This is a genomic window from Dyadobacter psychrophilus (assembly GCF_900167945.1).
Classification (GTDB): Bacteria; Bacteroidota; Bacteroidia; order Cytophagales; family Spirosomataceae; genus Dyadobacter; species Dyadobacter psychrophilus.
In genome coordinates this window covers 1-57,671 of the sequence record NZ_FUZA01000009.1, presented here as the reverse complement: position 1 = coordinate 57,671, position 57,671 = coordinate 1, and the positions used below count along the sequence as shown (strand labels likewise).

Below are 57,671 nucleotides of genomic sequence, written 5' to 3'. Positions count from 1 at the left end.
TATCATTGTTTTGGGCAACCTGAGCAAACACCTGGAACCAGTTATTTCCCCAGCCGAGCCATTTGGGAAGATCTTTTTTCAAAAGCGTCCACGGTGTGATGAAATTTAGCTGCTGAAAAGTGGAATTATCAGGGAGATCTGCATAGACGCCCGTCACTTTCAGCGCTTCTTTATTATCCAGCTTTACGATTTTATCTAATGCATCGACATTGCCAAACACCGCCTTAGCAGTTGATTCCGAAAGCATGATGGAATTGGGCTCGATAAGTCCAGCCCGTGTGCCTCGGATCATTTTAAGGGTGAGCATTTCAGCAATTTCCGCGCCTATGTAATTGCCGACTTTAATGATTTTCTTTTCCCCAAAAGTCAGGAGGTGTTCGGAAGGAAATCCTGCCGTTACAATGTATTTGAAGTTGCTGCCATGCGTATTTCGCAGCTCGGCTTCCAGTTGCAAAGGCACATTGGAACTGGTCTCGACATTGCCGTTAAATGTTTGGTTTTGAAACACTTTTACAATGCTGGCGTAATTGTCGTGATTTTTATTAAACGACAATTCGTCATAGATCCAGAGTCCGATAAGCATGGCCACAGCCATGCCCACAGCCAGCCCGCCAATGTTAATGGCCGAGTAACCTTTGTTTTTAATCAGGTTACGAAGGGCAATTTTTATATGATTTCTAAACATAAGGAATGTTGTTTATTCACTCTTCAAAGCCTTCACCGGATCCAGCAATGCTGCCCTGCTTGCCTGAAAAATCACTGTTAATGTGGCAATGATGAATGTTGATCCGATGGCGGTCAGGAAAATCCATGCGCCGATTTCGATGTGGAATTGAAAGCCTTGCAGCCAATGGTTCATCGCCCACCAAGCCAGCGGTGAGGCAATGGCAAATGAGATCAGGATCAGCGTGCTGAATTCTTTTCCGAAAATCCATAAGATCTGCGGAATGTTGCTGCCCAGCACTTTCCGGATGCCAATTTCCTTGGTTTTTTGCGCAGCCATAAACGAGACCAGTCCATACAAACCCAGACAGCCGATAAAGATCGCAATCACAGAAAATGCCTGAATCAGACTGAACATTAGAGCCTCGGTTTCATAAAACGCAGCAACCTGTTCGTCCAAAAACTCATATTCATAAAGTTGGTCGGGATGCATTTCGCTCCACGTTTTTTCAATGGATGCTAATGTTGCCGGGACATTGTTTGTATTGATTTTGACTGCATAACTATTGTAATTGTCACTCGCCGAAGGAATGCAGACGGCGCTGATCTCTTCGTGAAAAGACTGGTCATGAAAGTCTTTAACAATGCCCACGATCGGGCCAACCATGTTGCCATTAACCCGCAGATTTTTACCTAACATTTCCGTCGGCGACGCCAGATTTAGCTTTTTCGCAAACGTCTCATTTACAAGGAATTCCTTGGTTGTATCAGAAGGAAACAGGTTTCGGCCGGCGACCAGTTTGAGGTCAAATGTGGAGAGATAATCGTTATCGGCAGCCCGCATGGAAACCCGGAACGCTTCTTCCTCCGAGCGGTTGTCGTAAAATGGCGTTGCGCCCCAGTTATTTTGGGAAGATGGCGCCGAAAAGCAAAGGGAAACGCTTTCAACACCCGCGATCTGCCGGAATTTTTCTTTAACCGTTTTGGCCTGATCCGGCGACGAAACGATCGGCACCATCACAATTGCATCCTTATTAAAACCCAGGTTCGATTGCTGTGCGAAATGCATTTGCCGCGCAATGACGATCATGCCAATGATCAGGATTTGAGAAATGGCAAATTGCGTGACAATGAGCGCCCTGCGTGTATTGAAACCGCCGATATGCTGTTGCGACAATTTCCCTTTTAGCGCGGTAACCGGCTGAAAACGCGCGAGGATCATGCCCGGATATGAGCCGGAAAGGAAAGTTACGATCAGGACGATGCCTGTTAAAAACAGCCACAATTGCCAGTTAGAAAACAGGTTCATGCTGATTTGAGACGAAAACAAATTATTGACATAAGGCAATGCAAGCGCTGTTAACACCATTGCCAATGCGCTGGCAATGAGCGTAATCAAACTCGTTTGCGCGATAAACTGCCAGAATAATTGCCCGCGCAAACTGCCCAGCACTTTTCTGACGCCCACTTCTTTTGAAAGCTTCAATGCCTGTGCCGTAGCAAGATTGATGAAATTAACACAAGCCGTAACAATCAGAAAAAGCCCGATCATGGACAGCACCCAAAGGTTTTTCTTTTCCATTGCGCCGCCATAACGCGCATCAAAGTGCACATCGGCCAGCGGCTGCAACTTGTAATGATGCACATTCTTGCTTGTAGGCCTGTATTTTTTGACGTAGGCAGGGAAAACTTTTTCCACTTCACTGGTGGAAACGCCGGGCCGGAGCAAGGCATAACAATTCATCGAGCTCTGAATGCCGCCCCAGGAATCTTCACTGGCCAGCCATTCATTATATTGTTTCAATGTATTATAGGACACATAAATCTCCGTTCGGCGGTCCGTGTTTACGGGCAAATCTTTCAAAACACCTTTGACCGTAACATCAATTTTGTTTACGAAGCGGAAGGTCTGGTTGATCGGATTTTGATTGCCGAAGTATTTTTTGGCCAGCCGTTCTGTAATAATGCCCGTGTTAGGCTCTTTTAAAGCTGTTCGAATGTCCCCTTCGATGAGCGGATAGTTGAAAATCTGAAAAAATTCTTCCTCAGCAAACGCAACGCCATCCGGCTCGCTGAACTTTTTAACATCTTTTCCCTGCTTCACAGTTACCAGCAATTCTTCAAATGTTGCTATGCGCGCCACTTTTTCTGCGAAAGTGTAATCGTTCCGAAAAGCTTTCCCCAACGGACTGGGCACGCCGGCGGTGTAGGAAATATTGTCGCGGTGCTGCTCGGTTACAATCCGGTAAATGCGGTCCGCATTCGCGTGAAAGTTATCGAAGCCTAGATGATATTTGACCAATAAAAAAATCAACAAACCGCAGGTCATGCCTAATGTTAAGCCCGAAACATTGAGGATTGCATAAGCTTTGTTACGGTTCAAATGTCTGAACGCGATTTTAATGTAGTTACGGATCATAATATAAGCCTGGCTAGTAAAACAGGTGAGTGAAGTTATTTCAAAAAAGCGGCAGATTAAATAACGCGACAAATTGCACGCCAAGCGCCATTTCTAAAATTACTGGCCTGAATATCAATGTCCTACGATTCAATTCTCCCACCGGATTGTCCGTAATCGAACACATTGCGTTCGTTATAGAACGGAAAAAATTCTGGCTGAATGAGCAGAAAAAAGCATTGTGCGGCTTATATCATTAATCAGGGATTAAACAACATTATCCAGGTCCGAGGAAATTTCGTTCAATGAAAATGATTACCAGTAACATTCAGCAGGAGGAAAGGGAAATTGCCCTGTGGCGTGAAATGCTGGCTGGAAATGTTGCGCCTTTTGAATCGCTGATCGATGTCACTTATGATTTGCTGTTTCAATATGGCAACAAATTTTGCCGCGACCGAGAGCTGATCAAAGATTGCATTCAGGATGTGTTTCTGGAGATCTGGGAGAAAAAAGGCAGCCTTAACCATAACATTCCGCCCAAAGCTTACCTGCTCGCCTCGCTTCGCCGCCGTCTGCACCGAATGATGCAAAAAAACCGGATGCTCTTTCTCGATCATCTGCTGCCGGACGAAGGTTTTGACATTGCATTCCATGCCGAACACCAATTTATACAAACTGAAAACGACCAGCAAATCGCTTCGCGCATTACGCACATGCTCAACGGTTTGCCCAAAAGACAAAGAGAGGCCATTTATCTCAAATTTTTCCAGGATATGGACCGGGATGAGATCGCGGCCATTATGGAAATCCACCCGCAGTCGGTTTCAAATTTACTCCAAACCGCATTCAAATTCCTCAAAACCCAATGGCGGTCGATTGTGTCGCTGTTACTTTTCCTCCGGTTTGTCGCCTGACAGCGGAATCTTCACAAACTTTTAAAAAAAGATAAAAAAATACAGTATCCGTTTTTGGTTCGTGTCTAATGGTATTTAAATGATAACATTTTGACATGGATCAATACCATAATTTTACTTTGGAAGACTTTCTTTGGGACCCATTCTTCCGGAACTGGGTGCTGAAACCGACCAGAGAAGATGAGGAATATTGGCAAAACTGGCTGACGGCAAATCCCGAAAAGACAGGAACTGTTCGTAGCGCCCGTGAGCTTGTGCTGTCCATTGCGCCATTACAGGCTCCTTTGCCGCAAACTGAAAAAGAAAATGCTATCCGCCAGATCGTCGGCAACATTAAAAACGAAGAAGAGCTCGATGAAACTGCTTCAAAACTTCGGCTTTTTCAACCCTTAATGAGCATTGCAGCTGTGCTCATCGTGATAGCAGGATTAAGCTGGACGTTTTGGACCGTTAACCACAAACAGGAAATCAACTACGAAGCGCTCGTTTCTGCCACCGCGACTCCACTCATTGAAAAAACAAATCAGGACAAAGAACCTTTATTGATCAAACTCGCCGATGGCAGCATTGTGAAGCTCGATCCGGGTAGCAAAGTAAGTTATCCTGCAAAGTTCGAACCGGGAAAAAGGGAGGTTTATCTTTCAGGAAAGGCGTTTTTCGACATTGCTAAGGATCCTTCACGGCCATTTTTTGTGTATGCCAATGAGGTTATTACCAAAGTGTTAGGGACAAGTTTCACCGTCCGCTCTTTTACGGACGAAAAGGAAGTTTCCGTGGCTGTTAAGACTGGAAGAGTCGCTGTTTTTACAAGAAAAGATCCGGAGATCAATGAGAAAAAGGATTCCAGGGAACTGACTGGGGTGGTGATTGAGCCTAATCAGCAGATTGTCTTCGTCCGTGAGTCCATTAAGATGACCAAAAGCCTCATTCCCAGCCCGGAGCTTATCGATAACAATGTTACGACTTACGATTTTGAATTTGACGAAACACCCGTTTCGCATGTGTTTTCAGAACTCCAGAAAGCTTACGGCATTGAGATCATCTTTGATAAAAACATCATGAATGAATGTCCGATCACTGCCAAACTGTCGGAAATGACACTTTATGAGAAATTAGACCTTGTATGTAAGGCAGTTGGAGCCAGTTATGAGCTGATCGACGGCCGCATTATCGTGGAAGGAAAAGGCTGTAAAAATATTTGAAAAAAATAGCCGGTAATGGTGGAACATTACCGGCCGTGTAAGTAACCCCCGAAGTTTTGCCGACTGTCATCCTTAGAAAGATGCGGGGGAAAGTTTTTGCCAATAATCAATTAACAAAACTGTTCAAAACTATGAAAATACCAGTACAGTTCAATCGTAAACTGTTAGTTCTTATGCGGATAAGTTTGGTTCAGCTCGTCATTGCTTTGTTGTTCATGGGAACGGCCACGGCTGTTGACGTGCGCGCCCAGGAGCTGCTGAGTAAGAAGATCACTTTGCAGGCCCAGGAACAGGAAGTAAAAAAAGTGCTCAGCCTGATCGAGAAGCAGGCTGGCGTACGCTTTATTTTCAGTTCCAAGCTCATTCAGTCGGGCAGGAAAGTGAGCATTCAGCAATCCAACCAGGAATTGTCGAAGGTGCTCAATGATTTTCTGGTGCCGCTGGGCCTTACTTATGAGGTTTCGGGAAAAAATATTGTGATCCGGCCTTCCGAAACAAAATCGGCAACGGATAATGCTGAGGCGTCCATTAAGCCGGATTTGATCCGGTCTACGGAAATAACGATTAAGGGAAAAATCACAGATTCCGAGACAAAAGAGCCGCTTCCTGGCGTAAACATTCTCATTAAGGGAACACAATCGGGAACGTCCACGGACGCAACGGGCAGTTATACATTGTCGGTGCCCGATGCCAACACGGTTTTGGTGCTGAGTTTCGTGGGTTACGAGCCGCAGGAAATCAGAGTAGGCAACCGCACTGAAATTGACATTACACTGAAAACCGATCAGAAATCGCTGGAGGAAGTGCTTGTTGTGGGTTATGGAACGGTGAAAAAGAGTGATGTGACGGGTTCGGTTTCTTCCGTAAAATCGCAGGAATTGACTGCATATCCTGCATTGGGAACGGTGCAAGCATTGCAGGGACGCGCGGCGGGGGTTCAGATCCAGTCTAACAATGGTGAGCCGGGATCCAATTTTAAAGTGCGGATCAGGGGCGGAACTTCTATTAATGCCAGCAGTGATCCGATTTACGTGGTGGACGGTTTTGTCGGCGGCGCTATCCCACCTCCGGAAGACATTGAATCCATCGAAATCCTGAAAGATGCCTCTGCAACAGCCATTTACGGTTCGAGAGGTGCAAATGGTGTGATCATGGTGACGACCAAAAAAGGACAGTCGGGCAAGCCAAGAATTGAATTTAACACCTCCTTTTCTACACAAAGAGAAATCAACCGGCTCGATTTGCTGAATGCAAGTCAGTTTTTGGATTATGTAAAAGAGGCAAGGCCTAATGTTGTTTCGCAAGGCGCGGACACCGATTGGCAAGATCTAATTTTCCGTAAAGGTGCCATTCAAAACCACCAGGTTTCGGTTGCCGGCGGCAGCGATGCGGTCAAATATTACGTATCAGGAGCATATTATGATCAAAAAGGCGTGATTCTGAATTCTGATTATAATCGTTTTTCGATCACCAGTAACATTGACATTCAGGCTGCAAAACGTTTGAAACTGGGTCTTAACCTGTTTGCACAGCGCGTTTCGCGTAACCAGGCCAGAACGCAGGAAGGATCGAGCGGGCTAACGCCGGGTGTGACTTCTTCTGCATTCAAATTTGAACCGGACCAGCCGATTGTAGGCGCTAATGGCCGTTTCACAGTGGCCAGATTAAATGACCCGATCGATAACCCTTATGCCATCGCAACGCAATTGCAAAATGAGTCATTGAACGACCGTGTACAAGGCAACTTTTACGCTGAATACAGCATTTGGGACGATTTGAAATTCCGTATCACATTAGGTGCAACCACCAACAGCGGCAGAACGGGCGAATTCACGCCTACGACCCTGAATGATGGGCGCAATGTAGGCGGTTCGGCGTCTGTGAGAGGCACCAAAAGCACATTGCTGCTGAACGAGAATTATTTAACCTACACCAAAAAAATTGGCACAAACCATGACATTTCTGCCATGCTGGGTTATTCTTACCAAACATCTTCGAGTGAAAACTGGGGCGGAACGGGCCAATCCTTCATCACGGACGCGGTTTCTTACTGGAATTTGGGTGGAGCTTCCGTTTGGCAAAGCCCTAATTCGGGCCTTACGGAATGGCAGCTGGCCTCCTACTATGCCAGGTTGACCTATGGCTTGCTGGACCGTTATCTTTTCACAGCCAACATTCGTCAGGACGGTTCTTCCAATTTTAGTAAAAACCACAAATGGGCAACATTTCCTTCCGGTGCATTTGCCTGGAAACTTTCCAGCGAGCCATTTATGCAGAATGTGACGGCAATCAGCCAATGGAAATGGCGCGTGAGCTACGGATTGACGGGCAACCAGGCCATTGAGCCTTATCAAACCATGTCACGTTTCTCCAATGTTTACACTATTATCAATGGCGTTCCGGTGAATGCAGTGCGTCCTACAACGGTTGCTAATGATGACCTGACATGGGAAACTACGCACCAGCTTAACATTGGAACCGATTTCAGCGTGCTGAACAACCGCCTGAACATTACCGCTGATTATTACCGCCGTGTTACGAAGGATCTGCTTTTCAGCGTTCAATTGCCACAATATTCAGGTTATAGCAACCAGTTAAAGAACATTGGTTCGGTTGAAAACAAAGGTTTTGAATTGACGGTAAACACGCGAAATCTGGTAGGCGAGTTCAAATGGAATACGGACATCAACTTCTCACTGAACCGGAACAAAGTTTTGTCATTGCCGAATGGAACGGACATTCTGTATGCTTCGGGGCCCGGCCATCTAGTGGGATTGGGCCAAACGCAAATCCTGCGTGAAGGCCAGCCTGTAGGATCTTTTTATGGCTGGATTTATGACGGCGTTTATCAGGAAGGCGATAGTTTCATTCCAGGTGGTGGCTTTGAAACGGCTGCTGGCGGTGAGAAATTCAGGGATATTGATGGTAAAAAAGATGCAAACGGCCAGCTTACGGGCGAGCCTGATGGCATGTTGAACAGCGATGACCGTACGATCATCGGTAATCCGCATCCAAAATTTATCTGGGGATTAACCAATGATTTCAGCTGGAAAGGCATTGACCTCAATGTTTTCTTCCAGGCGTCGCAAGGCAATGATATGCTGAATTACACGCTGATGGAGCTGAACCTGCTGTCCGGAATTAACAACGCGACAACAGAAGCCCTGAACCGCTGGACGCCTACAAACACGAATACAAATGTGCCAAAAGCGATGGCAGGACGCACAAGACGCGTTTCGACGCGCTGGGTGGAAGATGGAAGTTTTGTTCGTTTGAAAAACATTTCGTTGGGATACAACATCCCCAAGCCGGTTTTAGACAAGCTGCACATCAGCAAGTTACGCATCTATGCAAGTGCGCAGAACATTCTGACATTTACGAAATACAAAGGTTTTGATCCGGAGGTCAATTATTCTTCTGACGACAACAGTACGAACAGTAACCGTAACCTTGGATTGGATTATGGAAGTTATCCAAATGCCAAATCCTACACCATTGGGCTGAATGTTGGTTTCTAATTCCTGACTCTTAATTCGACTTAAAATGAAGCATTTAACAAATAGATTTTTACTTTTTATACTCACCGCGAGCTTCTCGCTGGGCTGCGCCGACCTCGACGAAAAACCAGTGGGCTTACTTGCGCCAGAATCATTATTCCGGACTTCCAAGGATGTGGAAACTGCGATTTTCGGGGCTTATGGCTGGATTGCGACGGAGCGGCTCTATGGCAGGCAGTTTGTTTCAGCATTAATGTTGCGCAGCGATATGGTGGACATTGGCGACCGCGGAACGCCGGCTGAGCGGCAGCAGGTGAATGACTTCAATATGGATGACAACAATAACATGGTGAACCAGTTTTGGCCAACCTGGTATCAGGTCATCAGCGCTGCCAATGCGGCTATTTCGGGTGGGCAACAATTGGGATTGCCTGAAAACGAGATCAATCCGTTGCTGGCCGAAGCGCGTTTTGTGCGTGCATTCGCTTATTTTAATCTCGTGCAGGTTTTCGGCGACGTTCCTTACATTGATTATTTCATCAGTAATCCGGAGGCTGTGAAGGCTATTTCAAGAACACCAGCGGCAACTGTTTACGGCAGCATTATCTCCGATCTGGAATTCGCTAAACAATGGTTACCCGAAAAACAGCCTTCGGAAGTAAGGAGCCGCGCTTCGAAAGGAACGGCTGCTTCCTATCTGGCGTCGGTGCATCTGACATTGGGAGATTATGCAAAAGCTTATGCGGAAGCAAAGTATGTAATTGATAATAAAGACAAATTCGGTTACGCATTAGAAGCAGATTTTCAGACATTGTTCGTTGCGCCGCAAGCGCCAAACATGAAAGAGCACATTTTTGATGTGGACTTCCTGGGCTTGAAAAACGGTGAAGGTGGTGCAAATGACGACATTATGGCGCCTATGACGGGTGTACGCGGAGGTGATGCGCCACGTAGCGGATGGAGCGTGTTGGTGCCCTCTATGAACGTTTTCAACACTTGGGATGCCCGCGATTATCGTAAGGAAGTTAGTTTCGACGATTCATTGCTTATCGGCGGAAAACTCGTGCCTTACACCGAATTTCCAAACACAAAACGACCTCATATTGCCAAATATGCGCGATTTGCAGGAACAGCCAACTCAGAAGGACGTTACTCAGATCAGAATTATGCAGCGATGCGTTACGCTGAAGTGTTGCTGATCGCAGCAGAAGCGTCGGTAGAAGTGAACGGCCCAAATGCCGAGGCACTGACTTACATCAACGAAATCCGCACAAGGGCCAGAAACTGGGCCGGCAAGCAAACCACTTTCCCAGCCAATGTCACAACAGGACTTAGCAAAGCGGCATTGATCGACCTCATTATGGAAGAGAGACGCATTGAGCTTGCCTTCGAATACAAACGCTGGTTCGACATCAAGCGCCGCAATCTTGGTGAAACCGTTTTCGTGGGAGCAAAATCATTAGAGCCGCATACTAGCTTTAATCCAGCGAGAGATTACCTGATGCCAATTCCACGCGTGGAATTGCAGGTTAACCCGAATTTAGGGCCGCAGAATCCTGGTTACTAAGCCAAATCCCGGAGGGATACAATATGGGTAGCCGCAGCGCGGTAGCCATTCATAAAGATCGTGATTTCAAATCCCGGAGGGATGCAACAATGTGTATGTCGTTGCATCCCTCCGGGATTTGAATTTGAATTAATGCTTCACTTTTCTACCGATATTTTATCCCTCTGGGATTTTTTATTTAATTATTAGATGCCCTATTCCACCTCAATCCAAACGTATACACTATGGGGAAATAGCTGCACGAGACGTTACAAAAATTGGCTGTAAAGGCTTGGAACAGCCTTTTTATATTCATTTTGTAACTAGATCAACACAAAATGGAAGAGAACCCTCGCAAAGGAAATATTTTCAAATACATTGCTTATGTCTTAATAGCAGCTGCTGTCATTGGTTTTGGTATATATTTCCTGACCCCTAAAAAGCTGACAGCCGCAGAAGGTAAAAACATGTTGCTATTTATTGATAATCAGATTGTTGATATTGACCGGAACCTGAAAAGTGACATGTCTAAACAGGACATTGCAACCAGGCTATCCTGGCATAAATCAAACACATCACTTTATAATGAAGTGAAAGGCAGTAAGGATAAGGTGATTAAACCGAAAGCGGAAATTCTGGAAAAAAAGATCGTTCAGGTGCAAACTAAGGAGTTTCCAGAACTCAGGACTGCCTACGTAGAATCTAAAAAAGAAGTGCTTGGAACTCAGCAGATCACCATTGCACTATCAGGCCCGAAGAATGATACATTGGTTTTCACCGGCTCTATATTTGCCTCGGAAAAGAGAAAAGATGCTTTTTTAGATAATATAAAGCCGATCGTTCAGGACCTTCGTTTCAAGAAAGTGGTTTACAAATGGTCGGACAAGGACTCTTCGGAATATAAAGTAAGAGCCAAACCGGACGCAGAAATTTAACCTTACTCGACTGGCGTGCTGTCTTTTTCCGGCGTATTCGGGAAAAGATATTTGGTGACAACCAGGAAAAATGCTGTGATATTTACTGTCGCAGTGGTGATCAGCGTAATGAGAACCGTGTCGGAAAGGTGAAAATTGAAGCTAATGTATTTGACGCCTGTTCGCAGCAACGGATCCAGGAAATTGTAGCAATAAACCTCTCCAAGGCCATTCAGCCAAACCAAAACGACGACCATTACAAGCCAGATCGACACCATCCAGAAGATATATTCGGCGTATTTTTTCCGTTCCCGTATATTCTGGGACAAGCCTTCCAAACTTACTTGTTGAAGCAGTGTAAGGAAGGTTTTTTCGCTAACGTCTTGTTCGGTGGATTCCGGAGATGCGGCAGTGACCCAGTTGCGCAATGTATTTTTATCAATGGGTCGTGGCGGATTAAACTGCGGGGACTGGGGATTTGATCTGCTGCTCAAAATAATTTCTAATCAGGTTATCATCAATTACTCCATTCTCGCCCACCTTCTTATATGTTATTTCCCAGGGCGAATTCGTCGCATGGGACCAGTTTGATAACGTGATGGCATCAACGTCCTTAGTGATCTCCCAGGTGTTGTTAATCGCTTCCAGTGCTGATGGGGAAAGTTCTGAAAAATTGGTAAGAGGCTGAAAGTTGACAGTAATGGACGTTTTCTCTATAATGGGTGAATTGCCCCACTTTTTGTAAAGCTGGTAGATCGTCGGGACAACCGGCCCAAACCGCCACGCCAGAAATTTTTCCCTGATCAGCGGATCGCCATTATTTAACGCCAAATGCAGTCCATGCGCAAAAAAGACCATTTTCTGCAATTTCATCTGGGTTACCGGATTGTTTTCTTTGATGCCGAGATTTACAAACTGCCCGGCGATCAGAACGGATGAGTACATGGTGAATGTTTGAGATTGTTAAAATCCATACTGAATATTATGCAATGTACACAGTATCAGCACAAATAAACATGGCAAAGTCTAAAAAAGTTTATAAAAACAGCGCTATAAGGCTTCATGAAGCCTTATAGTCAGGCTGTTCATAGAAACTGGAGAAACGTTGTGCCGAATTTTAGGGTGATCATTCCGCCATATTCTGCCTTGTTGAAGCTGTCCGCACCTTTTGTTCTTAAACTTAGGAACGGCGAGATTCCAATTTTTACATTCGGACTGTCCTTTACGGCGGGATAAAAGAAGATCCAGCTTTCCAGCCTTAACCGGTTTAAGTTTCCAAACGGACCATTATCACCTTTGTTACCCGTGAAGTCATAATAAATCGTTGGGGCATAACTGAAATTGCCCTTGCCAGGATATATCTGTAACGAGAATGCCGGTGAAAATACAGGGCGAGCGCTTGGGGCCTCCACGACAATATTGGTAATTGTTAAAAAACCGCCTGGATTAGGCGCATTCAAAACACTTGCTTCTGCCGCAGCTTTCCAGTCATAAGCATAACGTAACCTGAACTGCGGCGAAAATTGCTTTGCTCCTGATTCGCCTTTTGAGAAAAAGCCGGCATATTTTATTTCAAATGCATAAGAATTTTCCCCGTTGCTGATCTCAACATTGGAATTGCCGCCTGGATAATACTTGTAATTGGCATAACCGTATTCAACTTGCCCTGTAAGCGAGTGCCTGGAAATCCTGCCCACGGCCTGAGTTTTATCCCTGGTAAATTGAGCCGATAGAACACTTTTCCAAGTAGATGTGAACCGGTCAATTTGCAGCACATTCTCAGATTTATTGGTCAAAGGCAAACGGATCACCGGCCTCAGCATAAAACTCTTTCCTTTTTCCACTTTATCCCAACTCATCTCCGGGCCCGCTTCGATCAACCCTTCTTTAATAGATGTTGTTGCATTTACATAGGGAGCAAGCTTAAATTTGGCTTCCTGCGCCAGCGTCATCAACGGGCATAGGAGCAGCAGGCTACAAAAGTATATCTGTCTCATAATAACCGTCTTGTAATTTTAATGTTAAGCTTTGATCCTCTGCGGTTCCTGGCAAGTCTATTCCAAGATTAAAAGAGGCGTCGCCAATTCCGACTACGCGCACCTTAATGCGAACCTGTGCAATGGAAATGGTGCCGCTCCATACGCGCTTTTTGGTGCCATCGGCCTGGATAACCTTGACTCCATTGACAAAAGCATAAAATAATGTGATTCCGCCGCTGACTGGCTCGAGGGTAAGCGTGAAGTCCCTGGTGGCATCCAGGGACAGTGAAAGTGCCTTTTTCTTAGCCATTAATTTTAGTTTTTGATGAAATGTTTACTAATATAATTTTTTTCACTTACCTTTGCAAGCCCAAATTAGGGGTAGACAGAGATTTATAGCGCAATAATTTGATAATGAGATGAAACGTACCTTTCAACCATCGAATCGCAAGAGGAGAAACAAACACGGTTTCCGTGAAAGAATGTCCACTGCAAATGGGCGTAAAGTAGTAGCTGGCCGTCGCAAGAAAGGCCGTTGGAAACTGACAGTATCAGACGAAAAACGTCATAAGCAATAACAGAGGTTTGAAAGTTTGAGTAGAGAACGATAGTTCTTTCATAGTCTGCTAAGTTCGATATTACTCAAACTTAGCAGACACTTTTTTCTACAAGAGCTTGAAAAAAACATTTGGTAAAAATGAACGCTTATGCAGCCCCCGATTAATCGGACGGCTTTTTCAGAGAGGTAGCACGGAGGTCCACACGTTCTACCTTTTTCCTTTTAGGCTGCTCTATATTATTGACAACGAGTCGCCTGCTCCACTTCCCCAAGTCCTTTTTTCCGTTTCCAAAAAATCATTCAAACGTGCCGTCGACCGGAATCTGATCCGTCGCCGCTGCCGTGAAGCTTACCGTTTGAACAAAGAGCTGCTGCTCGCATTATCCACGGAATCAAGACCTTCCTACATTGCTTTTTTGTATCTTGCAAAAGAAATAACATCTTACGACGTTATTGAAACGGCCATGAAGCAATCGCTCAAAAGACTCGAGAAATTGCCCCGCGCCGCTCAAAAAAACTAAATTCAATTCCTGAACATACATGAAAAAGTATCTTCGCTCCTTCTGGCTGGCCATTCCGGTGGTTGCAGGGCTAACCTTCGTTTCGTTCAAAAATGACGACCGTCTATTCGAAATCGCGCGAAACCTGGACATTTACGCCACATTGTTTAAGGAATTGAACGCCTATTACGTGGACGAAATCAATCCTAATCAGCTCATTAAGACCAGTATAGACAATATGCTGCGTTCGCTGGATCCTTACACGGTATATTATGCCGAGGACGACATTGAGGATTACATGACCATGACCACAGGCAAATACAATGGAATTGGCGCCATTATCAGTTCCGCCGAGGGCAAGCATACGGTGATGATGGTTTATGAAGACACGCCTGCACAAAAAGCCGGACTGCAACTGGGAGACGAAATCCTGAAAATCAATGGTGTGGATCTTTCGACACGTGAAGATTTTGACACTGGCAAACTTTTGAAAGGACAAACACAATCCAATGTAACGCTTACATTAAAGCGTTACGGAAGCACCAAACCGCTTGATGTGTCACTGAATAGAGACATTGTAAAAGTGACGAATGTGCCTTACTACGGCATGATCAGCGAAGATGTGGGCTACATTGACCTGAAAGATTTCACCGCAACGGCTTCTCGCGAAGTGCGCAATGCATTTCAGGAATTAAAAGGAAAAGGAATGAAATCTGTCGTGCTCGACTTGCGCGACAACCCGGGCGGTCTGCTGAATATGGCGATCGAAATTTCGAATATTTTTATCTCAAAAGGCGAAGAAATCGTATCGACGAAAGGCAAGGTGAGCGAATGGAACAAGACTTACACCGCCTATAACCCAGCGCTGGACACGGAAATGCCTGTTGTAGTGCTGACCAATAATCGCAGCGCTTCGGCAGCAGAAATCGTTTCGGGCGTGATACAGGACTATGATCGCGGCGTGCTGATCGGACAGCGCACTTATGGAAAGGGACTTGTGCAAACAACGCGCGATTTGTCATTTAACACCAAAATGAAAATCACGACTGCCAAATATTACATCCCAAGCGGAAGATGTATCCAGGCAATCGATTACAGCCATCGGAATGATGATGGCAGTGTTGGTAAAATCCCTGATTCGCTGATGACCGAGTTTAAAACAAAAAATGGCCGTATTGTCTTTGACGGCGGTGGTATTTTACCTGATATCCTGACTGAAAAAGAGACATACTCACCATTGGCAACGTCGCTGGGCCGTAACCGTCTTTTCTTCGATTATGCTGTGAAATTTCACTTCGAGCACCCAACCATTAAACCCGCCAAGGAATTCAGCCTTTCTGATGCCGATTATGCTGCATTTACGAAATGGCTTGGCGACAAAGAATACGATTACACCACACAAGTTGAGCGTGATCTGAATGATCTCGAAGCTTCTGCGAAGAAAGAAAAATCCTTGGAAGTTATTGAAGATCAGCTTAAAGCATTGAAATCAAAACTTTCTCATAGCAAGGACAACGACTTACAGATCTTCAAACCAGAAATCAAAAAAATCCTGGAAGAAGAAATTATCAAGCATTACTATCTCGAAAAAGGTCTGAGAGAAGCTTCGTTCAAAGAAGACCCGGAAGTAAAAGCAGCCTTGGCGCTGTTTAAAGAACCGGCTCGTTATAATGATCTTTTGAAAAAGAAGTAAGTTACTTGACTTGTATTAACAATCAGCAATGTTATCTTACCTGTCAGCCTGAGCGGAGTCGAAGGCGCGTTACCCAGGAGTAGCGCGCCTTCGACTCCGCTCAGGCTGACAGGGATAGTGGCGCTTTCTGCTCCTCCTTTTTATAATTATATGCTTCTTTTAAGTATCGATACCTCCATCCGTGGATGCTCCGTTGCAGTTCATCAGGATTCAAGCCTCCTAGCCAGCTACGATCTCCATACCGACCGGTCGTCGTCGTCTATGCTTACTACGCTTATGGAAAGTGCCGTAAAGCATGCTGGATTTACATTAAATGATCTGGACGCTATTGCTGTTGCGAAGGGACCCGGCTCGTACACGGGTTTACGCGTGGGCGTTTCATCCGCGAAAGGACTGTGTTATGCATTGGATAAACCAATGATTGCGATTAATACATTGGAAGCGATGGCCTTGCAATTAAACGCCTTTTATCCTGAACATTTGCTTTGTCCTATGATCGATGCGCGCAGGATGGAAGTTTATGCGGCAGTTTTTGACGCTACGAACAACTTCGTACAGTCAACACAAGCCGTTATTTTGGATGACAATTCTTTTCAGGAACTGCTTGCGGATAATAAGGTCGTGTTCTTTGGCGATGGCGCTGCTAAATGTCAGAAGTTGCTAAGTGACCATCCTAATGCTATTTTTCTAAAAAAGGACATTCGTCCTTCGGCTGTAACGATTGGCGAACTGGCGGCAAAGGCTTTTCAAAATGATCATTTCGAGGATGTGGCCACATTCGAGCCTTACTATTTGAAAGACTTCATGTCGCCGCCTTCCAGGAAAGCAAGTTCTCTAGCTTGACGAAATTGGTTTTCTGCTTGATCAAATAAACAAACTGCGCCTTTTTCGTGTTAGCATTTCAAGTAAAGCAATATGAAGATGGAAACTGAAGAAATTGTAAACCGGGTTGCGGTTAGCGGCATTGTGTCGCTGGATTTGGAAGAGCTGTATCATCCCGGCGAGCGTGTTTTATACGATATCAAAGACAATTTGTGGCAGGGAATGATCCTGAAAGAAAAGGATTTCAGAGAATTCCTGAAAGCACATGACTGGACGCAATATAAGGGCAAGAATGTCGCGATCATTTGTTCGGAAGACGCCATTGTGCCAACCTGGGCCTATATGTTGCTGGCCGTGCAATTGGAGCCATACGCAAATGCGATCGTTTTTGGTGACCTGAATGCATTGGAAGACAAGCTGTTCGCAGATGCAATCAGCAAGCTTGACATCAGCGAATTTGAAAGCAAACGAGTGGTTGTAAAAGGATGTAGCAAGTTTAATGTGCCAATCTCGGCTTACGTCGAAATCAGCCGGCTACTCAAACCAATTGTTCAGAGTTTAATGTTTGGCGAGCCTTGCAGCACTGTTCCGCTTTATAAAAAGCCTAAGTCTTCCATTTCTTCCTCCATAGCCTGATCGCAATCTTCTTTCAATAATTTGAATGTCATGCGGTGATATGGACATGGGCCGTGCAAGCCAATGGCTTTTCGGTGATGAATGGTTGGGTAACCCACATTGGTTTCCCAGCCATAATGGGGGAACTGGCCGGAAAGTCTGGACATTAACTCATCCCTGTAATTTTTGGCCAAAACGGAAGCTGCCGCTATTGAAAAATAATGTGCATCGCCTTTTATAATGCACGTGTGAGGGATCATGGGATAAGGCGTAAAGCGGTTGCCATCTACCAGCAAATGTTCCGGCTTCATACGCAGCTTATCCACCGCCCGGTGCATCGCCAAGAAGCTGGCTTTTAATATATTAATCCTGTCAATTTCCAGATTGTCCACTTCTGCAACGGCCCAGCAGATGGCTTCACGAATGATATCTTTTTCCAGGTCCAGCCGTTGCATTTTCGTCAGCTGTTTGGAATCGGTGAGATAGGAATGTGTGAAATCTCTTGGTAAAATAACCGCTGCGGCCACAACAGGGCCCGCCAGACAACCTCTGCCCACCTCGTCCAGCCCAGCCTCAATCGCGTCAGAATTGTAATATGCTTTCAGCATTAATCTTCAAGAATATTTGCCATGAATGTACTTTTTGTTCCGATTGCAATGAGCAGGAACAACACTGCCCAATATAAATAAATCCTGTAAAAATCGGTAACATCCCGGGAAACAACATCCCTCGATTTCACTTTTTCAAGCTGATCTATTTGTTTGAAAACGCCTTCCAGCGCGCTGTTATCGGATGCACGAAAATATTTCCCATTCCCCAAACCTGCAATATTTTTCAGCTCTGTTTCATCCACTAATGCATTGGAAACCGCAGCGCTGTCTGTTCGCATGGATTTTTTTTGCTTACCCACGGAAATGGTGTAAACTTTTACTCCAAATGCATTCGCCAACTGCGCCGATGTTGCAGGCCCCAAATTCCCGGATGTGTTATCGCCGTCGCTAATTAGAATTGCGACCTTACTTTCCCCTGGCGTTTCGCGCATGCGGTTAACGGCCACAGCCAGCGCACTGCCGATCGCCGTCCCAGCCGTAGGAACCATTGCAGGGCTTATTTCATCCAAAAAACCGTAAAGCAGCTCATAATCCGTTGTTAACGGGCAAAGAGAAACGGCTTCTCCTGCAAAAACGATCAACCCGATGCGATCTTGCAGACGTCCTCTGATAAATTGCCTGGCAACCAGCTTTGCCGCTTCCAGCCTATTTGGACTTAAATCCTTTTCCATCATCGAATCAGAAATGTCCAGCAGAAGCATAATGTCAATGCCTTCAGAATATTGATCCGTTCTTTCGGAAATAACCTGCGGACGCGCTAATGCAATTAAAATCAAGGCAATGCCAATACCCACGCAAACCGGCTGGACAAAGCGCAGCAATGTCTGCCAGTCACGCGCGCCCCTGACTGGATTATAAGTGATCACCAAACGCTGCTTATGCTTCCTGTGCAGCGCATTTCTGAGCCAGAAAAGTATTGGAATAAATGGCAGCAAATACAAAAAGTACGGATACACCCATTCGTAAGACCGAAAGACCTCGTAACCGAACCAATTTAATGAAAACCACTTTTCCATATTACGATTAAGACATTGGCGTGTCCAGAATGAATCTTCTTTTGTTTCTGTAAATCCGCGTTGCACCGCTTTTGAGCACTTCGAGCGATTCGGCCATGTTCTTGGAAATAACTTGTCCGTAAATGATGCTGTCCATGTTTTTCAATGCTTCGGCCAGCGCCTCATCCGGCATATTATCCACGATTTCCCGGGTTGTATAGGTTGCAAATGGCTTTTTTTCAAGTCTTTCCAAATAGTTTTTCCAAACAATAATGGCCTTCTCAGCGTCCTTAATGTTGTTCTTTTCCCTTGCATTCCGCATAAGGCGGTTGAAGGAGCGAATGTATTCCAAATGTCTGCGCTGCAATTTGATCAGCTGCCATTGTTTGTAAATATCCTGTCCAAAAACCCAATAAATACTGCCTACCACACCGATAAAGAGCGCAATGCTTCCAAGCAAAATAGAAAAATTGAATTCGCTGCTTAGCGGCAAAAGCGATGTTTCAGGTTTTAAACCGGCACTTTTAATTTTTTCAACAACATTGCTTTTGATCAGAAAAACAGAATCCGGTTTCGTAAAAACGGCTGTGCAATCCTTTTTATTAAAGACATAAACTGGCATTCTGAGCGCCTGCGAGCGTGAAACGTCAAAAGAAATCAGCTGATAAACTGCGCTGTCCAGACTTCCTCTTTCATCCGTGCTGGACGCAAAAGCTCGTTTTGAAATAATCTCAAATGGCGAAAAATCGTATAGTGTGTCGGGAAAAAAGATCTCTGTTTTAGGATTGTGGCGAACGCTTAGAGAGAAATAAACGGGTTTGCCGACTTCAATGCTATCTGTCAGAAACAATCCCAATGGTCTTATCTTTTGTCCGAAACCCGTTGTTTGAGAAAGGATTATGGACAAAAACCCTATAAAAATCGCGGTGGCAGATCTGATCATTTTACGACGATGCACTACTTTTGGTATAACGCCTCACTTTAAACAAGTGGATCAGTGCAGGCACATAATCTTCCTGCGTGTTGATTGAAATGTAGTCTGCGCGGTTCTGATGACAAAGCCTTTCCAGTTCAGAACTTCTTTTACTAAAACGGCTCGTCATTTCCTCTCTGTATTGCTTCGAAGAAGTATTAACCCAAACCGTGCTTTGCTTTTCCGCATCGTAAAGCGGAATAATGCCTAAGCCCGGTAGGTTCACTTCCCGCGAATCATACAAATGAATGACGATCAGGTCGTGCTTGCGGGCCAGAGCTTTGAGGTTATGCTGGTAATTATTGTCTATAAAATCCGAGATTAGGAAAATGAGGCTTCTTCTTCTGAGCACATTTAACGTCACCAGGATAGCCTCCGCAATATTCGTCTTGCTCGATTCCGGCACCAACTTGTATAACTCGGAAATAACACCATAACCGTGTTTCATGCCATCCGACGGCCGGATATAGCGCTCATTTTTATCAGAAAAACAAAGCAAACCGACGCGCGACGCTTCCTGGATTGCGGACAATGTTAATACGCCGCAAATTTCTTTGGCTATATCAATTTTCAGTCTTTTCAGCTCCCCTACCTGCTGTGAGGCGCTTACATCGAGCATAAAGAAGGCGGTTTGCTCTTTATCTTCTTTGAAGATTTTGACGAATGTTCCGTGTCCTTTGGCAGAAGTGTTCCAGTCGATGGCGCGGACATCGTCGCCATATTGGTAAAGTCGCAGGTCGTCAAATTCAAGACCTGAGCCTTTGAAAACGGAGTGAAAATTGCCGTAACGCTCGCTGGTCACCGCTTTCCGCATGCGGATTTCATACTTTCTTAGCTTTCCAAGAAACTGTTCAAACATTAGTTTTGCGAAAAAATTATCACCTTTGTTACCCGGCGTATCTAAACAAAGATAGACATTTTGCGTTTTATGAGGTGTCAGACAAACCATTTTCCGAGTGGAATAATCCGCTTTCTGATTGTAATGCTGCTGTTTACCGGCTGCGTGACCGACGAAAAGCAGCCGGAGGATACGATGAGTGAAGAGCAAATGGCGACCATTCTCACGGACATCCACTTGGCCGAATCACGGGTGAATCGCTTGCAATTAAGGTCATTGGATTCGTCTTTAATGATTTTTAACCAACTCAAAAGCGACATTTGGAAAAAATACAAAGTGGATACCGTCGCTTATCGCAAAAGCTACGACTATTACATGACCCGGCCGGAGATGATGACGCGGATTTATGAAAAAGTGAACAAGAATGTGGAGATCCGGGAGAAAACCAATAATATTAAGCTCTGAAAATCACACATTTAACTAACCCTATCACCAGTTGTGAATAATAGTATTGTAGTAATTCCCACCTACAACGAGATTGAAAATGTCGAGGCAATCATACGCAAAGTATTTAGCTTAAGTCAGCCATTTCATGTCCTGATCATCGATGACGGATCGCCTGATGGCACTGCCGCTGTGGTGAAAGGTTTGATGGTAGAATTTAATGGACAACTTCACCTGGTTGAAAGAAAGGGAAAACTAGGATTAGGAACAGCGTACATTCATGGCTTCAAATGGGCGATGGAGCGTGGTTATGAATATATTTTTGAAATGGATGCAGACTTCTCCCATCCGCCGGAAGATCTGATCCGCTTGCATCATGCCTGTGCTGTCGAAGGTCACGACGTGGCCATTGGCTCGCGTTACATTACGGGGGTTAATGTTGTTAACTGGCCGATTAACAGGGTGTTAATGTCCTATTTTGCAGGATATTATGTGAGAATGATCACAGGAATGCAGATTATGGACCCAACTGCTGGTTTCATCTGCTACACGAGCAAGGTTTTAAAAACCATCAACCTGGACAACATTCGCTTCATCGGTTATGCCTTCCAGATTGAGATGAAATTCAATTCCTGGAAATACGGTTTCGACATTGTGGAAGTGCCCATCATTTTCACAGACAGGACCAAAGGCGCTTCCAAAATGTCAAAAGGCATCTTTAAGGAAGCGATCCTTGGAGTGATTACACTGAAAGTCAACAGCTTTTTTAAGCGCTATATCCCGCATGGCCAAGTTCAGAAATAGCCAGCCAGGACATTAATCCCGTTGAAATTTCCAATGCGCTTTCGTCAATGTCAAATGTCGGAGTATGCACGCCGGAAATGATGCCGCGTTCTTCATTGCGGGTTCCTAATCTGTAAAAACAGGAATCTACAACCTGTGAGTAAAACGCAAAATCTTCGCCAGCCATCCAAAGATCGAGGTCGATGACGTTTTCCGCTCCCATATAATCTGTGGCCGAACTTCTGACACGTCTGGTTAACTCGGGATGGTTTTTCAGGAATGGATAACCGTGTACAATTTCGAATTCACAGCTGCCACCCATGGCTTCGGCAATGCCTTCTGCCATTTTTTTCATTCTTTTCAAACCATCAGCCCGCCATTCTTCGTCCATACAACGCCAGGTTCCCTGAATGGTCACTTCGTTTGGAATTACATTCGTAACCCCATCCGCAATAAACCTTCCGAATGAAAGCACGGCTGGATTTGCAGGATTGCGGTTACGACTGATAATTTGCTGCAATGCAACAATGATATGCGAGGCCATTAAAACCGGATCCACCAACTGATGCGGAGCCGCTGCGTGGCCGCCTTTTCCTTTTACAGTTAAGTAAAGTTCGTCGGTGCTGGCCATATACATGCCTTCGCGGAAGCCGATTTTACCAACCGGAATGTTCGGTGCAACGTGCTGGCCGACCATACTTGCTGGTTTCGGGTTTTCCAAAACACCTTCTTTAATCATTAACGAAGCTCCACCCGGCGCTTTTTCCTCAGCAGGCTGAAAAACCAGTTTTATAGTCCCTTCAAACTCTTCTTTTAATTGATTCAAAATCCTCGCCGTTCCCAGCAAAGAAGAAGTGTGCACATCGTGCCCGCAAGCGTGCATCACGCCCGGAACGGTTGATTTGTAAGGAACATCATTGGCCTCGAAAATCGGCAGCGCGTCCATGTCGGCACGCAGGCCAACCACACGTTTGCCAGGATTTCTGCCTTCAATGATCGCGACAACGCCTGTTCCGGCAACGCCTTCCTCGGGTTGCAAGCCGATTGCAGTTAATTCTGCCGCTACATATTTCGCCGTTTTGTATTCTTCAAAAGACAACTCGGGATTGCTGTGCAAATGGCGACGATGTGCGATAATATCGGCGGATTGATCTTTGGCGAGGGCTTTTATTTTTTCTTGCAGCTGAGACATAATTCAATTAAAATCTATTCTGAGAGACTGATATCGATACAAATCATTCAAAGGTAACAATAAATATTGTGCAGCCCTTTTGCTAATAAGCGGCTTGATATTGAATGTTGTTCCAAAGAAAAAAGTAATTTTGACCAGATATATATCAATCAGCCAAGCACAAATGAATCAAAAGGAATTTCTAGAATCGTTGGTTTGTCCGCTTACAGGAACCGCACTAACAATAGCAGAAGACGGAAAATCACTGAAAAGTGAAGACGGAACAATATATGAAGTAGGCGATACGGGCATTGTTAACATGCTTTATCCCAAGGAGTTATTACCAGAAGACGCACGTGAACAATATTTGTACGATCAGGCAGTCCTTCGCTATGACAAAGGCGTTTCCTGGGTTTTTGAAACATTAAACCATTCGGACGAAGCGGCGACAAGACAATTCTTTATCGACCTTATGGAATTGAAACCGGGGATGAAAGCGCTCGAAGTCGGTGCTGGAACGGGTAAAGATTCTGCATTGATTTTGGACCGCGTAAGACCGGGCGGAACGGCAGTTTTGTCAGATCTTTCTCCTAATATGCTGAAAAGAGCACAGGAAAAACTGTCGACAGAAGACGTTAATGTGCATTATTTCCTTGGAAACGGCTCCTACCTGCCATTTCCTGACGATACTTTTGATGCGGTGTTCCATTTTGGAGGCATTAATACATTCTCTGAAAGAAAACGTGCATTTGACGAGCTTACACGCGTGGTTCGCCCTGGTGGCAAAGTGGTTGTGGGTGACGAAAGTGTTGCGCCCTGGTTACGGAACACGCCTACTTACGCTACATTGTTAAAAGCCAACCCGCTTTTCCGGGCCGAAGTGCCTCTGGAAGACGTTCCTGCCAACATTGAGAATTTCAAGCTGCATTATGTGTTTGGAAATGCTTTTTATGTGATGGAATACAGGGTTACTGCGAAGGCTCCGGAAGTGGACATTGACCTGCCGATCCCGGGCAAAGATTTCGTGGATAACTGGCGTTTACGCGCTGAAAAGGCGGTTGATTAATCAATAACATTATCATTTCATGTGGGTTAAAAAAGGAGTTATATATAAGCCGGACGGAACATTGCCGCACAGTTTGTCGCACGCACAGGTTCCGTTTGCATATAAGCACGAAGATTTTTTACGCATATATTTTTCGTCCAGAGACAAAGACGGACAATCACGCCCGACATTCATTGATGTAGATTACGACGATCCCAAAAAGATCCTTTACATCCACGATAAGCCGATTTTAGAACTTGGTGGCCCGGGCGAGTATGATGAAACCGGCGCAATGCCTTCCTGGTTTGTAAACCGTCCGAATGGCGACATCTGGCTTTATTACACAGGCTGGAACCGCACTTGGAATTCTTACAGACTTTCGATGGGACTGGCTGTCAGCACAGACGGCGGCATATCATTCAAAAAAATGTTCGTAGGGCCCATCATGGACCGCAGCATTCAAAACCCGCTTTGGGCTGCACAGCCGTCGGTGATGATTGACGAAGATGGAACCTGGCGGATGTGGTATATTTCCGGCCACAAATGCGAATACATTCACGATTATCCTGAACCTTATTACAGAGGTCAGTCTGCTACAAGCAAAGACGGGATTCACTGGGATATCAGCGACATTCCGGCATTGGATTTTGACGATTTTCTGCATGCAGTAGGCCGTCCAAGCGTTTTTAAGGAAGATGGAATTTACAAAATGTATTATTCTTACCGCCACACGCGCGATTACCGCACAGATCGCAACCAGAGTTATAGACTTGGTTACGCGGAATCAGTCGATGGCACGAATTGGGAGCGTAAGGATAATTTGGTAGGAATCGCTAAATCAGAGAATCCGGAGGATTTTGATTACCAAATGATCGATTATGCTAATTTTTACCAGCATAACGGCAAGAAATATCTGCTTTATAATGGCAATGGCTTTGGCGCTGCCGGATTTGCTTACGCGGTCTGGGAGGACTAAGGTCTTATTAAAAGGCAACAAAAGTCATTTATTCGATTTCAACAGAAACATAAATTTGAGAACTTATTCAGAGCCGGTTACATTATCTGACTGATTAGGTTCTCAATTTTTTTCAAACCACATAAAGTGTCATACAATGAGCACACTTCAAGAGCAATTCAATAATGACGGCTATGTCCTTTTAAGAGATTTTTTGGACAAAGACGTTGTCAATAACATTTACACGGACGCCAGAAAAATATTCGCAACCCAAATCAAGCATGTCACTGGCAAAACGCCGGATATCGACAACCGCGATGAGTTTGAGAATGCAATGTTTGAGTTTTTTGAAAAAGACTTCAATGCGTTTGTAAACACGGGTAAAACTGTTCAGCATACATTCTCGCTTCATAGACTGGGCCTTGATCCAAAAATTGAAGACATTTTAAAACAAGTTGGTCTTTCCAGCCCGATCATCGGCGCACGCGCTGCGATGCAATTCAACAGCCGTTTCTTGTCAAAAGACGGAAGCAAGCACTGGAAACTTGACGCTCACCAAGACTGGCGCACAGGCCAGGGTTCATTGGACAGCACCGTAATCTGGTTCCCAATGGTTGACGCCGGCGCGGATATCGGTGCCTTGCAAGTGATTCCAGGCAGTCACAAGATCGGTTTGCAGGAATCAAACACATCGGGTTACCAAGGCGGGATCACAACCACATTGAAAGAAGAAGACTTTGTTCAAACCGAATTCAAAGTCGGCGACATTCTCGTCTTCTCCGCATTCCTCATCCACCAATCCGGCAACAACATTACCAACAACATCCGCTGGTCTGTACAACTCCGCTACAACAACCTGGACGAGCCAACATTCATCGAAAGAGGCTATCCAATGGCATACATTTACAAGCCGGAAACGGAACTAGTAACGCCAAACTTTCCTAGCGTAGAGCAATTGAAAGAGGTTTTTAGCTAAACCTTTTTCGACCGCTCATATAAAACCGAAAGCTAGTTATGGATATCAGGTATTTTCAGGACACGGATACGCTTTTACTGGTTTTTAATCAGAATGAAGTTGTGTCGACTGATGATGTAAATGAGAATATGCTGGTCGATTTAGATGCGAACGGCAATCCTGTTTCTCTGACCATTGAGCATGCGCAGCATATGACAAATGTGCACGGTTTATCCTTTCAGCAGATCAGCCAGGGCTCTGTCAAACAACTCGTTAATATCTAATTCTTCTTATTTCCTTGAAACTTTCGGTTTGCGTTCCTACATATAATCATGAGCGATACATTGGGCAGATGCTTGATGGGGCTTTAACGCAGGTGACGGATTTTGAATTTGAGATTGTGATTGGGGATGATGCTTCTACGGATGCCACACCTGACATTATTCGTGCATATCAGGAAAAGAATCCGGGAAGGATTAGGGCTTTTTTGCATTCGGAGAACCAGGGGCCGAAGGAACCTCGGGAATTTGCAGGTCGCAATAATGTGCTGCAATTGCTGAAAGCTTGCAAAGGAGAATATGTGGCGATGTGCGAAGGGGATGATTACTGGACTGATCCGCTGAAATTACAGAAGCAAGTCGATTTCCTGGATGCGCATCCGGATTTTGCTATATCGCACCATAATGTTCTGGTGACCTACGAAGACGGGTCGCCAGAACATTTTTTTAATGCGCCGGATCAGAAAGCCGTTTCCAGCATTGAAGACATTCTGGAAGATAAGTGGTTTATGGCTACTGCGAGCTGGGTTTACAGAAATCATTTTCTTGAAAACGACTTCGCCGACTGGCATGCAAAAGCCGCTGCCGGCGACTGGGCTGTGATCATTCAACTGGCTGCGCAGGGCAAGATTGGCTATTTTCCCGAGCCTATGGGCGTCTATCGCAAGCATAGCGCAGGACTGAGCAATGTTCACGCGAACACGAATCAAAAGTTTTGGCAGAACCGACGGGATATGTTTCACAATGTTGGTAAATGGCTGGGAAACAGGCATGATGCGATCATTGCAAAGACATTGGCGCGCTACGACGAGCAACTTTCCTTATTTGAAAAAATTGGCAGTTAAAATTAATAATCTTTAATTTGTACTGTTTTCAACAATTGCAATCTATGAAGCTAAGCGTCGTAATACCAGCATATAATGAGGAGGAATCAATTACACACACTCTTACATCGCTGCACCAAACATTAAATAAATACAATATTCCTCACGAAATATGCGTCACAAACGATAATTCCAAAGATGGAACACTGCGTGTGCTGGACGAGCTTTCGCTTCAAATCCCAACATTGGTTTACTACACAAATCCCGGCCCGAACGGCTTTGGATATGCGGTAAGATATGGCTTGGAGCGCTTTAAAGGAGATTGCGTGGCCGTTTTCATGGCCGATATGTCTGATGATCCGGAGGATTTGGTAAAATATTATTATAAAATGCTCGACGGCGATTATGACTGCGTTTTTGGTTCCAGATGGGAAAAAGGCGGCAAAGTCGTGGATTATCCTGCGTTGAAAAAAGTGATCAACCGCGTTGCTAATTTTATTGTTAAAATGGTGATGGGAATCAAATACAATGATACGACCAACGCATTTAAGCTTTATAAAAGAGAAACGATTGAGGGAATCAAGCCATTTTTGGCCCCGCATTTCAACCTTACGATTGAACTTCCGCTAAAAGCTATGGTGCGCGGTTATAACTATGCTGTCGTCCCAAATAGTTGGACAAACCGCAAATACGGCGAATCAAAGCTGAAAATTAAGGAAATGGGAAGCCGCTACTTCTTTATATTAATGTACTGTCTCATCGAAAAATACTTTTCACAAGGCGATTTCATGAAGAAGAACGCAGCACCGAAAAAAGAAGTCAGCCGCTGAGGAACAGCCGCTGAGGACCAGCCGTTAATCCTGCGAATTCATTTGATCCATTCCTGGACAAATGTCATTTTATGGGCGATATATGAAATTGCAAGACCCCACACGATTGCGCTGGTGGACATCCACAGAAAAATAGACGCGCGCGGCACTTTGAAAGCAACTGCTAAAATAGGCCCGAAGAGCGGCGTGAATAAAGGTGGGGTTAGAAATGCAATGCCTATGATGCCAAAACGCTTCCAGATGTTAACAGCTATGCGATTGGTTCGGCTAAACTTTTTGGGCGGCGTTTTTCTCCGTTTTTTGATAAAATCCTGAATTGCGCCACCTACATAAGTAAGCACTAGCACGCTGAACATCATGCCAATTGCTGAGCAAATGGCCGTTTCGATCCAGGTCAGTTTCAATACGACGCCTGCGATGGGCCCGCCGAAAAACTTCAGCGTGCTGGCAAGCGCTACTGACAGATATTTTAGAAAGGTGGTTTTCATTAAACTTTTACCTGAATCAATTCAGAAGCAAAACGCCTTGTCGCCTCATTTGTTTGAACGTAGTCGGAATACGTTGGGGTTGAAATGTAGGATATTTTGGCAAGGCTTTCAATGATCAGGTCCGAGATATCAAGAAACCCGATCTTGTCCCGAAGAAAAGCCTCAACCGCAATTTCATTAGCCGCATTGACAATGCAAGCGGCATTTCCTCCTTTGTCCAAAACTTCATAAGCGATGGCAAGGTTCCTGAAAGTGTCAAGATCTGGTTTTTCGAAGGTTAAGGAAGGATAATCAGTAAAGTTGAACCTCGGATAGGCCGATTTCAGGCGTGCCGGATAACGCAATGCATACTGGATAGGCAGTTTCATGTCGGGCAATCCCATTTGCGCCTTGATGCTTCCGTCTTCGAACTGCACGAGTGAGTGAACAATGCTTTGCGGATGCACGATGACGTCTATCTGCGACGCTTCAAGGCCGAACAACCATTTGGCCTCAATCACTTCCAGGCCTTTGTTCATCAGTGTGGCAGAATCAATGGTGATCTTTGCGCCCATGCTCCAATTCGGGTGCTTTAATGCTTGTTCCTTGGTAACATTTGCGAGATATGTGCGGTCTTTTCCACGGAAAGGCCCGCCCGAAGCCGTTAAGATGATCTTTTCAATTTTATTTCCCTCTTCTCCAACCAGACATTGAAAAATCGCAGAGTGCTCGGAATCAACCGGATAGATGTTAACGTCGTATTGTTTGGCAAGCCCTGTTATCAGTTCTCCTGCCACAACGAGCGTTTCCTTATTAGCCAATGCAATGTCTTTTCCTGCTTTAATGGCGTGAATTGTAGGCAAAAGGCCCGCATAACCAACCATTGCGGTAAGCACAGTATCCACATTGTCAGTTTCTACAACAGAAACCAGTGCTTCAATGCCGGTATATACTTTAATATCAAAAGGAGAAAGTGCTGATTTTACCTTATCAAAATGCTTTTCATTTCCGATAACGACTTCCTTTGGCAAAAACTTCACAGCCTGTTCAATCAGCAGATCTGCGTTTTCTTGCGCAGTAAGGACGGTTGCAGAAAAAATCTCAGGATTCGCCTCAATCACTTCCAATGCCTGCGTCCCGATCGAACCCGTTGATCCTAGAATCGCTATATTTTTTTTCATTCTGATGCTTAGGTTAAATGTCCGGTTCACTGCCGGTTAATTTTGATCAGCTCATCCGCGATCTTTCGGTCGTTCGATAATCTTGGCACTTTGTTTTGTCCACCCAATTTACCGTTTGCACGCATATAATCAATAAAAGTATTTTTGCGCAAAGGCACCAGTTCCAACGTTTTCAAAATGCTGCCTTTAATCAGGTCCTTATAATAAATGTTCAGCTCGGTGAGCCTTCTGTCGACATCAGCCACGAATTCTCCCTTATTAGTAGGCTCAACGGCGAATTCTACCAGCCATTCGTGATAAGGAAGTCTGCCATTCTCTGAATTTACCATAGGAGCAACCGTAAACTCGATCACCTCTACCTCAGGATGGCGTTCCATAGCATAACGCAATGCTTTTTCAATTTCTTCACCAATCACATGCTCTCCAAATGCCGATATAAAATGCTTGATCCGGCCTGTTACCAGGATTTTATATGGATTGACGGAAACAAAACGGACCGTATCACCCAGCGAATAACCCCACAAACCCGCATTATTATTAACGATCACCGCATAGTTTTGACCAACCTCAACCTCTCCTATCGATAACCGCTTTGGTTTTTCGTCAAAAAAGTTTTCAACAGGAATAAATTCGTAGAAAATCCCGGTGTCCAGAAGTAAAAGCAGGCCTTCGTCTTGTTGCGAATTCTGGTATGCAAAAAAACCTTCGGAAGCGGGATACAGCTCAATCGAATCGACGCGCTTGCCGATTGACTCAAACAATTTAGCGCGATAAGGCTCAAAGTTGACGCCGCCATAAATGAAAAGTGAAAAATCCGGAAACACGTCTTTGATCTTTTTTCCGGTTCTTTCAATAATCTTATCGAAATACATTTGCACCCAAGGCGGAATACCGGAAATCAAAGACATGGGCTGATCGATCGTTTCGTCAATGATCTTATCGAGTTTCGTTTCCCAATCTTCAATACAATTGGTGTCGTAGCTCGGCATCTGGTTTGATTTCAGATAACCCGGCACATGGTGATTGGATATACCTGACAACCGCCCTGTCAGTACGCCGCCCGTCTCTGTCAGCACCGGACTTCCTGATAGAAAAATGAGCTTTTTATCAAGAAACCGGGCCTTTTTGGTCTCCGCTATATACGTCAAAATGGCATTACGTGCGGAATCAATGTGGTTGGAAATCGAGTCTTTGGAAATCGGAATGTACTTCGTTCCTGACGTTGTTCCTGACGTTTTGGCAAAGTATAGTGGCTTTCCGGGCCAGAGAATGTCTTTTTCCCCGTTTTTTAACTTATCGATGTAAGCGTGAAGGTCTTCATAATCATGAACGGGCACCGCTTCCTTGAAGTCAGAATAGGTGTTTATGTCTTTAAAAAAATGATCTTTTCCAAACTCCGTGTGCAAGGCTTTTTTCACCAATTCCTTCCTCCATTTTTCCTGCACTTCGATGCTTCGGGAGATCCATTCCTGTTGTCGTTGGACGATGTACCGAGCCAGCGGCTCACTCAATAGTGCTCTGATTCCCATAGTAAAAACAAAGGTACACAGGTTTTGTAAATTTAGATCTACAAGGTGCTCTAACAGGCTTTTTCAGGCCTAAAACAGCCATATACCGAAATTTTTTAAATGCCTTTGTTTGTGGTTATTTATCTGTAATTTTGCCATCCTGAAATCAAAGTGAGCGAAAATTTTAAAAAAATATATGGGATTGTTTGATTTTTTGACTAGCGATATAGCGATCGATTTAGGTACTGCAAATACCCTCATCATCCATAAAGATACAGTAGTTGTTGACGAGCCTTCGATCATTGCCATGGACAAAACCACAGGCAAAGTTTTAGCCATCGGGCACACAGCTATGCAAATGCACGAGAAGACCAACGAGAATATCAAAACGATCCGCCCACTTAAAGATGGTGTAATTGCTGACTTTACTGCTGCCGAAATGATGATCCGTGGTATGATCAAGATGATTGATACCGGCAGCCGCTTCTTTACACCTTCCCACCGCATGGTGGTTTGCATTCCTTCGGGGATTACAGAGGTTGAAAAACGCGCAGTTAAGGACTCCTGCGAGCATGCAGGCGCAAAGGAAGTGTACATGGTGCACGAACCTATTGCAGCTGCGATTGGCATCGGGATCGACATTACACAGCCTAATGGTGTGATGATCGTTGATATCGGCGGCGGAACGACCGAAATCGCTGTTATAGCGTTGTCAGGTATCGTTTGTGAGCAGTCTGTAAGGATTGCGGGCGACGTATTTACCAGGGACATTGTAGACTATATGCGTCGTGAGCACAATTTGCTGATCGGTGAACGTTCTGCTGAGTTGATCAAAATGGCCATTGGCTCTGCTTCTCCCGAACTGGAAATTCCATTGGATGATTATCAGATCCGCGGACGTGACCTTATGACAGGGATTCCGAAAGAAATACGCGTTACTTATAGTGAAATCGCTTATTCCCTTGATAAATCTATTTCCAAAATCGAGGAAGGTGTCATGAAGGCACTTGAAATTTCTCCTCCTGAGCTTTCTGCGGATATTTTCAAAAACGGTATTTATCTCACTGGCGGCGGGGCACTTATTCACGGGCTCGACCGACGCATTGCTCAAAAAACCAAACTTCCTGTCCACATTGCGGATGATCCTTTAAAGGCCGTTGTTAAAGGAACAGGTGAAGTCCTTAAAAATCTTGAATTATACAAACCTGTACTGATTTCGTAGTATCGGATCGTTCACGATGTGAACATTTTAGCCCATGCTTCAACTCGTTGATTTCGTTGTCCGGAATCGTTTCTTTTTGGTATTTATCTTGCTGGAAGTTCTCAGTGTCTGGTTGATCGTGCGCAGTAACTCTTACTGGGGCGCAACTTATTTCAACACCTCCAACTATTACGTTGCCAAGACATTAGCTTTCTCCAATTCTGCCAGAGAATACACCAAACTGGATGAAGTTAACTCAGCATTAGCGAATGAAAACGCCCGGCTCCGTGCAACAGTAACCGCATTAACCCAGAAAAAACCCGTCGATTCGCCGGCTGGGTATGTGCCTGATTCGTCGTTTGCATCGCGCTTTACATTTACAGTGGCCAAGGTTGTTGACAATGAGACGAATAAAACCAATAATGTGCTAACGATCGATAAGGGAACCTCGGACGGGATCAAACCTGGAATGGGCGTTATTTCTGCAACGGGGGTTGTTGGTAAGGTCCGTTTTTGCTCCGACAACTATTCTGTTGTAACCTCTATCCTGCATTCGCAATTTATGGTTTCTTCAAAGCTGGTGCGGAGCAAGGAAATTGGTTATGCAAAATGGCCTGGAAAGGATCCGAATATCATTGATATGATTGACGTCTCGAAATATACCAAGATCTTCAAAGGAGATTCCGCGGTTACTTCGGACCAGAACTCTGTCTTTCCTCCCGGCATTATGGTAGGCCGCGTGGAAACGGTTACAGTGCATCCTAATCAGACATTTTACAACATTACATTGAGGCTGGCGACCGATTTCCGAAACCTTTCTTACGTTTATGTGGTACAAAATCAACAACTTGGGGAGCAGGATAGTCTTAAATTACGTACGATAAATACTAAATGAGTTTACGAGAAGCCATACAATATTCCCTGATGATCCTGCTGTATCTGTTCCTGCAGATCTTCTTCATGCGGAATGTCGTATTGTTTAATTATGCCTTCTGTTTCATCTACATTGCCGGCGTCCTGTTACTCCCCGCTGACATTGACAGAATGTATTTGTTGTTGATCGCTTTTGGCATTGGGTTCACTGTGGACGTATTTTCCAACACTTTTGGGATGCACGCTTCGGCTACTGTCCTGATCGCTTATCTCCGGCCTTTCCTGATCCATTATCAAATGAAGTCAAGAGGAGCCGAAAGAGCTGAGGTGGGGATTCGGGCGCAAGGGCTTGGCGCGTTCCTTGGCTATGTGTTTCCGCTTATTTTATTGCATCATTCCATGCTATTCCTTATGGAGATAAACCATTTTGGAATGATCCTTTACACGCTCATCCGCATTGGTGCAAGCGCGCTGTTCACTACCCTTCTTATTATCCTCCTGGAACTTTTTTCCAAACGTTAAATATGACATTTTGACACGAAAGTCGTGTGGCTCGAAATTTGATGTTGATACATTAAATACGGCAGGAGGCAATTCAATTTGGAATATTTTAGGAAGCGGTTCCGGGTTGATTTAATTTTTATCGTGAAAATATGGCTATTAAGTAGCTTCGATAAGCCATTCATCAAATTTTAATTTGTACGATTTGGAGCTGTTGTTAATCTTTGTAAATTCAGCATTCCTATGTTAGTTGCCATGTCAGAAACGCTCACGACTAATGAATACACGGATGACCTTCGTTATGAAGTTTTTAACCGTGAGTTCATGCCACACATTGACTCCATGTATAACTTCGCCTTTCGCCTTACCATGGACGAAGACGACGCAAATGACCTGGTCCAGGATACATACTTAAAAGCTTTCCGTTTTATCTCCTCTTTTGAACAGGGGACCAATGCAAAAGCATGGCTTTTCCGGATTCTTAAGAATAGTTTTATAAATGATTACCGCAAGAAAAGTAAGGAGCCTTCGAAAGTAGATTATCAGGAAGTTGAAACTACCTACAATTCTGAGGAAGCTTCTGATACAACTTACACGGTCGATCTTCGGGCTGATGCAGTTCAGGAATTAATTGGAGATGAGGTTGCAAATGCACTAAATGCATTGCCAGTGGACTTTCGGACAGTAATCATTCTTTGCGATATTGAAGGGTTCACTTATGAAGAAATGGCCAAGATTCTCGACATTCCGATAGGCACTGTGAGATCCAGATTACACCGTGCGCGTAACTTATTGAAAGAAAAATTAAAGAGTTACGCAAGTTCGATGGGATATGATTCATAGGTTGTGAAACTTTTTTTGCAACCTCTTCGGTTATAGGGTACAACTGTACATATATTCCATTATTCTTTATTTTTCATTTTAATAATGAATGCATCCCCTACAACGCCTTCAGTAACTGAAGAAGCGCAAAAACAACCCATGAAGCAGAAATGCGAGCATCACGCAGAATGCATGAAGGTAATTCAAGCCATTCTTGATGACGAAGCAACCGACGCCGAGAAGGACCATTTTCGTGAAAACATGGACAAATGTTTACCTTGTATCGAGTCGTACAGACTGGAAAAATGCATCAAAGATTCGCTGAATTTTAAGATCGAAAAAAAGCCGTGCCCTGAAAGCATTTTAAAGACAATTATTTCAAAAATAAACAGTTAATGCTGTTCGTGTGAAAGGTAAGCTTATCATATTTTCTGCACCTTCCGGTTCTGGAAAAACTACAATAGTAAGGCATCTTCTTAAAAAATATCCCAACCTTCTGGCATTCTCAGTTTCCGCTTCTACAAGGGAACGGCGTGACCATGAAGTGGACGGGAAGGATTACTACTTCATTCCCAAAAAAGAGTTCCGGGAACGCATTGCCAAAAATGAGTTTGCAGAATGGGAAGAGGTTTATGCAGGAAACTATTACGGAACATTCAAAACGGAAATAGAGCGGCTTTGGAACGAAGGAAAACAGGTTCTGTTTGATGTGGACGTAAAAGGCGGGCTCAAATTAAAAGAGATTTACCGAGAAAGTGCTTTGGCCGTTTTTGTAAAGGTTTCTTCCGAAGCCGAGATCATCCGGCGCCTCAGCGAACGGGGAACGGAGACCGAGAAATCGCTGGAGACCCGGCTTGGAAAAGTCCGTTATGAACTTAGTTTTGAAGATAAGTTTGACGTTGTGCTCGTTAATGATGATCTTGACGAAACACTTAAAAAAGCGGAAGCGTTGGTTCTGGATTTTATTCAATGAAAATCGGGCTCTTTTTCGGATCATTCAACCCCATCCACGTCGGGCATCTTATAATTGCCAACACCATGGCTACATCCACGGATCTGGAACAAGTCTGGTTCGTGGTGAGCCCTCAGAATCCATTCAAGAAAAATAACAGCTTACTGCACGAGTTTGACCGCTACGACCTTGTTCAGCGGGCCATTTCCGACAATTCTGTGTTAAGAGCCACAGACATTGAATTTCACATGCCCAAGCCCAGCTTCACGATTGATACGCTGGTAAGAATGCAGGAGAAATTCCCGCAGCATGAATTCAGGCTGATCATGGGAGAAGACAATTTGGCACAATTCCCTAATTGGAAAAACCACGATAAAATATTGGAATATACCGGTCTTTACGTATATCCACGCCCGAATTCAAAACCGCACTCTTTTGCTAACCATCCGGCCGTAAAATTTGTTGAAGCGCCTTTGCTGGACATTTCTGCCACTTACATCAGGTCTTGTTTACAAAAAGGTAAATCCATCCGTTATCTTGTGCCCGAGCCTGTTGAACAGCTCATTAAGATCAAGAAATTCTATCTCTGATTATAATGGCCGCGATTGATACGTTATTTCGCTGAGCAGCCCGACAGCGTTAAATTTCAAAATGACTTTCGGGGCGTTTGATTTTGACTTAATGTCCGAGCATTGCTCTCCTTTTGACAAAAAGTAAACGTAGTATTTCTGGTTTCTTTCTCCCAGCTGATGAATGTCCGGCCGGCCCAGCAAATCGCCTATATCGTCCGCGAACTTGCCCTTTAATTGCTTCTCTATTGATCTGAAATCTTTTTCAAGCCCTGCACGTACATCATTACACCCGCCCCTGTCTCCGCGCCATTTTACGAGGTCCAGATTCCCTAGTTTATCGGGAGGCGTGGAGCAAGCGAAAAAACAGAAAAGCATTGCTGCAATCGAGCCTTTAAGAAGCAACTTCTTCATTGAACTTTCATTATTTATTCCAAAACAAAGACGAATCTACTCATATAATTTCAGGACGTGAATTTGTTTTGATACTTTTAACGCTGACGCCATACACGCAGCTGCATGAAAACATTAGCATTGATAATCCTGGGACTGGCCTTTTCAATCGTTACCAATGCCCAAATGACGAATGTACAGCCAATGGATGGTTTGGACTGCTCCAATCTGTTTTTCAAAGCTTTACTGGAAGAAGATGCGACAGCATTAGAGGGCCTCATTTCAGACGATTTTAGCGTGGTAGGATTGCAAGGACAGCCCATAGAGGGCCGTGCATTACTACAAGCCGTTTCACAAGGTTTTATCGTCGTCGATTCGGGAATGCTTTCCGCAGCGCGTACGCGCACATATGGAGATGTGGTTCTTGTAAATGGTTTGTGGAACGTACGGGCGCGCATTGAGAACAACGGCTTCCAGGGTGAGCTTTCCTATATGTTTGTCTGCGTGAAGTCGGGAGGCAAGTGGAAAGTGGCTGCCGCGCAGTTTACACCGGTGCAATAAAGTCAGCGCATAAAAAAAGAGAACCGGCTGGTTCTCTTTCTCCTGCATATCAAATCTATAAATACTATACGTTCATCAACGATTCACGGCGGCGCATTTTACCGGCTGGAATTCCGAACATCATTTTGAAGCGACGGCAGAAATAGGCTGTGTCTTTGTAACCCACGTCCGAACCGATGGCGCGGATGCTTTTCTTGGATGTGCGAAGCAAATCAACGGCTTTTTCCATACGCTGATACTCGATATAATCCTGTGGGTTGATACCCGTAAGCATTTTGAAATATTGTCCAACGTAATCTTCGGATACGTTCGCAACATTCGCCAAAACCTTATTGGAAAGATCTCCGCCCAAGTTATCCTTAATGTAAGCGAAAATATCGATCAAACGGGGATCTTTGAAATAAGTGCTGTTTGTTACAAGTTGCTCAACAAACAATTTATTTTTCAGGATGTAACGTATGATCTCGATAACAACCTCTTCCGTCTTAATCTTAATAATACGGCCTTTTCCAGGTGTATCCAGCATATCTTCTGTCAGGATCTGATTGATCGTGATTGCGATCTGGTCATCTCTCTTGATCAGGAACGGCGGAACGTCCAGAGAAGTGAAAAAGTTAACTGTATCAAAAACTTTGGCTTCAAAAGAGATCAAACCAAATGAATTCGGCAATTTTCCGATCAATGCCGGATCATGGCCTGCTTCAATATAATTATCACGGTTGGTCATGAACTCCTCATTCGATACGGTCTTGGCAGTTTGTCCATTACCATATGTCACAGTTGCATGCTTCCCACCAGGAATGAACAGCATATCACCTTCTTCAACTTTCTGAGATTCTTCTGAACCAAAAGAAACTTCACCGTCGTATAAAATCGTCAGCGAATTCTGAACGTCGTAAAAGTTTTTGATGGTAATTGGTTGCAAAATTCTGATGTGACGAGCTTTCACAAACTTTACCCCCAGCGACTCAATAATCTTATTATAGTCTTCCATACTTGATATATTTAAGGGTCCTTTTGACCGTTGTTTCAAATTTTGTACAAATCTAATAAATTGTACAAAACTAATACAAGTATATATTGACAAAAAAATGAAAAAAAGTGATATTTCTGTATCATTTAAATCCAAGATTTAGAATAAATCGGCTAGGATGCCAGAAATCAGATTATTTTAGTAACTCCCTGGCAATTACAAGTTTTTGTATTTCAGAGGTACCCTCATAAATCTGAGTGATTTTTGCGTCGCGCATCAGGCGCTCTACATGATATTCTTTTACATAGCCATAACCGCCATGAATCTGAACGGCCTCTGTTGTCACCCACATGGCCGTTTCAGACGCGTATAGTTTTGCCATCGCCGATGCCTGAATGTAATCCTTCCCCTCGTCTTTGAGCCGGGCTGCTTTGTAAACAAGTAAGCGTGCGGCTTCCACTTTTGTTGCCATTTCAGACAATTTAAACTGAATGGCCTGGTGCTCGCTGATGGGTTTGCCAAAAGTTTGCCTTTCTTTTGAATATTTCAGGGAAATTTCAAATGCGCCAGCCGCAATGCCAAGCGCCTGCGCTGCTATACCAATCCGGCCACCATTCAATGTGCTCATCGCAAATTTGAAGCCAAAACCTTCTTCACCAATCCGGTTTTCCCTGGGAACCTTCACATCCGTAAACATAAGCGTATGCGTGTCAGAAGCGCGAATGCCCATTTTATCTTCTTTTTTACCCACCACAAAACCGTCCAATCCCTTTTCGACAATGAAGACATTGATCCCCTTATGCTTCAACTCAGGATTTGTTTGCGCCATTACCAGGCAAACATTGGATGTTTCTCCGCTTGTAATCCAGTTTTTGGTCCCGTTTAGTAAATAATAGTCCCCCTTATCCTCCGCCGTTGTATGTTGTGAAGTTGCATCTGATCCCGCTTCCGGCTCGGATAAGCAAAACGCTCCTATCATTTCTCCCGATGCAAGCTTTGTCAGATACTTCTGTTTTTGTTCCTCCGTTCCGAAACATTCAAGTCCCCAGCAAACCAGGGAATTGTTCACAGACATGATCACACCGGCTGATGCATCAATTTTCGAAATTTCTTCCATTGCGATCACATACGAAAGCGTGTCCATGCCTCCGCCGCCGTATTCCGGGGAAACCATCATGCCCAGAAAGCCAAGTTCACCCATTTGACGCAGGAGCTCCTTGTCAAATTTCTGTTCGTTATCTCTTTCGAGAACGCCTGGTAATAAATGATTTTGAGCAAAATCACTGGCGGCTTCCTGTACAGCAAGGTGCTCTTCGCTGAGATTAAAATCCATTCCGAATAATTGCGCACGATGTGGCATGATATGATTGTTTAAAAAGTTGTCTTAAGTTTGCGCTCAAATTTGCTGCAAAAAATGCCCGTTCTTACTGTTTTTTATACAAAACTCCTTATCAATCTTTTGCTGACGTTTGGGATAATCTGGACGATCAGTAAATCCGGACTCTTCGCTAAATGGCAGAAAGAGAACGAAAAACTGGTTTTAGGGCTTGCTTTTGTTTTGCTTAGACTTATTCCCTGGATAGGCATTTTTCTGATCGTTAATGAGGATCCAAGAGGAGATATTCCATTCTTTTTTTATAAGGCAGAAGCGGCGAAGCGTGGCGGCTTTGTGTATCGCGACTTTTGGTCCTACCATGCGCCGCTATATGCTTATATCATTAGTCTTCCGGTGTGGATCTGGCACAATTCCCGTGCCATCGTCTTATTTATGGTTTTGATGGAGAGCTTTATTCTCTGGCTTACTTACAGCACATATAAAACCCGGATAACCAACGCATTGCAACTTGCCGTCATTTATTACATGCTTCCTGCGGGATTTATGTACATTCTGGTAGACGGACAAGAAGAAGTCTGGTTTTGGGGCGCTGCACTGATCATTTGGCGCTTTACGCTTAAAAAACCTGTTAATTATGAAGTGGGGATCGGGCTGCTGTATGCGCTGGCGCTTCTCACCATTAAGGTAACCTTTATTTTCCTATTACCTGCGCTTCTCGTCGTTGTTAAGAAACCAGTCAAAATGCTTTTGGTCATGGCTGCGGTTGGATTGCCTGCGGTTGGCTTCCTTTATTGGCAAATAGGCGATCTGTTCTTAATGCCCATTCAGCACACCGAGCAACTGATGACACCTAATTTATTCTCGATCACCAGGCCGTTCGTCGAGCTTTTTTTTACGGTTAATGAAAAGAAGTCAACATTAATAAACTGGATCGGATTGTTATTCACGGTTTTTGTGCCTGCATTTATGGCTTACAAAGCGCGGCATAAGCACATTAATGAAGTGCTCCCGGGCATTTTCATTGCTTGTTTTGTGTGTATGATGATCTTCCAGGCGAGTGCTATGGGTGCTTATCTGATTGCCTATTTAATGGCTGTTCTTTTCGAAATTATTGATGTGCGCAAAACATTTCATGTCATTATCTTATTAGCGGTAAACTGGCTTACAGTCGTGCAGCCATTTGTTTGGGTTTATATCAAACAACCCGCTTATACTTCACTGGGAATGTTCAGTAACCTTTCCTACTTGTTCGAATATTGCCTGCAAATCCTCAATGTGCTTTGCTTTTTCTGGATCTTGCGAGAAACTTACCGCAAAGTGGTTTCTGAAAAACTGACAACTGCATGAGCATAGTCCTGGCAAAACTGGGCATCAGCCTGATTTGTATCTTACTTGCTGGAATTGTTCTTTTCAAAAAGGAGACATTAACGACCTGGCTTGAAAATAAGCCTGTTAATGCGTTGTTGGCCATAGGCTGGGCATTATTTCGGCTCGCTCCTTTTGTTCTGATTTACTTACTAGCCGGTTTAGAACCTACATCTGACGTTAACGGTTTTTGGGATGAAGGCAGCAAGGCTTCGCTGGGACAGGTTGTCTACCGCGATTTCTGGTCGCCCTATTCTCCGCTTTACCCATATTTTTTAGGCGCATTTTTGAAGCTCTGGTATAATCCCAAAATGATCGTCCTCACCATGGCGATCATGGATGGCGTTGCATTATGGCTGTCTTATCATTTCTTTCGCCCATTTCAATCCCGGGGAATATTCCTTTTCAAGGCACTGCTGTATTTTCTTTTGCCGGGCGGATTGGTTCTCTGCATTGTTGGTGCGCAGGAAGACGTTTGGATGTGGCTTTTTGTGATCCTGGCCTATCTCGTGCGCGAGCGGACATTGCGTGTTGAATGGTATGCCTTGATTTTGGCGCTGGGATTGCTGATGACCAAAGCCATTTTCATTTTGATTCTTGTGCCTTTATTCCTACTCGAAAAACATAAATTAAGGTTGGTGATTCCAATGGTTATTGTGGGCATTATTTCGCTTGCGGTCCTTTATCCATTGGTCGGCTGGGAATTCACACAACCGCTTGATGAGGCTAAAACTTTGCGGGCGCCAAACATTCCGTCCATCATTAATCCCTGGTTTTTCAACCACATAGGCGTGGGTGAAAAGTTCTGGAACTGGATTGGACTGGTAATCTCTGTGGGACTGGCTTGCTTGGCAGCATTAAGGCTTCAAAAAGCCGATTACAGGGTCATGTTGTCCCGTGTATGGATTGTCCTTTACGCCACCATGATGATCGTGCAGCAAAGCGCATACAGCAATTATATTTTCCTGTTCCTGATCCCTCTTGTGTTTTATGTAATTGACTGGAAAAACAATGTTCAGGTCACATTGCTGTTGATATTTAATGTGTTGTGCGTAATTCATCCTTCCTACTGGTGGCGACTTGGAATGCCTTGTTATATGACGCCGTTTGATACATTTGCTTCGCTCGAATTGTTTGTGGATTATGCCATGCAAGTTTCAATTGTGATATTGACAGGCTACTTCATTTGGCTGGCGTTTCCGAAAAAGGATGCAACATTGTATTCCAAATCATAAAATTCGATCGAAATCATAAAAAAATGCCCTCGTTCGTAGCGAGGGCATTTTGTATTTTAAGAGACCTGTATCCCTTATTCTATTGTATCAAATCCACAATAAGGAACCAGCACTGCTGGCACTTTAACGGTTCCATCCGCTTGCTGATTGTTTTCCAGCAATGCTGCCACAATGCGAGGCAAAGCAAGCGCTGAGCCGTTCAATGTATGCAGCAACTGCGTTTTCTTATCCGCTGTTTTGTATCTCAATTTCAATCTATTCGCTTGGTAAGTTTCAAAATTCGAAACCGAGCTGCATTCCAGCCAGCGCTCTTGCCCTGCTGACCAGACTTCGAAATCGTAAGTCAGGGCCGATGTAAAGCCCATATCACCTCCGCAAAGGCGTAGAATGCGGTAAGGAAGTTCCAGTTTTCCAAGCAGGCTTTTCACGTGTTCGACCATTTCATCCAAAGCCTTGTAAGAGTCCTCGGCCTTGTTGATCTGCACAATTTCCACTTTATCAAACTGGTGCAACCTGTTCAGCCCGCGCACGTGTGCACCCCAGCTGCCTGCCTCGCGTCTGAAACATGGTGTATAGGCCACATTCTTTACGGGCAATTCGCTTTCAGCAACAATGACATCCCGATACAAATTGGTAACCGGGACTTCCGCAGTTGGAATCAAATAAAGGTCGTCCTGCGCGTCGTGATACATTTGGCCTTCTTTGTCTGGCAACTGCCCCGTAGCAAACCCGGAATCAGCATTGACGACGATCGGAGGCTGCACCTCAGTATAACCCGCTTTTCCCGCTTCGTCCAGGAAAAACGCGATCATGGCCCTTTGAAGCCTGGCTGCTTTTCCTTTATAAACTGGAAATCCAGCACCGGAAATCTTATTACCCAATTTGAAATCAATGATAGGTGCCTGGTTTTTACCAAGCCTTTCAATCAATTCCCAATGAGGCAAAGCGCCTTTTGGCAAAACGGGTTTTTCTCCGGATTCCAGCACATTTACATTATCCTCTGCCGTCCTTCCTTCCGGAACGCTTTCATGCGGCAAATTAGGTAGCTTAACGAGCTCTTGAAGAAGTTTGGCTTCAATGTCCTTGTGTGCCTCATCAAGTGATTTAGAACGCTCTTTTAACACGGCCGTTTCCGCTTTGGCCGCCTCAGCTTCTGCTGTCGCTCCGGCTTTCATTAATCCACCAATTTCCCTGGCTTTCGCATTAGATTCGGCTAAGGTTTCGTCCAGGTCTTGTTGTAACTGTCTGCGCTTCTTGTCAAGCTCAATAATCTGATCTACAACTTCCGCTGCATCCTTGAAATGCTTCTTTGTCAATCCGGCGATTGTAAAATCTCTGTTCTCGCGGATAAAATTCGTTTGTAACATATTATGGAGCTGTAAAAATGTCTTTCATTGCATCTTCGTAATAAAACAGGCGCTCATTCAGCACATTCAATGCCTCAGCCTTATATTTTGAATGAATGAGCAGCGATAAGTTATGTTCTGATGCACCATACGAAATCATTCGTATAGGGATATTTTTCATCGCATCAAGGACTTTTAATGCAATTCCTTCTTTATCAGCACTGAAATTCCCCACGATGCAAATGATGTTCTGATCACGGTCATGCTCTTCCAAATCAGCAAATTCACGCAACTCGGCACTGATCTGTTCCAAGTTCTCGGAGTTGTCAATCGTCACAGAAACCGAGACCTCGGAAGTTGTGATCATATCGACCGGTGTTTTATATTTTTCAAAAATTTCAAACACCCTACGAAGGAAGCCGTAAGCATTCAGCATACGGGTTGAATGTATGTAAATCGCGGTAATGTTGTCCTTTGCGGCGATCGCTTTGATATCGCGGTCCGAAGTCTGGTTCGCGATCAATGTGCCCGGAGCTTCGGGTTGCATTGTGTTTTTTAATCTTACAGGCACGCCACGAAGTTTGGCTGGCGTGATCGTGCTCGGGTGCAAAATTTTGGCACCGAAATACGCAAGTTCTGCTGCCTCTTCAAATGTCAGCTCACGAATCGGAAAAGTTCTTTTTACAATACGCGGGTCGTTGTTATGCATTCCGTCAATGTCTGTCCATATCTGGATTTCATCCGCACGAATAGCACCACCGATTAGCGAAGCTGTATAATCTGATCCACCTCTTTTTAAGTTGTCAACCTCTTCGCGTGGATTTCTGCAAATGAAACCCTGCGTAATGATCGTTTGCTTGTCTGTATATTGGTTCAAAATCGTAACCAACTTGTCTTCAATCGTTGCAAGCTCGGGCTCTCCGTCTGCATCAATCCGCATGAAATCGAGTGCGGGAAGCAACACAGAGCTTTCGCCTTTCTCTTCCAGATATGCCTGAAACATTTTGGTGCTTAGGATTTCTCCCTCGGCAACCAATTCCTTCTCCTGCTTAATCGTAAAAGGCTTAATACCAATCAGCGATTTGATAAAGCCAAATTCGGTGTCAACAATGTTCTTACCCTCCTCAAATCCTTCTGTGGTAGCATATAACTCCTTAATAAAGAGCATATAATGTGCTTTCAAATCTTCTGTAAGCGAATTCGCCTTTGCATCATCGTAAGCTTTTGCAGCTTCGCCGATAGCAATGAGCGCGTTAGTTGAGCCAGATAGCGCGGACAAAACAACGATTTTGCGATTAGGATCGCCGTTAAGAAGTTCGCGGATTGAATGCATGCGTTCCGGTTTTCCCACCGAAGTCCCGCCAAATTTCCAGACTTGCATATTGAATGAGTGAATGAATGAATTTTGAATGAGTGAGTCAATGTTAAAATGATGATCCGGTTTGGGCTACGGCGATTTGGTGCCATAGACCCAGCATTTTAATGGCGGTCATCGCGGCTTCGTCACCTTTGTTTCCGTGAACGCCACCTGCTCGGTCCAGTGCTTGTTCCATCGTGTTGGGCGTAAGCACACCGAAGATTACGGGTTTGCCCGTTTTTAAACTTACATTGGTAACACCTTGTGCCACAGCGTGATTTATATAATCATTATGCTTGGTTTCACCTTGAATTACCACGCCTAATGCGATTACTGCATCAATGTCGCGTCGTTCGGCAAACCATTGTGCGCCTAATGTCAGCTCAAAACTGCCTGGTACATTTCCTCTTTCAATGTTCTCAGGGTCAGCGCCATAGGTTAGTAATGTTTGGTAAGCTCCTTCGAAAAGTTTTTCTGTGACTTCACTATTCCATTCGGCTACCAGGATCCCAAACTTTTTTGAACTGATGTCCGGCAAACCTTCCGTATTGAAAACACTTAAATTTTTATCAGCACTTGACATAATTGATCAGAGGATTATTGGATACAAATGATTGATTAGGCAATAAAAAAGGATAAAACCTTTGTCGGCTTTATCCTTTTCAGAAACAGTAATGGTTAACCATTATTTGCCGACCTGTCCCTCTAAAACACCCATGTATTTCTTCGCGTTTACCACTTCCGAGGAAAGAGGAAACTCGTCGATAACACGTTTATATGTGGAAACTGCGTCAGCAGGTTGGTTTGCTTTTTCTTGTGCGATAGCTAATTTCATTAAGTAAACTGGCGTGAAGTACTCGTTTTTCTCATAATCCGCAGCCTTTTTGTAAAAAGAAATTGCCTCAGCAGGTTGGTTTTTTTCGAGATATGCGTCGCCGATCAAAGATTGTGCCCGTGCGTGGATCAAAAGATCGGACGAATTGAATGATTGCAGATGGCTGATCGCATCATCATATTTTCCCTGCTTCAATAATGCAACGCCGGCGTAAAAGTTTGCCAGATTGCTAGCGTCTGTACCTTTATATGAATCCGCAATGGATAACAGTCCTTCGTTACCGCCGCTTCCGTTTAATGCTTTCTGTAATGAATCAGCTTCAAAATCGTAAACGACACTTGCAAGTGCATCCTGGGCGGTTCCCTCTTGCCCGTCAATGTAAAAGCGATATCCGGCAAAAGCGGCTACTGCTAGAATAATTGCGCCTCCTATACCCAATACTATCTTGCGATTCTTAATAAAAAAAACCTCCGCTTTATTGATCTGGCCAGCTAATGCTTCCGGAGTTTCAATAATTTCAAGCCCGGATTCGTCCGTGTTTTTCTTGCTCATATCAATTAATTCGATTTTGGAGTGCAAAGTTATGAAAAGTAAACGAAATTTTATTGCTAAAAAATACCGGAATAAACAAAAAAAACAGCGCACCGGATAACCGATGCGCTGCCGCTATTTGCAAAACTTAATATCAGATATATAAAGGATATTGCTTCATCCAGTTGTTGATCTCAGCTTTAACCCCTGCGATCTTTGCGTCCTGATCATGGTTAACAAGCACAGTATCAATGAAATCCACAATACGTTCCATATCAGATTCCACCATTCCGCGAGTAGTAACAGCAGCGGTTCCAACACGGATCCCCGAAGTGATCATGGGCGATTTGTCATCAAAAGGCACCATGTTCTTATTGATCGTAATGTCTGCCTTAATTAATGTATTTTCTGCCAATTTACCAGTTAAGCCTGGATTCTGACCATTTTTTGTACGAAGGTCGATGAGCATCAAATGGTTATCCGTTCCTCCCGAAATAATGCCATAACCTTTATCTACAAATGCTTTGGCCATTGCCTGCGCATTCTTTTTCACCTGAACTGCATAATTATAGTAACCTTCGCTCAATGCTTCACCAAATGCAATCGCTTTGGCAGCAATAATGTGCTCCAATGGCCCACCCTGTGTTCCAGGGAACACACCTGAATCCAGAAGAGACGACATTGTACGCAGCTGACCTTTTTGTGTTTTAATGCCAAACGGATTTTCAAAATCGTTACGCATCATGATCACACCACCGCGAGGCCCGCGAAGGGTTTTATGCGTTGTAGTCGTTACAATATGGCAATGATCGAACGGATCATTCAGCAACCCTTTGGCAATAAGGCCTGCGGGATGCGCAATGTCAGCCATTAACAATGCGCCAACTTGGTCAGCGATTGCGCGCAGACGCTCGTAATCCCAGTCACGGCTGTAAGCCGAAGCACCACAGATCAAAAGTTTCGGACGCTCTCTGACAGCCGTTTCCTCAACCTTATCCCAATCTATCAATCCTGTTTCTGCTTCTACTCCGTAAAATATAGGCTGAAAATATTTTCCTGAAATGTTAACCGGCGAACCGTGTGTCAAGTGACCACCATGCGCCAGATTGAAACCCATAATTTTATCGCCAGGATTTAGGCAAGCCAAGAATACAGCAGTATTGGCCTGTGCACCAGAATGTGGTTGAACGTTTGCCCAGGTTGCTCCGAAAAGCTCTTTCAAACGGTCGATTGCAATTTGTTCTATTTCATCTACAACTTCACAGCCGCCATAGTAACGCTTACCTGGCAATCCTTCTGCATATTTATTTGTCAACACGCTTCCAGCCGCCTCCATAACCTGTCTGGACGTGAAATTTTCGGACGCGATCAGTTCAATGCCAGACTCCTGACGGTGTTTTTCTCTATTAATCAGATCAAAAATGGTGGTATCACGTTCAACGCTTGTGAGAGTAGACATGGATAGTATAGGGAAAATGGTGTGATGTTTTGTAGATTGAGATACAAAAATACAATCAATTATTTTGGAATGAAAAAATCGAGCGCACTTTCTCCTAATTGGTTGAGAAGGGGTAAGGCGAAATCGGCTAAGTGGCCCAAATTCGTTTAATACGAGTATATTTTTGATGAAAGTTATTTTTAAATTTTTTTAATAATATTCGTTTTGAGTTGTATTTTTGTCGATGTTATCCTACCCCTGAACTATTCATAAACTCTTATAAAACAATTCAAGCAGCAATATGAGCCAGCAAACGGTGAATCCACAAACAATTTTGATGCAAGCTTCCAACAACGGGAAAGGTACGCCCGGAACGATTGGCCAGCCAATCACTTACGAAAAAATACCAACTCAAATTTTCGCCGATTCCAAGGAAGCTTCCAATGCGGTTGCAAGGGAAATCGCCGATTTGATCCGCCAAAAGCAGAAAGAGGGTAAGAAATGTGTGTTGGGCTTAGCGACTGGATCTTCACCAAAAACGGTTTATGCGATTCTTGTGCGCATGCATAAGGAGGAAGCTTTGAGTTTCAAAAATGTAATTTCATTCAACCTGGATGAGTATTACCAAATGGAGCCGGATTCGATTTACAGCTATCACCGGTTTATGAAAGAGCAGTTGTTCGACCATGTGGATATTGCTAAGGAGAATTATTTCCTCCCTGACGGCACCGTTCCTCCTGCATTACTGCGCGACTACTGCACATCCTACGAAAATAAAATAAACGCAGTGGGCGGCCTGGATTTCCAGCTTTTGGGGATTGGGGGAAATGGTCACATTGGTTTTAACGAACCAGGATCGCTGATCAACTCCCGTACAAGGCTCATCACACTCGATCATTCTACGCGTGTTGCGGCCGGGATGGAGTTTGGCGGACTACATAATGTGCCTCGTAAAGCCATAACATTAGGTGTTGCGCCTATCTTGAACGCGCGCCGCATTGTGCTCCTGGCTTGGGGAGAAAGAAAAGCTTCGGTTATCCGCGGTGCTGTGGAAGGGCCGGTTACTGAACTGAACCCTGCTTCTTATTTACAGGCGCATCCGGACGTTTCGTTCGTTGTGGATGAAAGTGCTGCTTCTGAGCTTACCCGAATTAAGACGCCTTGGGCGGTTGATTCGGTAGTTTGGGATAATAAAATGATCAAAAAAGCGATCAGCCATTTGTCGAGCTCGCTGAACAAGCCTATCCTTAAACTGACAGATAAGGATTACAATGACAATGGTATGAGCGACTTGCTGGCGCAATATGGTTCCGGCTATGAGATCAACATCAATGTATTTAATCAATTACAACATACGATTACAGGATGGCCGGGAGGAAAACCGAATGCAGATGATACGCACCGTCCTGAAAGGGCACAGCCTTCCAAAAAACGCGTATTGATTTTCAGCCCGCACCCAGATGATGACATTATCTCCATGGGTGGAACATTCCAGCGATTGGTGGATCAGGGACATGAAGTGCATGTGGCTTACCAGACTTCCGGTAACATTGCCGTTGCTGATGACGAAGCATTGCGTTTTATCGACTTCGTTGTTGACTTCAACAAAGGTTTTGGCATCGACAGCCCTGAGGCAAACCAGTTGTTCCTGGATGCGAAAGAGTTTTTGAAACATACCAAAGACAGTGAAATTGATACGCCTGAAATCAGGAAAGTAAAAGGATTGCTGCGTCAGGGTGAGGCGAAGGCAACTTGCCGGTTTGTGGGCATTCCTACCAGCCAGGCGCACTTCCTGAACATGCCTTTTTACGAAACCGGAACCGTTCAAAAAAAGCCGATCGGGGAAGAAGATATTAAAATCGTTGAAAATCTGATTGAAGAAATAAAACCACATCAGATTTACGCGGCTGGTGATTTTGCAGATCCGCACGGAACGCATAAGGTGTGCTGGGATGCCATTGAAGCAGCATTACAGCGTTCGAAACACAAAAACTTCATGAAGGACTGCTGGGTATGGTTATACCGCGGTGCATGGGCTGAGTGGGATATTTACGAAATTGAGATGGCAGTGCCGATGAGCCCGGATCAGGTTTTGAAAAAACGTCAGGGGATTTTCAAACACCAGTCTCAAAAGGACGGCGTTGTGTTCCAGGGAGAAGATTCGAGGGAATTCTGGCAGCGGGCTGAGGAGCGCAACCGCGCAACGGCCCACTTGTATGACGAGCTTGGATTAGCTGAATACGAAGCGATGGAAGCTTTTGTAAGATGGAAATTCTAAGGTTTTAGTAATAAAAGTAAAAGCCCGATGTGCGAACACCGGGCTTTTACTTTTATATCGCTTTTGTAGTTATAGTTCCATATCCATCCACATCCTCTGAGCCATTTTCTCAACCATTTTAACAACGCCTTCAATAGCGCCAAAGATTATGCAGAGCGGCAAAATTATTGGCAAAAATATGAGCCATTGCAATGCCATCGTAAAATTAAATCGTTTTGAAATTGGCGTTTTCATATCAGGTTCAGGTTATTAACATAGGAGTTTAATATCCCAAGTTAGCGTTTTTATTTAATCTCAACAAAGTAATTCACAAAAAACGTTCTCATAATGTAGAAAATTTTTATATATAATGTAATTATTCTATTGAGATTTTAAGTAAAAGCAAACGCCGACAGGTTGCTACCCGCCAAAATTGACCCCGCTCTAAAAAAATTTTTGTTTATTTGTTATAGTTAAATAAATCAAAAATCCGACATGCCGTCTTCCGACATCATACAATTATTACCAGATTCCATAGCCAATCAAATTGCCGCCGGCGAGGTTGTTCAGCGACCCGCATCAGTGGTAAAAGAGCTTATGGAAAATGCCATTGATGCGAAGGCGAACCATGTTCAGGTTATTTTGAAAGAGGCGGGCAGAACACTCATTCAGATTATCGATGACGGTTCGGGAATGTCTGAAACGGATGCCCGGATGAGTTTTGAAAGGCATGCTACTTCAAAGATCCGCCAGTCAGAGGATCTTTTCAGGATCCGTACAATGGGTTTCCGCGGAGAAGCACTTGCTTCTATTGCCGCTATTGCGCAGGTTGAGCTCAGGACGCGCCAGGAATTTGACGAACTCGGCACCATGATCCGGATAGATGGTTCAGAAATCAAAGCGCAAGAAGCTGTTGCGTGTTTGAAAGGGACAAACCTTTCGGTTAAGAACCTGTTTTTTAATGTTCCTGCCCGGAGAAATTTTTTGAAATCCAATTCTGTTGAAATGCGTCACGTTCTGGATGAGTTTCAAAGGGTCGCACTGGCGCATCCTCAGGTTGCTTTCACATTGCACCATAATGATACCGAAGTTTTCAACCTGCAATCGGGCAAGCTGGTTAAGAGAATTGTTGACATTTACGGCAAGAGTTACCGGGAGCAACTGGCTTTCTGTCAGGAAGATACATCTTATATTAGTGTGCGTGGATACATTGGAAAGCCCGAGTTTGCGAGAAAGACCCGCGGCGAGCAGTTTTTCTTTGTCAATGATCGCTATATCAAGCACAGTTATATGCATCATGCAGTGATCAGCGCATTTGACGGCACTATACCAGAAGGAAGTCACCCGTTTTATGTGCTTTTTATTGAGATTGACCCTTCCCACATTGATATAAACATTCATCCGACCAAGACAGAAATCAAGTTTGATGACGAAAGGTCGGTTTATGCTATTGTAATGGCAGCCGTGAAAAAGGCGGTCGGTGTTTATAACCTTTCGCAGTCCATCGATTTTGACGATAATATCAACTTCTTAAATCCCACAGTGTCGGATCAGAACCATAACCTGATCCCAAGAACTGTAATGCCGGACTGGGCTGCGCAATCCAAAAAAAGCGAAGGAGGACAGTCGAGATCAAACCTTACCAATTGGAATAAACTTTTCGAAGGCTTACAAAATACGGAAGACCGGAACCGGGAACTGGCCGCTTTCGAGACCAACGCGACCACTGTTTCCAGGCCTTCGTTTCAGGAGCAGCCGAAAACCATTGCCAGTAAAGTCAACAGGATGGCATTGGAAGTAATTTCTGCCCCGGAAAGCGACGCGGTCCTTTTTCAGCTCCATAACCGATACATTCTCTCCCAAGTGAAAGACGGCATTATGCTGATCGATCAGAAGGCGGCTTATGAAAGGATACTTTACGAGCGATATCGGAAAATGCTTACGAACAGGAACGGCGCATGCCAGCAACTCCTTTTTCCAAAAACAATCAGGCTGACGCACTCGGATATGCAGCTTGTGAATGAAACCAAAAAGGAAATAAGGAGTCTTGGATTTGAGTTCGATGAGTTTGGATCAAATGAACTGATCATTCGCGGAATTCCGGCCGATCTGCCCGAAGAAAGCGAACAGGACCTTTTTGAAGAGCTAATTGAGCAACTAAAACAAAGTTATTCCGACCTTAAACTAAATAAACCTGAGAGTCTTTCCCGCTCGCTTGCGAGGCGTTTTTCTGTCCGTTATGCGGTAAAGCTTTCTTTTGTAGAAATTCACACATTAATTGATCAGCTTTTCGCTTCCACGGACCCAAACAGGACGCCCAGCGGCGAGGCGATCATTGTTTTGCTTACGATGGATAAACTTACCAGTATATTTAAAGCTTAAACACAGAATATGTTATCCATAACCCCTACCGTCAAGAACTTACTAATTCTTAATATTCTCTTTTTTGTAGTTGATTCCTACATTTTTAATCTCACCAATGTCTTTGCGCTTCGTTCGGTATTTTCACCTGCTTTCTACCCGTTCCAGTTTGTAACGTACATGTTCCTGCATGGCAGTTTTGGACATTTGTTCAGCAATATGTTTGGTTTATTTATGTTTGGGCCATTGCTTGAACGGGGCTGGGGGCCGAAAAAATTTCTGTTTTTTTACTTTTTTACCGGCATAGGAGCAGGGATTCTTTTCTCGGGAATTGATTATTTTGAAAACAGTCAAGTTAGGCAGGCTGTTGAAATATTTACTCAAAATCCGACACCCGACGGACTCGTTGATTTCATGAGTAAACATGCGGAAAGAATTTACGAAGCGAACCTTGATTTTTTAAACAAGTTTGAAGGCAATCCGACAAATTCTGGCTACATTCAACAAAGTGTAGAATTTGTAAATTCTTATTATCAAAGTTTGATCAATACGCCACTGGTAGGTGCTTCCGGAGCAATTTTCGGCATCCTAATGGCGTTTGGTTTATTGTTTCCGAATACTGAGCTTTTTCTCCTTTTTGTTCCGTTTCCGATTAAGGCTAAATATTTTGTTGCTTTTTACGGTTTATACGAATTATATGCAGGATTTCAGAACGCTCAGTCAGATAATGTGGCGCATTTCGCGCACATTGGAGGAATGCTATTTGCATATATATTGTTGCGTTACTGGAACACGCAAAAAACAAATTTCTATTGAGAGATGAGCAATATTGTTGATGACGTAAAAAGGGAGTTTGCCAAATCAGAGAATGCACTTGTAAAGATAATCCTTGTTAATACCGCAGTTTTCTTGACGTTACTGCTATTGAAGATTATTCTGACGCTTTCTCAATCTTCAAACGTATACTACGCGGTGATTAACACCTTGCAGCTTCCTGCTGCAACCAATGAGTTTTTGTACAAACCCTGGACACTTATCTCTTACTTTTTCACGCATGATGATATTTTCCATATTCTTTTCAATATGCTGTTTCTGTATTGGTTTGGAAAGCTAATTGATGAATATCTGGGTGCAAAGCGCGTTATAGCGCTCTATATGCTTGGCGGAATTGCCGGCGGATTGATTTACATCGTTCTTTACAATGCGTTGCCTTATTTTCAAGCTCATGTAGAAGGTTCCAGAATGCTTGGTGCGTCGGCAGCAGCGTTTTCTGTTGCGGTAGGAGCTTCTACTTTACTCCCTAACTACACATTCAATCTGATTTTTCTAGGTCCGATCAGGATCAAATTTATCGCTCTTTTCTATATAATCCTTTCCCTTGCTCAGACTGTCGGTCCTAATGCCGGAGGTAATCTGGCGCACTTGGGAGGCGCATTTATTGGGTATGTATTTATCAAATTGTTGCAAAGTGGGACAGACCTGGGTAAGCCGATTTATGCCGTCATGAACGGCTGGTCGAGATTATTCCGCAAACGCCCTTCCATGCAGGTTACTTACCGCGAGAGACAGGTTTACAGAAGCACAAGCGTGTATTCGTCTACATCGTCGTCGGGAACGATCGAAATGCCAGATCAAACAGAAATCGATTCTATACTGGACAAAATTTCTAAATCTGGTTACGAGAGTTTGACGAGAGAAGAAAAGCAAAAGCTGTTCAAGGCAAGTCAGCAAAAATAAAGTCGGAGTTAATGTCCTTATTTGCTTAATTTTGTCTGCTTAATTACCGCAATTTTTTGATTTCAAAAGCCTGAATATGCTTATAAAACCTGGGAAATTATTAGCTAAAATTGACTCTCCTGAGGACTTACGAAAGTTAGACAGTTCCCAGCTTCCACAAGTTTGTAACGAATTACGTCAGTTTATCATTGATAATGTTTCCGTCTATGGCGGCCATTTCGGTGCAAGCCTGGGCGTAGTCGAATTAAGCGTTGCGCTTCATTACGTTTTTAACACGCCCGATGATCAGCTGGTTTGGGATGTAGGCCACCAGGCTTATGGCCATAAAATTCTGACGGGCAGAAGAGATAGCTTTCATTCCAATCGTACTTACGGAGGACTTTCGGGATTTCCAAGACGCAGCGAAAGCATTTATGATGCTTTTGGTGTAGGCCATTCATCTACATCCATTTCTTCCGCATTGGGAATGGCTGTGGCATCGGCATTGGAGAAAAATTTTGAAAGACAACATATCGCGATTATTGGAGACGGCGCTATGACTGCTGGGATGGCATTCGAAGGAATGAACCACGCCGGAGCAACCGATTCTAATTTGCTTATCATTTTGAATGATAATTGCATGGCAATCGATCCTAATGTAGGCGCGCTTAAAGAGTATTTGACTGATATTACGACTTCACAGACATATAATAAGTTCAGGGACGAGGTTTGGAATCTGCTTGGCAAAATGAGCAATTTCGGCAAAAGCGCTCAGGAAATCGTTTCAAAAGTGGAAACGGTTATGAAAACCGCTATCCTTCGTCAAAGCAATCTTTTTGAATCATTAGGTTTAAGATATTTCGGACCTATTGATGGCAATGACATTAGCCATCTTACAGAGGTTTTAAAGGATTTGAAAAGCATTCCGGGACCTAAGCTGTTACATTGTCTCACTGTGAAAGGAAAAGGTTACGGTCCCGCTGAAAAAGACCAGACTAAATGGCATTCGCCAGGAGTGTTTGATAAAATCACGGGTGAGATTAAGATCAAAGTTTATGATCAACCACAGGCACCAAAATATCAGGATGTATTTGGTAACACTATTGTCGAGCTTGCAAAACAGAATCCCAAAATCGTTGGGGTAACACCTGCAATGCCTTCCGGTTCATCGTTGAACATTATGATGGATCTAATCCCCGAAAGAGCTTTTGATGTGGGCATTGCTGAACAGCATGCGGTAACATTCTCGGCTGGCATGGCAACCAGGGGCGAAGTTGTTTATTGCAATATTTATTCAACGTTCATGCAAAGGGCATATGATCAGGTGATCCATGACGTCTGTATTCAGGAGCTTCCCGTCATTTTTTGTTTAGACAGGGCGGGACTGGTTGGCGCGGATGGACCTACGCATCATGGCTTATATGACATTGCATTTATGCGTTGCATTCCTAATATGGTGGTTGCGTCGCCAATGAATGAGCAGGAGCTAAGAAACCTGATGTACACCGCTCAACTTGAATCTTTTCAATCGGGAAAACAAGCATTCACAATCCGTTATCCAAGAGGAGCCGGAGTAATGCCAAATTGGAATACTCCTTTCGAGGAAATTGTAATTGGTAAAGGAAGAAAGTTAAAAGACGGTGAGGATATCGCAATTCTTTCATTTGGCCCATTGGGAAATTACGCTTTAAAAGCCTGCGAACAATTGGAGCTTCAAAGCGTTTCAGCTTCATTGTATGACATGCGCTTTGCAAAACCATTAGACGAGGCATTATTGCACGAAGTATTTAATAACCATAGCAAAGTCCTAACCATCGAAGATGGTTGCTTACAGGGCGGATTTGGCAGTGCTGTGATTGAATTTATGGCTGACAATGGTTATTCTTCCATAGTCAAAAGACTTGGGGTGCCTGACAGCATTATCGAACATGGTGAGCCAAATGAGCTTTATCGCGAATGTGGAGTTGATACGGTAGGCATAATCAAGACAGTTGAAGAACTTTTGGACACCAGATCCGCTGCCAAGATTGTCGTTCTTAATTGAATAAGATTATATTTGAATGGTAATACGAAGAAGGTGCGGTATAGCACCTTTTTCGTTATTTGTGCGGTGCACAATGAATGTTAGGCATCTTTACCATCAATCATATACAATACAACTTCTGTGCGCAAAGGTACAGGCAATATTTTCCAGCCTTCTTGATAATGTATTTCAATGCCTGCATCGGTATAACCAATTTGATAGCCTTTCTCGAATAATTCCAATAATGGTAAGCCAGGATCTGAGCTTACATCTATTGATTTGTTATCAATAGCAATTGCAAAATTCAATACTACTTTCAGCAAGTCAACAGTGGCCCGCTCTAATCTTATCCCATTCTTTCGAATTTTCAATAGCTCTGAATGCAGAGTATAGCTATCTAAAATCGAATCGCTTAAAGCGACTGCGGCACTTAATTGTTTTAGGATTACCTGGTCATTTGGCGGAAATCTAAGTCTTTCAGGCGGCCACCATTCCAGTATCCGAGAATAATATTCCCTCAACAAGGAATCACAAGATTCATCCCACGCAGCTGCCGATCCCCATTTGATCCGCGATATCTGGAAAAGTCTTAAATCGAATAAAGAAATAATTTCAGCCATTTGTTTTAGAGATCTTTGATCGGCAAAATATGATAAATAATTACCGGAATTTAATTAATTAAGCAAACGGATTCTATACTATCGATATCTAACTATTGGTTATCTAACAAGACTCGCATAGCAAAACAGCATTAAAAGCGGAATCTTATTTACATGTGGTTATCCTTTGCTCATGTATAATTACAATAGGCTATTGTACTTGTTCTAACATATGAGTCGCTTAATGCGTAAGCTTACGTTTAAAGCTGACTTTTTCTTTCTTATGAGCGGCGTTGACCTTCTCTGCCTGCTACTCCGTGCTATCCAGGCGCAGCAGAGAAGGAGTGATCTAATTTTTGTGTCCCGCGCATTCATGCAACCCTAAACAAAAAAAGCCTCACATTTCTGCAAGGCTTTTGTAATAGTATTGTGGCGACTAGACTGCGCGGCCCGCCTACGCGGCCCGGTGTCATCGGCGGTTCTGGCCGGGCTTGCGTTCAAGCTGGGCGCCCCCGGCTTGGGCAGCCCGGCTTAGGTAGCCCCGCTTACGCAGCCCGGCTTAACTTCTCTGTTCCGGGACGCGTAGTCGGGATGGGAAGAGGTGAAGACCAGGCACAAAAAAAGCCTTACATTTCTGTAAGGCTTTTGGTTTAATGGTATTGTGGCGACTACCTACTTTACCAGGTTTGATCCAAGTATCATCGGCGGTTCTGGGCTTAACTTCTCTGTTCGGGATGGGAAGAGGTGAACACCAGGCCAATAGTCACCAACAAGGTCTTTGAGTTAATCAATTTTGAATGACTGAATTTCGAATGACTGAATGTTTTATTCACTCATTCACTCATTGTTACATTCAACATTGATAATCAATGTCATATTGGAAGTAGAAGAGATCAAGATTGATAAGATTTTAATGTGCAAGCTCTTGGGTAATTAGTACTGCTCAGCTGAATGTATTTCTACACGTACACCTGCAGCCTATCAACGTCGTAGTCTACAACGACCCTTATGTGGAAGATTCATCTTCGGGCTAGTTTCGCACTTAGATGCTTTCAGCGCTTATCTATTCCCCACATAGCTACCCGGCCATGCCACTGGCGTGACAACCGGTTCACCAGCGGTGGGTCCACCTCGGTCCTCTCGTACTAAAGGCAGCCCCCGTCAATCTTCCTACGCCCACCACAGATAGGGACCGAACTGTCTCACGACGTTCTGAACCCAGCTCGCGTGCCACTTTAATCGGCGAACAGCCGAACCCTTGGGACCT

At 44.2% G+C, this 57,671-nt stretch carries 57 protein-coding genes and 2 rRNA genes (1 of these 59 running past the window's edge); 33 read left to right on the top strand and 26 right to left on the bottom strand.

Features of this window, described 5'->3' with window-relative positions:
• Together B5X68_RS24910 and B5X68_RS24905 are read right to left on the bottom strand one after the other, a co-directional pair.
• Positions 1 to 685 carry the 5' portion of an ABC transporter permease gene (locus B5X68_RS24910; RefSeq protein WP_082217486.1) on the bottom strand. The gene continues 1,694 nt to the left of window position 1, outside the view, so the window shows 685 of its 2,379 coding nt (coding positions 1–685); its start codon is at positions 683 to 685; its stop codon lies beyond the left edge, outside the window.
• Positions 686 to 697: 12 nt separating this feature from the next.
• Positions 698 to 3,082: an ABC transporter permease gene (locus tag B5X68_RS24905; protein WP_082217485.1), complete on the bottom strand. Its 2,385-nt coding sequence runs from the start codon at positions 3,080 to 3,082 to the stop codon at positions 698 to 700.
• A 284-nt stretch (positions 3,083 to 3,366) separates the two neighbouring features.
• Here B5X68_RS24905 and B5X68_RS24900 point away from each other — a divergent pair, with 284 nt between their 5' ends.
• The 5 genes from B5X68_RS24900 to B5X68_RS24880 all read left to right on the top strand — a co-directional run bounded on the left by B5X68_RS24900 (position 3,367) and on the right by B5X68_RS24880 (position 11,155).
• Entirely contained in the window at positions 3,367 to 3,975 is a 609-nt protein-coding gene (locus B5X68_RS24900) for an RNA polymerase sigma factor (protein WP_082217484.1), read from the top strand.
• Between the two features lie 95 nt (positions 3,976 to 4,070).
• On the top strand, positions 4,071 to 5,177 hold the full coding sequence (locus tag B5X68_RS24895) for a FecR family protein (RefSeq protein WP_082217483.1): 1,107 nt from the start codon (positions 4,071 to 4,073) through the stop codon (positions 5,175 to 5,177).
• Between the two features lie 173 nt (positions 5,178 to 5,350).
• Positions 5,351 to 8,695: a TonB-dependent receptor gene (locus B5X68_RS24890; protein ID WP_082217581.1), complete on the top strand. Its 3,345-nt coding sequence runs from the start codon at positions 5,351 to 5,353 to the stop codon at positions 8,693 to 8,695.
• Positions 8,696 to 8,720: 25 nt separating this feature from the next.
• Complete coding sequence (locus B5X68_RS24885; protein WP_082217482.1) at positions 8,721 to 10,241, top strand: RagB/SusD family nutrient uptake outer membrane protein; 1,521 nt, start codon at positions 8,721 to 8,723, stop codon at positions 10,239 to 10,241.
• Between the two features lie 317 nt (positions 10,242 to 10,558).
• Positions 10,559 to 11,155 carry a hypothetical protein gene (locus B5X68_RS24880; protein ID WP_082217481.1) on the top strand — a complete coding sequence of 199 codons (597 nt, stop codon included), beginning with the start codon at positions 10,559 to 10,561 and terminating at the stop codon, positions 11,153 to 11,155.
• A gap of 2 nt (positions 11,156 to 11,157) precedes the next feature.
• Here the strand turns inward: B5X68_RS24880 and B5X68_RS24875 are convergent, their stop codons facing one another.
• The 4 genes from B5X68_RS24875 to B5X68_RS24860 all read right to left on the bottom strand — a co-directional run bounded on the left by B5X68_RS24875 (position 11,158) and on the right by B5X68_RS24860 (position 13,423).
• Positions 11,158 to 11,628, bottom strand: coding sequence for a hypothetical protein (locus B5X68_RS24875; protein ID WP_141110408.1), 471 nt, complete (start codon positions 11,626 to 11,628; stop codon positions 11,158 to 11,160).
• Entirely contained in the window at positions 11,591 to 12,079 is a 489-nt protein-coding gene (locus B5X68_RS24870; protein WP_082217479.1) for a Panacea domain-containing protein, read from the bottom strand. Before B5X68_RS24870 ends, B5X68_RS24875 begins: the two co-directional genes overlap by 38 nt.
• A 140-nt stretch (positions 12,080 to 12,219) precedes the next feature.
• Complete coding sequence (locus B5X68_RS24865; RefSeq protein WP_141110407.1) at positions 12,220 to 13,131, bottom strand: hypothetical protein; 912 nt, start codon at positions 13,129 to 13,131, stop codon at positions 12,220 to 12,222.
• Complete coding sequence (locus B5X68_RS24860) at positions 13,109 to 13,423, bottom strand: hypothetical protein (protein ID WP_082217477.1); 315 nt, start codon at positions 13,421 to 13,423, stop codon at positions 13,109 to 13,111. Before B5X68_RS24860 ends, B5X68_RS24865 begins: the two co-directional genes overlap by 23 nt.
• Before the next feature lie 109 nt (positions 13,424 to 13,532).
• Here B5X68_RS24860 and rpmH point away from each other — a divergent pair, with 109 nt between their 5' ends.
• The 5 genes from rpmH (at position 13,533) to B5X68_RS24835 (ending at position 17,323) form a co-directional block, all read left to right on the top strand.
• Positions 13,533 to 13,691, top strand: a complete 159-nt coding sequence (gene rpmH, locus B5X68_RS24855) for a 50S ribosomal protein L34 (RefSeq protein WP_015813300.1) — start codon at positions 13,533 to 13,535, stop codon at positions 13,689 to 13,691.
• Positions 13,692 to 13,788: 97 nt separating this feature from the next.
• Positions 13,789 to 14,193, top strand: coding sequence for a ribonuclease P protein component (gene rnpA / locus B5X68_RS24850; RefSeq protein ID WP_082217476.1), 405 nt, complete (start codon positions 13,789 to 13,791; stop codon positions 14,191 to 14,193).
• A 19-nt stretch (positions 14,194 to 14,212) separates the two neighbouring features.
• Entirely contained in the window at positions 14,213 to 15,865 is a 1,653-nt protein-coding gene (locus B5X68_RS24845; protein ID WP_082217475.1) for a S41 family peptidase, read from the top strand.
• Between the two features lie 150 nt (positions 15,866 to 16,015).
• Positions 16,016 to 16,708: a tRNA (adenosine(37)-N6)-threonylcarbamoyltransferase complex dimerization subunit type 1 TsaB gene (gene tsaB, locus B5X68_RS24840; protein WP_082217474.1), complete on the top strand. Its 693-nt coding sequence runs from the start codon at positions 16,016 to 16,018 to the stop codon at positions 16,706 to 16,708.
• Positions 16,709 to 16,786: 78 nt separating this feature from the next.
• The gene (locus B5X68_RS24835; RefSeq protein WP_082217580.1) at positions 16,787 to 17,323 is read left to right on the top strand and encodes a DUF2480 family protein; all 537 of its coding nucleotides are present in this window, start codon (positions 16,787 to 16,789) and stop codon (positions 17,321 to 17,323) included.
• On the opposite strand, the gene rnhB is transcribed toward B5X68_RS24835, so the two are convergent.
• From rnhB to B5X68_RS24815, 4 genes are read right to left on the bottom strand one after another with little or no spacing between them, the layout of a single operon-like run.
• Positions 17,281 to 17,910 (bottom strand): ribonuclease HII, encoded by a 630-nt coding sequence (gene rnhB / locus B5X68_RS24830; protein WP_082217473.1) that lies wholly within the window; start codon positions 17,908 to 17,910, stop codon positions 17,281 to 17,283. The two genes, B5X68_RS24835 and rnhB, sit on opposite strands and share 43 nt — an antisense overlap.
• A complete protein-coding gene (locus B5X68_RS24825; protein ID WP_082217472.1) occupies positions 17,910 to 18,929 on the bottom strand; it encodes a VWA domain-containing protein in 1,020 nt (339 codons plus the stop codon). The genes rnhB and B5X68_RS24825 overlap by 1 nt, the downstream gene beginning before the upstream one ends.
• A gap of 7 nt (positions 18,930 to 18,936) precedes the next feature.
• Entirely contained in the window at positions 18,937 to 19,851 is a 915-nt protein-coding gene (locus B5X68_RS24820; protein WP_082217471.1) for a hypothetical protein, read from the bottom strand.
• Between the two features lies 1 nt (position 19,852).
• Positions 19,853 to 20,740 (bottom strand): DUF58 domain-containing protein, encoded by an 888-nt coding sequence (locus B5X68_RS24815; RefSeq protein WP_082217470.1) that lies wholly within the window; start codon positions 20,738 to 20,740, stop codon positions 19,853 to 19,855.
• 69 nt (positions 20,741 to 20,809) lie between these two features.
• Here B5X68_RS24815 and B5X68_RS24810 point away from each other — a divergent pair, with 69 nt between their 5' ends.
• Positions 20,810 to 21,184 carry a DUF4296 domain-containing protein gene (locus tag B5X68_RS24810; protein WP_082217469.1) on the top strand — a complete coding sequence of 125 codons (375 nt, stop codon included), beginning with the start codon at positions 20,810 to 20,812 and terminating at the stop codon, positions 21,182 to 21,184.
• A gap of 33 nt (positions 21,185 to 21,217) precedes the next feature.
• On the top strand, positions 21,218 to 21,967 hold the full coding sequence (locus tag B5X68_RS24805) for a polyprenol monophosphomannose synthase (RefSeq protein ID WP_082217468.1): 750 nt from the start codon (positions 21,218 to 21,220) through the stop codon (positions 21,965 to 21,967).
• On the opposite strand, the gene B5X68_RS24800 is transcribed toward B5X68_RS24805, so the two are convergent.
• A complete protein-coding gene (locus B5X68_RS24800; protein WP_082217467.1) occupies positions 21,930 to 23,138 on the bottom strand; it encodes a M20 metallopeptidase family protein in 1,209 nt (402 codons plus the stop codon). The genes B5X68_RS24805 and B5X68_RS24800 overlap by 38 nt on opposite strands.
• A gap of 163 nt (positions 23,139 to 23,301) precedes the next feature.
• On the opposite strand from B5X68_RS24800, the gene B5X68_RS24795 reads away from it, so the two are divergent.
• The 6 genes from B5X68_RS24795 (at position 23,302) to B5X68_RS24770 (ending at position 28,004) form a co-directional block, all read left to right on the top strand.
• Positions 23,302 to 24,183 (top strand): class I SAM-dependent methyltransferase, encoded by an 882-nt coding sequence (locus B5X68_RS24795; RefSeq protein WP_082217466.1) that lies wholly within the window; start codon positions 23,302 to 23,304, stop codon positions 24,181 to 24,183.
• A gap of 19 nt (positions 24,184 to 24,202) precedes the next feature.
• Positions 24,203 to 25,138, top strand: coding sequence for a glycoside hydrolase family protein (locus B5X68_RS24790; protein ID WP_082217465.1), 936 nt, complete (start codon positions 24,203 to 24,205; stop codon positions 25,136 to 25,138).
• A gap of 136 nt (positions 25,139 to 25,274) precedes the next feature.
• Positions 25,275 to 26,093: a phytanoyl-CoA dioxygenase family protein gene (locus B5X68_RS24785; protein ID WP_082217464.1), complete on the top strand. Its 819-nt coding sequence runs from the start codon at positions 25,275 to 25,277 to the stop codon at positions 26,091 to 26,093.
• 38 nt (positions 26,094 to 26,131) lie between these two features.
• The gene (locus B5X68_RS24780; protein WP_026629629.1) at positions 26,132 to 26,356 is read left to right on the top strand and encodes a DUF2283 domain-containing protein; all 225 of its coding nucleotides are present in this window, start codon (positions 26,132 to 26,134) and stop codon (positions 26,354 to 26,356) included.
• 14 nt (positions 26,357 to 26,370) lie between these two features.
• Entirely contained in the window at positions 26,371 to 27,195 is an 825-nt protein-coding gene (locus B5X68_RS24775) for a glycosyltransferase family 2 protein (RefSeq protein WP_082217463.1), read from the top strand.
• A 44-nt stretch (positions 27,196 to 27,239) separates the two neighbouring features.
• Positions 27,240 to 28,004: a glycosyltransferase family 2 protein gene (locus B5X68_RS24770; RefSeq protein ID WP_082217462.1), complete on the top strand. Its 765-nt coding sequence runs from the start codon at positions 27,240 to 27,242 to the stop codon at positions 28,002 to 28,004.
• Positions 28,005 to 28,042: 38 nt separating this feature from the next.
• Here the strand turns inward: B5X68_RS24770 and B5X68_RS24765 are convergent, their stop codons facing one another.
• The 3 genes from B5X68_RS24765 to B5X68_RS24755 are packed head-to-tail and all read right to left on the bottom strand — an operon-like array spanning position 28,043 to position 31,181.
• On the bottom strand, positions 28,043 to 28,492 hold the full coding sequence (locus tag B5X68_RS24765; protein WP_082217461.1) for a hypothetical protein: 450 nt from the start codon (positions 28,490 to 28,492) through the stop codon (positions 28,043 to 28,045).
• Positions 28,492 to 29,652, bottom strand: a complete 1,161-nt coding sequence (locus tag B5X68_RS24760) for a 1-deoxy-D-xylulose-5-phosphate reductoisomerase (protein WP_082217460.1) — start codon at positions 29,650 to 29,652, stop codon at positions 28,492 to 28,494. Before B5X68_RS24760 ends, B5X68_RS24765 begins: the two co-directional genes overlap by 1 nt.
• A gap of 26 nt (positions 29,653 to 29,678) precedes the next feature.
• The gene (locus B5X68_RS24755; RefSeq protein ID WP_082217459.1) at positions 29,679 to 31,181 is read right to left on the bottom strand and encodes a GH3 auxin-responsive promoter family protein; all 1,503 of its coding nucleotides are present in this window, start codon (positions 31,179 to 31,181) and stop codon (positions 29,679 to 29,681) included.
• Between the two features lie 175 nt (positions 31,182 to 31,356).
• Here B5X68_RS24755 and B5X68_RS24750 point away from each other — a divergent pair, with 175 nt between their 5' ends.
• From B5X68_RS24750 to nadD, 6 genes are all read left to right on the top strand, one after another.
• Positions 31,357 to 32,382, top strand: coding sequence for a rod shape-determining protein (locus B5X68_RS24750; protein ID WP_019946014.1), 1,026 nt, complete (start codon positions 31,357 to 31,359; stop codon positions 32,380 to 32,382).
• A 34-nt stretch (positions 32,383 to 32,416) separates the two neighbouring features.
• Positions 32,417 to 33,256 (top strand): rod shape-determining protein MreC, encoded by an 840-nt coding sequence (gene mreC, locus B5X68_RS24745; protein WP_082217458.1) that lies wholly within the window; start codon positions 32,417 to 32,419, stop codon positions 33,254 to 33,256.
• Positions 33,253 to 33,756 carry a hypothetical protein gene (locus tag B5X68_RS24740; RefSeq protein ID WP_082217457.1) on the top strand — a complete coding sequence of 168 codons (504 nt, stop codon included), beginning with the start codon at positions 33,253 to 33,255 and terminating at the stop codon, positions 33,754 to 33,756. Before mreC ends, B5X68_RS24740 begins: the two co-directional genes overlap by 4 nt.
• A gap of 234 nt (positions 33,757 to 33,990) precedes the next feature.
• Complete coding sequence (locus B5X68_RS24735; protein ID WP_026629637.1) at positions 33,991 to 34,578, top strand: sigma-70 family RNA polymerase sigma factor; 588 nt, start codon at positions 33,991 to 33,993, stop codon at positions 34,576 to 34,578.
• Positions 34,579 to 34,963: 385 nt separating this feature from the next.
• Positions 34,964 to 35,530 carry a guanylate kinase gene (gene gmk, locus B5X68_RS24725; RefSeq protein ID WP_082217456.1) on the top strand — a complete coding sequence of 189 codons (567 nt, stop codon included), beginning with the start codon at positions 34,964 to 34,966 and terminating at the stop codon, positions 35,528 to 35,530.
• The gene (gene nadD, locus B5X68_RS24720) at positions 35,527 to 36,099 is read left to right on the top strand and encodes a nicotinate (nicotinamide) nucleotide adenylyltransferase (RefSeq protein ID WP_082217455.1); all 573 of its coding nucleotides are present in this window, start codon (positions 35,527 to 35,529) and stop codon (positions 36,097 to 36,099) included. Before gmk ends, nadD begins: the two co-directional genes overlap by 4 nt.
• Here the strand turns inward: nadD and B5X68_RS24715 are convergent, their stop codons facing one another.
• On the bottom strand, positions 36,100 to 36,492 hold the full coding sequence (locus tag B5X68_RS24715; RefSeq protein ID WP_229208556.1) for a hypothetical protein: 393 nt from the start codon (positions 36,490 to 36,492) through the stop codon (positions 36,100 to 36,102).
• A gap of 105 nt (positions 36,493 to 36,597) precedes the next feature.
• Between B5X68_RS24715 and B5X68_RS24710 the strand changes: the two genes are divergently transcribed.
• Entirely contained in the window at positions 36,598 to 37,032 is a 435-nt protein-coding gene (locus B5X68_RS24710) for a nuclear transport factor 2 family protein (RefSeq protein ID WP_082217454.1), read from the top strand.
• Between the two features lie 64 nt (positions 37,033 to 37,096).
• Here the strand turns inward: B5X68_RS24710 and B5X68_RS24705 are convergent, their stop codons facing one another.
• Entirely contained in the window at positions 37,097 to 38,026 is a 930-nt protein-coding gene (locus B5X68_RS24705) for a helix-turn-helix domain-containing protein (RefSeq protein WP_082217453.1), read from the bottom strand.
• Between the two features lie 172 nt (positions 38,027 to 38,198).
• Positions 38,199 to 39,338, bottom strand: a complete 1,140-nt coding sequence (locus B5X68_RS24700) for an acyl-CoA dehydrogenase (RefSeq protein ID WP_082217577.1) — start codon at positions 39,336 to 39,338, stop codon at positions 38,199 to 38,201.
• A gap of 81 nt (positions 39,339 to 39,419) precedes the next feature.
• Here B5X68_RS24700 and B5X68_RS24695 point away from each other — a divergent pair, with 81 nt between their 5' ends.
• Positions 39,420 to 40,688, top strand: a complete 1,269-nt coding sequence (locus B5X68_RS24695) for a hypothetical protein (protein ID WP_082217452.1) — start codon at positions 39,420 to 39,422, stop codon at positions 40,686 to 40,688.
• Positions 40,685 to 41,941, top strand: a complete 1,257-nt coding sequence (locus tag B5X68_RS24690) for a hypothetical protein (protein ID WP_082217451.1) — start codon at positions 40,685 to 40,687, stop codon at positions 41,939 to 41,941. The genes B5X68_RS24695 and B5X68_RS24690 overlap by 4 nt, the downstream gene beginning before the upstream one ends.
• Before the next feature lie 74 nt (positions 41,942 to 42,015).
• Here the strand turns inward: B5X68_RS24690 and serS are convergent, their stop codons facing one another.
• The 5 genes from serS to glyA form a co-directional block, all read right to left on the bottom strand.
• The gene (serS, locus tag B5X68_RS24685) at positions 42,016 to 43,308 is read right to left on the bottom strand and encodes a serine--tRNA ligase (protein WP_082217450.1); all 1,293 of its coding nucleotides are present in this window, start codon (positions 43,306 to 43,308) and stop codon (positions 42,016 to 42,018) included.
• A 1-nt stretch (position 43,309) separates the two neighbouring features.
• Complete coding sequence (locus tag B5X68_RS24680; protein ID WP_082217449.1) at positions 43,310 to 44,668, bottom strand: aspartate kinase; 1,359 nt, start codon at positions 44,666 to 44,668, stop codon at positions 43,310 to 43,312.
• Positions 44,669 to 44,711: 43 nt separating this feature from the next.
• Positions 44,712 to 45,227 (bottom strand): 6,7-dimethyl-8-ribityllumazine synthase, encoded by a 516-nt coding sequence (gene ribH, locus B5X68_RS24675; protein WP_082217448.1) that lies wholly within the window; start codon positions 45,225 to 45,227, stop codon positions 44,712 to 44,714.
• Between the two features lie 102 nt (positions 45,228 to 45,329).
• Positions 45,330 to 46,031 (bottom strand): tetratricopeptide repeat protein, encoded by a 702-nt coding sequence (locus tag B5X68_RS24670; RefSeq protein ID WP_082217447.1) that lies wholly within the window; start codon positions 46,029 to 46,031, stop codon positions 45,330 to 45,332.
• A gap of 133 nt (positions 46,032 to 46,164) precedes the next feature.
• Positions 46,165 to 47,469, bottom strand: coding sequence for a serine hydroxymethyltransferase (gene glyA / locus B5X68_RS24665; protein WP_082217446.1), 1,305 nt, complete (start codon positions 47,467 to 47,469; stop codon positions 46,165 to 46,167).
• A 316-nt stretch (positions 47,470 to 47,785) separates the two neighbouring features.
• Between glyA and nagB the strand changes: the two genes are divergently transcribed.
• Complete coding sequence (gene nagB / locus B5X68_RS24660) at positions 47,786 to 49,726, top strand: glucosamine-6-phosphate deaminase (RefSeq protein WP_141110413.1); 1,941 nt, start codon at positions 47,786 to 47,788, stop codon at positions 49,724 to 49,726.
• 69 nt (positions 49,727 to 49,795) lie between these two features.
• Here the strand turns inward: nagB and B5X68_RS29010 are convergent, their stop codons facing one another.
• A complete protein-coding gene (locus B5X68_RS29010) occupies positions 49,796 to 49,960 on the bottom strand; it encodes a hypothetical protein (protein ID WP_169720018.1) in 165 nt (54 codons plus the stop codon).
• Between the two features lie 240 nt (positions 49,961 to 50,200).
• On the opposite strand from B5X68_RS29010, the gene mutL reads away from it, so the two are divergent.
• The 4 genes from mutL (at position 50,201) to dxs (ending at position 55,826) form a co-directional block, all read left to right on the top strand.
• Entirely contained in the window at positions 50,201 to 52,087 is a 1,887-nt protein-coding gene (mutL, locus tag B5X68_RS24655) for a DNA mismatch repair endonuclease MutL (RefSeq protein ID WP_082217444.1), read from the top strand.
• A gap of 9 nt (positions 52,088 to 52,096) precedes the next feature.
• Positions 52,097 to 52,882, top strand: a complete 786-nt coding sequence (locus B5X68_RS24650) for a rhomboid family intramembrane serine protease (protein WP_082217443.1) — start codon at positions 52,097 to 52,099, stop codon at positions 52,880 to 52,882.
• Between the two features lie 3 nt (positions 52,883 to 52,885).
• On the top strand, positions 52,886 to 53,803 hold the full coding sequence (locus B5X68_RS24645; RefSeq protein WP_082217442.1) for a rhomboid family intramembrane serine protease: 918 nt from the start codon (positions 52,886 to 52,888) through the stop codon (positions 53,801 to 53,803).
• A gap of 76 nt (positions 53,804 to 53,879) precedes the next feature.
• On the top strand, positions 53,880 to 55,826 hold the full coding sequence (gene dxs, locus B5X68_RS24640) for a 1-deoxy-D-xylulose-5-phosphate synthase (RefSeq protein WP_082217441.1): 1,947 nt from the start codon (positions 53,880 to 53,882) through the stop codon (positions 55,824 to 55,826).
• Positions 55,827 to 55,906: 80 nt separating this feature from the next.
• Here dxs and B5X68_RS24635 read toward each other — a convergent pair whose 3' ends face one another.
• Complete coding sequence (locus B5X68_RS24635) at positions 55,907 to 56,425, bottom strand: hypothetical protein (RefSeq protein WP_082217440.1); 519 nt, start codon at positions 56,423 to 56,425, stop codon at positions 55,907 to 55,909.
• A gap of 408 nt (positions 56,426 to 56,833) precedes the next feature.
• Between B5X68_RS24635 and B5X68_RS28700 the strand changes: the two genes are divergently transcribed.
• Complete coding sequence (locus tag B5X68_RS28700) at positions 56,834 to 57,058, top strand: hypothetical protein (RefSeq protein WP_141110374.1); 225 nt, start codon at positions 56,834 to 56,836, stop codon at positions 57,056 to 57,058.
• Positions 57,059 to 57,063: 5 nt separating this feature from the next.
• On the opposite strand, the gene rrf is transcribed toward B5X68_RS28700, so the two are convergent.
• Together rrf and B5X68_RS24625 are read right to left on the bottom strand one after the other, a co-directional pair.
• Positions 57,064 to 57,175 (bottom strand): 5S ribosomal RNA (gene rrf, locus B5X68_RS24630).
• Positions 57,176 to 57,316: 141 nt separating this feature from the next.
• Positions 57,317 to 57,671 (bottom strand): 23S ribosomal RNA (locus B5X68_RS24625); the annotation flags it as partial.

Coding starts and splice junctions, on each gene's coding strand:
- B5X68_RS24835 (WP_082217580.1), top strand. CDS start 16,787: ATGGAAACTGAAGAAATTGTAAACCGGGTTGCGGTTAGCGGCATTGTG.
- B5X68_RS24795 (WP_082217466.1), top strand. CDS start 23,302: ATGAATCAAAAGGAATTTCTAGAATCGTTGGTTTGTCCGCTTACAGGA.
- B5X68_RS24650 (WP_082217443.1), top strand. CDS start 52,097: ATGTTATCCATAACCCCTACCGTCAAGAACTTACTAATTCTTAATATT.
- dxs (WP_082217441.1), top strand. CDS start 53,880: ATGCTTATAAAACCTGGGAAATTATTAGCTAAAATTGACTCTCCTGAG.
- B5X68_RS29010 (WP_169720018.1), bottom strand. CDS start 49,960: ATGAAAACGCCAATTTCAAAACGATTTAATTTTACGATGGCATTGCAA.
- nagB (WP_141110413.1), top strand. CDS start 47,786: ATGCAAGCTTCCAACAACGGGAAAGGTACGCCCGGAACGATTGGCCAG.
- B5X68_RS24780 (WP_026629629.1), top strand. CDS start 26,132: ATGGATATCAGGTATTTTCAGGACACGGATACGCTTTTACTGGTTTTT.
- B5X68_RS24740 (WP_082217457.1), top strand. CDS start 33,253: ATGAGTTTACGAGAAGCCATACAATATTCCCTGATGATCCTGCTGTAT.
- glyA (WP_082217446.1), bottom strand. CDS start 47,469: ATGTCTACTCTCACAAGCGTTGAACGTGATACCACCATTTTTGATCTG.
- B5X68_RS24645 (WP_082217442.1), top strand. CDS start 52,886: ATGAGCAATATTGTTGATGACGTAAAAAGGGAGTTTGCCAAATCAGAG.
- B5X68_RS24635 (WP_082217440.1), bottom strand. CDS start 56,425: ATGGCTGAAATTATTTCTTTATTCGATTTAAGACTTTTCCAGATATCG.
- B5X68_RS24760 (WP_082217460.1), bottom strand. CDS start 29,652: ATGAAAAAAAATATAGCGATTCTAGGATCAACGGGTTCGATCGGGACG.
- rpmH (WP_015813300.1), top strand. CDS start 13,533: ATGAAACGTACCTTTCAACCATCGAATCGCAAGAGGAGAAACAAACAC.
- B5X68_RS24765 (WP_082217461.1), bottom strand. CDS start 28,492: ATGAAAACCACCTTTCTAAAATATCTGTCAGTAGCGCTTGCCAGCACG.
- B5X68_RS24880 (WP_082217481.1), top strand. CDS start 10,559: ATGGAAGAGAACCCTCGCAAAGGAAATATTTTCAAATACATTGCTTAT.
- B5X68_RS24870 (WP_082217479.1), bottom strand. CDS start 12,079: ATGTACTCATCCGTTCTGATCGCCGGGCAGTTTGTAAATCTCGGCATC.
- B5X68_RS24800 (WP_082217467.1), bottom strand. CDS start 23,138: ATGTCTCAGCTGCAAGAAAAAATAAAAGCCCTCGCCAAAGATCAATCC.
- B5X68_RS24905 (WP_082217485.1), bottom strand. CDS start 3,082: ATGATCCGTAACTACATTAAAATCGCGTTCAGACATTTGAACCGTAAC.
- B5X68_RS24790 (WP_082217465.1), top strand. CDS start 24,203: ATGTGGGTTAAAAAAGGAGTTATATATAAGCCGGACGGAACATTGCCG.
- B5X68_RS24670 (WP_082217447.1), bottom strand. CDS start 46,031: ATGAGCAAGAAAAACACGGACGAATCCGGGCTTGAAATTATTGAAACT.
- B5X68_RS24890 (WP_082217581.1), top strand. CDS start 5,351: ATGCGGATAAGTTTGGTTCAGCTCGTCATTGCTTTGTTGTTCATGGGA.
- B5X68_RS24860 (WP_082217477.1), bottom strand. CDS start 13,423: ATGGCTAAGAAAAAGGCACTTTCACTGTCCCTGGATGCCACCAGGGAC.
- B5X68_RS24735 (WP_026629637.1), top strand. CDS start 33,991: ATGTCAGAAACGCTCACGACTAATGAATACACGGATGACCTTCGTTAT.
- B5X68_RS24785 (WP_082217464.1), top strand. CDS start 25,275: ATGAGCACACTTCAAGAGCAATTCAATAATGACGGCTATGTCCTTTTA.
- B5X68_RS24820 (WP_082217471.1), bottom strand. CDS start 19,851: ATGATCAGATCTGCCACCGCGATTTTTATAGGGTTTTTGTCCATAATC.
- B5X68_RS24895 (WP_082217483.1), top strand. CDS start 4,071: ATGGATCAATACCATAATTTTACTTTGGAAGACTTTCTTTGGGACCCA.
- B5X68_RS24690 (WP_082217451.1), top strand. CDS start 40,685: ATGAGCATAGTCCTGGCAAAACTGGGCATCAGCCTGATTTGTATCTTA.
- mreC (WP_082217458.1), top strand. CDS start 32,417: ATGCTTCAACTCGTTGATTTCGTTGTCCGGAATCGTTTCTTTTTGGTA.
- nadD (WP_082217455.1), top strand. CDS start 35,527: ATGAAAATCGGGCTCTTTTTCGGATCATTCAACCCCATCCACGTCGGG.
- B5X68_RS24700 (WP_082217577.1), bottom strand. CDS start 39,338: ATGGATTTTAATCTCAGCGAAGAGCACCTTGCTGTACAGGAAGCCGCC.
- mutL (WP_082217444.1), top strand. CDS start 50,201: ATGCCGTCTTCCGACATCATACAATTATTACCAGATTCCATAGCCAAT.
- B5X68_RS24695 (WP_082217452.1), top strand. CDS start 39,420: ATGCCCGTTCTTACTGTTTTTTATACAAAACTCCTTATCAATCTTTTG.
- serS (WP_082217450.1), bottom strand. CDS start 43,308: ATGTTACAAACGAATTTTATCCGCGAGAACAGAGATTTTACAATCGCC.
- B5X68_RS24815 (WP_082217470.1), bottom strand. CDS start 20,740: ATGTTTGAACAGTTTCTTGGAAAGCTAAGAAAGTATGAAATCCGCATG.
- B5X68_RS24705 (WP_082217453.1), bottom strand. CDS start 38,026: ATGGAAGACTATAATAAGATTATTGAGTCGCTGGGGGTAAAGTTTGTG.
- B5X68_RS24885 (WP_082217482.1), top strand. CDS start 8,721: ATGAAGCATTTAACAAATAGATTTTTACTTTTTATACTCACCGCGAGC.
- B5X68_RS24710 (WP_082217454.1), top strand. CDS start 36,598: ATGAAAACATTAGCATTGATAATCCTGGGACTGGCCTTTTCAATCGTT.
- B5X68_RS24810 (WP_082217469.1), top strand. CDS start 20,810: ATGAGGTGTCAGACAAACCATTTTCCGAGTGGAATAATCCGCTTTCTG.
- B5X68_RS24900 (WP_082217484.1), top strand. CDS start 3,367: ATGAAAATGATTACCAGTAACATTCAGCAGGAGGAAAGGGAAATTGCC.
- tsaB (WP_082217474.1), top strand. CDS start 16,016: ATGCTTCTTTTAAGTATCGATACCTCCATCCGTGGATGCTCCGTTGCA.
- B5X68_RS24750 (WP_019946014.1), top strand. CDS start 31,357: ATGGGATTGTTTGATTTTTTGACTAGCGATATAGCGATCGATTTAGGT.
- B5X68_RS24715 (WP_229208556.1), bottom strand. CDS start 36,492: ATGAAGAAGTTGCTTCTTAAAGGCTCGATTGCAGCAATGCTTTTCTGT.
- B5X68_RS24755 (WP_082217459.1), bottom strand. CDS start 31,181: ATGGGAATCAGAGCACTATTGAGTGAGCCGCTGGCTCGGTACATCGTC.
- rnhB (WP_082217473.1), bottom strand. CDS start 17,910: ATGCTGAAAGCATATTACAATTCTGACGCGATTGAGGCTGGGCTGGAC.
- B5X68_RS24825 (WP_082217472.1), bottom strand. CDS start 18,929: ATGGAAAAGTGGTTTTCATTAAATTGGTTCGGTTACGAGGTCTTTCGG.
- B5X68_RS24845 (WP_082217475.1), top strand. CDS start 14,213: ATGAAAAAGTATCTTCGCTCCTTCTGGCTGGCCATTCCGGTGGTTGCA.
- B5X68_RS24865 (WP_141110407.1), bottom strand. CDS start 13,131: ATGAGACAGATATACTTTTGTAGCCTGCTGCTCCTATGCCCGTTGATG.
- B5X68_RS24770 (WP_082217462.1), top strand. CDS start 27,240: ATGAAGCTAAGCGTCGTAATACCAGCATATAATGAGGAGGAATCAATT.
- ribH (WP_082217448.1), bottom strand. CDS start 45,227: ATGTCAAGTGCTGATAAAAATTTAAGTGTTTTCAATACGGAAGGTTTG.
- B5X68_RS24680 (WP_082217449.1), bottom strand. CDS start 44,668: ATGCAAGTCTGGAAATTTGGCGGGACTTCGGTGGGAAAACCGGAACGC.